A 54,807-nucleotide genomic window follows, 5' to 3' on the forward strand; every position below is an offset into this window, starting at 1 on the left:
ATGTTGACTCCAGCATCCTCGCATTCGAAATCGCTGCACGTATGTGTATGCGTGAAGGTATGCGTAAAGCTGGCGCGAAACTGCTCGAGCCGATCATGAAAGTCGAAGTGATTACACCTGAAGAATATACCGGTGGCATCATCGGTGATCTGACATCACGTCGCGGCATGGTTCAGGGTCAAGACACACGCGGTAACGCGATTGCGATTGACTGTTTTGTTCCACTTGCGAACATGTTTGGCTACATCAACACATTGCGTTCGATGTCTTCGGGCCGTGCGAACTTTACAATGCAGTTCGATCACTACGAACCCGTACCGCAGAACCTGTCGGACGAGATCCAAAAGAAATACGCTTAACCCTTTCGGGTTAGGAGCCCCGGGCCTGTCCCGGGGCATCACATAATTTGAATATCCAAGGAGGCCATCATGGCTAAGGAAAAGTTTGAACGTACAAAACCGCACGTTAACATTGGTACAATTGGCCACGTTGACCACGGTAAGACGACCCTGACTGCGGCGATCACAAAGTATTTTGGTGATTTCCAAGACTACGACCAGATTGACGGCGCGCCCGAAGAAAAAGCCCGTGGTATCACGATCTCTACTGCGCACGTTGAGTATGAGACTGAAACACGTCACTACGCACACGTTGACTGCCCCGGCCACGCCGACTACGTCAAGAACATGATCACTGGTGCGGCGCAAATGGACGGCGCGATCTTGGTTGTGAACGCGGCTGACGGCCCCATGCCACAAACACGTGAGCACATCCTGTTGGGTCGCCAAGTTGGCATCCCGTACATGGTTGTTTACATGAACAAAGTTGACCAAGTAGACGACGAAGAGCTGCTTGAGCTGGTTGAAATGGAAATCCGTGAACTGCTGTCCTCTTACGAGTACCCAGGCGACGACATTCCAGTGATCCCAGGCTCAGCTTTGGCTGCGATGGAAGAGCGTGACGAAGAAATCGGCGCGAACTCAATCAAAGCGCTGATGGCTGCTGTTGACGATTACATCCCAACACCTGCACGTGCGGTTGACATGCCGTTCTTGCTGCCGGTTGAGGACGTGTTCTCGATCTCTGGTCGTGGTACAGTTGTGACTGGCCGTGTTGAGCGTGGCGTTGTGAACGTTGGTGACGAACTGTCTATCGTTGGTATCCGTGAAACACAAAAAACCACCTGTACTGGTGTTGAAATGTTCCGCAAGCTGCTTGATCGCGGTGAAGCAGGCGACAACGTTGGTGTTCTTCTGCGCGGTATCGACCGTGAAGCAGTTGAGCGTGGTCAGGTTCTGTGTAAGCCAGGTTCAGTGAACCCACACACAAAGTTCGAAGCAGAAGCCTATATTCTGACCAAAGAAGAAGGCGGTCGTCACACACCATTCTTCGCGAACTACCGTCCACAGTTCTACTTCCGTACAACTGACGTGACAGGCACTGTTGTTCTTCCTGAGGGCACAGAAATGGTCATGCCAGGCGACAACCTGAAGTTCAATGTTGAGCTGATCGCACCAATCGCGATGGAAGACGGCCTACGCTTTGCGATCCGCGAAGGCGGCCGCACAGTCGGCGCCGGCGTCGTTTCTAAAATCGTAGAATAATTCCGGAGCGGCTTGCGGCCCTAGGGCCGCAAACGCACCGCGTGGGTGACAGGTGAATGCGAAGCAATCACCGAGAACCCACTCAGGAGTTACTCAATACACAAAGGCCGCTTCGAAAGAAGCGGCCTTTTTTCTCTTTGGGTGCGAATGTATGATACGAATTAATTATTCGTTAGATGGATATCGAAAGTGTCTTTTTCAAAGAAACATGGTTACTCGTCAAATCCAGCGATTAGATTTCGAGAGGCAGCACCTGAAGGCCTTCGGTATGCAATCATCCAGTGCGCCTATGATTTTCTAAATTACGACCAAATTCGCACGTGTCTGTGCCGAACTTTGGTTCAAGCACCTGACTCCTACAATTGGAGCGAAATACCAAATATTCGTGATGAAGTCATGGGGCTGATAGGTGACGCCGAATGGTATAAAGTCTACGATGCAGTTGAAGATTTAGTCTCTTACATTGAGGATCGACGCGGCTACGACGCTGCAGTTGAGTTTGCGGGGAAGATTAACTCAATCTTTGAAGATATTGGTGCAGGTTGGCAGGTCATGGCTCACGAAGGGGTAGTGATGCGAGGGGACGCAGATTTTGAGGGCGCTGTGGCAAGTTCTCATTCCGTATTAGGGGCTACTGGTTTCGATGTGGCTCAAAGAGAGATACGAGAGGCTCTTGCGGACCTCTCTCGAAGACCGGAAGCGGATCTAACGGGGGCAATTCACCACGCATTAGGAGCACTTGAAGTCACTCTACGATACATTCACGGTAGTGAAGGCGATCTCAACTCTCTGGCGACCAAAGTTGGTCTGCCAAAGCCTTTGGACGAAGCACTCAAGAAGATGTGGGGCTATTCATCAAACTTTGGGCGACATGTCAGTCCAACAAAGGTTCCAACAGCAGACGATGCGCAGCTCATTGTCCACCTATCAAGCGCATACTGCAAATACCTCGTGAGTATTCCTAAAGTATAAAATCGTCCTTTACACACCGGCCGACTCCCCCTATAGCAGCCAAATCCAATAAGGGTGCGCTCCGCGTGCCCTTTTTAAGTTGGATGAAAGACGCGATGAGGGCCTTCGATGAGCGACGGTCTTCCTCTCCGATCTAGGCCCTAAATAGGGGTGATGAATATGGCTCAGAGCCAAAACATCCGCATCCGCCTTAAGGCGTTTGATTTCCGGGTGCTTGATGCAAGCACACAGGAAATCGTTAGCACAGCAAAGCGCACTGGCGCTTCTGTACGTGGTCCAATCCCGCTGCCGAACAAGATTGAAAAATTCACTGTTCTGCGTGGCCCACACGTTGACAAAAAATCTCGCGATCAGTTTGAGATCCGTACGCACAAGCGTCTTCTCGACATCGTTGACCCAACACCACAGACAGTGGACGCGCTGATGAAGCTCGACCTCGCTGCTGGCGTTGACGTCCAGATTTCTGTTTAAGGAGGGTCTTAGATGCTCCGTACAGGACTTATCGCAAAGAAAGTCGGCATGACCCGGCTTTTCATGGAAGACGGCAAGCAGATTCCTGTGACCGTTCTTTCTCTCGAAAACCTGCAGGTTGTCGCACAGCGTACAACTGAAACTAACGGCTACACAGCTGTTCAGTTGGGCGCAGGTACTGCAAAAGCTAAACGCACAAGCCAAGCGATGCGCGGTCACTTTGCCGCTGCAAAGGTTGAGCCTAAGCGTAAGGTTGCGGAATTCCGGGTGTCCGCAGAAAACCTGATCGAAGTCGGCGCTGAGCTGTCTGCTGATCACTACCTCGAAGGCCAGTACGTTGATGTATGTGGTACATCGATCGGTAAAGGTTTTGCTGGTGCGATGAAGCGCCACAACTTTGGTGGTTTGCGCGCGACACACGGTGTTTCGATCTCTCACCGTTCGCACGGTTCAACTGGTCAGTGTCAGGATCCCGGTAAGGTTTTCAAAGGCAAGAAAATGGCTGGTCACATGGGTGCGGCGAAAGTCACTACTCAGAACCTGCAAGTCGTTAAGACCGATGCCGACCGTGGTATCATCATGGTCAAAGGCGCTGTTCCCGGTTCCAAAGGTGGTTGGGTTACTCTGAAGGACGCGGTTAAGAAGCCTGCTCCTGAAGGTATTGCATACCCTGCGGCACTGCGCACAGCAGCTACGGCAGCTGATCAAACCGATGCTCCAGTTGAGGGAGGCGAAAACAATGAAGGCTGATGCAATCAAACTGGACGGTGGTAAAGCCGGTTCCGTCGAACTGAACGACGAGATCTTTGGTCTTGAGCCACGCAAGGACATCTTGCACCGTGTTGTTCGCTGGCAGCGTAACAAGGCAATGGCTGGTACACACGATGTGCTTGGTCGTTCCGAAGTGTCTTACTCGACTAAGAAGATCTATCGCCAAAAAGGTACTGGTGGCGCACGTCACGGTTCTCGTGGTGCTCCGATCTTCCGTTCGGGTGGTATTTACAAGGGTCCAACCCCACGTAGCCACGCCCACGAGTTGACCAAAAAGTTCCGCAAGCTGGGTCTTAAGCACGCTCTGTCCGCGAAAGTGGCAGCAGGCGAGCTGGTCATCATCGACGACATCAATGTCACAGACACCAAAACTTCTGCTCTGGCCAAACAGGTTGGTGCGTTGGGTTGGAAGCGTGCGTTGATCATCGATGGCGCCGAAGTCAGTGCTGACTTCAAAAAGGCAGCTGCTAACATCACAACCTTGAACGTTCTCCCTTCTCAGGGTGCTAACGTTTACGACATCCTGCGCAGCGACACACTTGTGTTGACTAAAGCAGGTGTTGAAGCACTGGAGGCTCGTTTAGCATGAGCGCGAAAGCAGAACACTACGATGTGATCCGCAAGCCGATCATCACTGAAAAAGCAACAATGGCTTCTGAAGCTAATGCTGTTGTTTTCGAAGTTGCGATCGAAGCAAACAAACCACAGATCAAGCAAGCTGTTGAAGCTCTGTTTGGTGTGAAGGTGAAAGCGGTCAACACAACAATCACTAAGGGTAAAGTGAAGCGCTTCCGCGGTTCGCTCGGCACCCGTAAAGACGTTAAGAAGGCTTACGTTACTCTCGAAGAGGGTAACACCATCGACGTCTCGACTGGCCTGTAAACTCGTCGGATAGTATTGGGAAAGGCCCTCGGCGATTGCCGGGGGCCTTTTTCGTTGCGCATTGCCTGCAAATGACCGTACTCGTAATCACAGCCAACCCGAGGGCAAGCCATGACGATGATAACCGAAATTGAAGACTATTTTACCAAGGGCTGCGGGCGTTGTTCACGCTTTGACACGCCGGCCTGTTCAACGACCACTTGGGCGGACGGTCTGGCGGTGCTGCGCGATACCTGCCGTGATGCTGGGCTGGAAGAAACGGTCAAGTGGGGTCACCCGTGCTATATGCATGCGGGGCGCAACATCGCACTGATCGGCGCGTTTAAGGGCGATTTTCGCCTGACGTTTATGAATGCGTCCCTGTTGAAAGACCCCGAAGGCGTACTGAAGCCAAGTGGCCCGAATAGCGCCACGCCAAGCGTGGTGTTTTTGACATCTGCAGATGACGTGCAGCGTCTGCGCCCGGTGATGCAATCCTATCTGGCCGAGCTAAAGGGCTTTGCCGAAGCAGGGATCAAACCGCGCAAGGTCGAACGCGAACTAGAGCTGCCCGAAGAACTGATCGCCGCCCTCGACGATGACCCCGAACTGGCCGAAGCATTCCACAGCCTGACGCCGGGCCGCCAAAAAAGCTATGTGATCAACCTGAACAGCGCCAAGCAATCAGCAACGCGGGTAAACAGGATTGCAAAGTTTCGGGATAAGATCATTGCAGGGAATTCGAAATGAACTCGCAGGAATGTTTGCGGTGACCATTGTTGCAACCTATGAGGGTATTGTGAAGTCAACTTTGATGGAATATGCCTCCAAGGTTCACCCAAAATACTTGAAATATGTTGAGGGAGACTTTCATAAATCCAACGCTAGGATTTCTGGTGATGACCTAAAAGCGTATTCAGTTCGTTTTGGGTTGTCGAGGTGGGAGCACGCGGAGGCTCCCAAGAACGCCACTACATATCACAGAATAATTGCAGAGCGCCGACCTGTTGTGGAACGACGTTTTAGAAAAGATATGATGGGAAGTTACACCAACTTATTCCAGTGGAGAAACGCATATGCACATGAGCGCTCGACTTCCGCTACGTTGTTAGATGTGTATGAGTCCCACAGAGTGGCTCAATATGTCGTCGGGTCTTTTGTTAAGGCTTTTGAAGAAGGCTAGACACCGCCCCCGTCCCCCGCTATACGCCAGCAATCGCTCAGCCTCGGATTCGTCCGGGGCTGCGCTTTTATTACTCAGGGCACCTACGGGGGCCTATAACTTCGGGGTCTGGAAACAGGCCCTCCTAAGCAAACGGAAGAAGCTAACATGGCATTAAAGTCGTATAAGCCGACGACGCCAGGCCAACGTGGGTTGGTGCTGATCGACCGTTCGGAGCTTTGGAAAGGACGTCCAGTCAAGGCCCTCACACAGGGTTTGACGAAATCGGGCGGCCGGAACAACACCGGACGAATCACAATGCGTCGCATTGGTGGGGGTGCAAAGCGCCTTTACCGTATCGTTGATTTCAAACGTAACAAGCTGGACATGTCCGCTGTTGTTGCACGTATTGAATATGACCCGAACCGGACCGCATTCATTGCGCTGATCCAGTACGAAGACGGTACACAGAACTACATCCTTGCTCCTCAGCGTTTGGCTGTTGGTGACAAGGTGATCGCATCTGCCAAGGCTGACATTAAGCCAGGTAACGCGATGCCTTTCTCAGGCATGCCTATCGGTACGATCGTTCACAACATCGAAATGAAACCCGGTAAGGGCGGTCAAATCGCTCGTGCTGCTGGTACATACGCACAGTTCGTTGGTCGTGACGGTGGCTATGCGCAGATCCGCCTGTCTTCTGGCGAATTGCGTCTGGTACGTCAGGAATGCATGGCAACTGTCGGTGCTGTGTCGAACTCTGACCACTCTAACCAGAACTTCGGTAAAGCTGGCCGTATGCGCCACAAAGGCATCCGTCCTTCGGTTCGTGGTGTTGCGATGAACCCGATCGATCACCCCCACGGTGGTGGTGAAGGCCGGACATCTGGTGGTCGTACGCCTGTGACACCTTGGGGTAAAGACACCAAGGGTAAGCGTACCCGTAACAAAAACAAAGCGTCGCAGCGTCTTATCGTACGTTCGCGTCACGCCAAGAAGAAGGGTCGGTAATTATGGCTCGTTCCGTCTGGAAAGGCCCGTTCGTCGACGCCTATGTCTTGAAAAAGGCAGAAGCATCACGCGAAAGCGGTCGCAACGAAGTGATCAAAATCTGGTCTCGTCGTTCAACTATCCTGCCTCAGTTTGTTGGTCTCACTTTTGGTGTGTACAACGGCAAGAAGCACATCCCTGTTAACGTCTCTGAAGACATGATCGGTCAAAAGTTCGGTGAGTATTCACCAACACGCACCTATTATGGCCACGCAGCTGACAAAAAAGCGAAGCGGAAATAAGCCATGAGCAAGGATAATAATCCCCGCCGCGTGGCCGACAATGAAGCACGTGCAAAACTGCGCATGCTCCGTACTTCGCCACAAAAGCTAAACCTCGTTGCGGCACTGATCCGTGGTAAGAAAGTTGAGCAGGCTCTGACTGACCTGACTTTCTCCAAGAAGCGGATTTCAGATGACGTGAAGAAATGTCTTCAGTCTGCCATCGCGAATGCTGAAAACAACCACAACCTAGATGTTGATGAATTGGTTGTTGCAGAAGCATATTGCGGCAAAAACCTGATCATGAAGCGCGGTCGTCCGCGGGCACGTGGCCGTTTTGGTAAGATCATCAAGCCATTCTCGGAAATCACAATTGTGGTTCGCCAAGTTGAGGAGCAATCATAATGGGTAACAAAGTAAACCCTATCGGTATGCGTCTTCAGGTCAACCGCACCTGGGACAGCCGCTGGTACGCTGACACCAAAGATTATGGTGATCTGCTACTAGAAGATCTGAAGATCAAAGACTTCATCAAAAAAGAATGTGCACAGGCTGGTATTAGCCGCGTGATCATCGAACGTCCGCACAAAAAGTGCCGCGTTACGATCCACGCTGCACGTCCTGGTGTGATCATTGGCAAGAAAGGTGCAGACATCGAAGGTCTGCGTCAGAAGCTTGCTAAACTGACTGCATCGGAACTGCACCTGAACATCGTTGAAGTGCGCAAGCCTGAACTGGACGCAGCACTTGTTGCTGAATCCATCGGTCAGCAGCTTGAGCGTCGTGTTTCTTTCCGTCGTGCTATGAAGCGCTCGGTTCAGAACGCAATGCGCATGGGTGCCTTGGGTATCCGTATCAACCTTGCTGGTCGTCTTGGCGGCGCAGAAATCGCGCGTACTGAATGGTACCGTGAAGGTCGCGTTCCATTGCACACACTGCGTGCAGACATCGACTATGCATTGTTCGAAGCTATGACACCTTATGGGATCATCGGCATCAAGGTATTCATCTACAAAGGTGATATCATGGAGCACGACCCGTCAGCGCACGATCGTAAACACGCCGAGCTGCAAGAGGGTTCCATCCCTCGCGGCGCTGGCCGTCGCTAAGGAGCTAGATAAATGCTACAACCAAAGCGTACAAAACACCGGAAACTGCACAAAGGCCGTATCCGTGGTGAAGCAAAGGGCGGTTCTGACCTGAACTTTGGTACATATGGCCTGAAGGCTATTGAACCAGAGCGGATCACAGCGCGTCAGATCGAAGCTGCACGTCGTGCAATGACGCGTCACATGAAGCGTCAAGGCCGCGTTTGGATCCGTATCTTCCCTGACACACCTGTTACATCTAAGCCTGTCGAAGTTCGTATGGGTAAAGGTAAAGGTTCTATCGATTTTTGGGCATGCAAGGTTAAACCTGGCCGCGTGATGTTCGAAATTGATGGCGTCAACGAAGACATCGCACGCGAAGCACTGCGCCTTGCTGCGATGAAGCTGCCGATCAAAACACGTACTGTTGTTCGTGAAGACTGGTAAGCCGTAGGGAGTTCGCTCCCGACGTCTGCGAAATTGAAACCCCCGTTGAGAAATCAGCGGGGGTTTTATTGTGAGTACAGCCCAATTGACGACGAGTGTGCGTCGGTCGCCCAAGTTTTCCCCTCACAGGTTTTACATGTTCGGTGTAGCCTCATGTTGCAGGCCAGACCTGCACCAGATTTACAGACACAGGGAAAACAATATGTCTATTTTGAAACGCGGCCTTAAAGGCGCTCCTGTTAAACGCCTTCAGGCGAAACTTGGTGTTACTGCCGACGGTGACTTTGGTCCCGGTACTGAAAAAGCACTGAAAGAATGGCAAGCAGCGAATGGCCTGGCGGCTGATGGCATTGCTGGTCCAGATACCTTTGCTGCGATTGGCTTGCCTGAATTGATCCTGCTGCGCAAAGGTTCACGTGGCGCGCAGGTTAAGAAACTACAAGAAGGCCTTGGCATTGGTGCTGACGGTATCTTTGGCGCGGGTACGGCGAAATCTGTAGCTGAATTCCAAGCCAAGAGCGGCCTCGAAGCTGACGGTATGGCGGGGCCGACGACCCTATCTAAGCTAACAACATTTGCAGATGTCGTGACTGAGAAAGTCGTGGAAATGGCCGCCGTGCAGCCCGACGAAGAACACTTCGAAGCAGAGCCGCTGCCAGAGCTTGATGGTGTTGAAGTAGTTGCCTCTGCCGAAGCAGAAAAGGCTGAGCCGCCTAAATCTGCTTGGGGCAAAGTTAAAGGCTGGTTTTCGTAACTGACCAATACATCCCCGCCGTATTGTCGGTGGGGATGTAGTTCAGCGGGTCGTCAGCCCCAGCTATAGTTGAAACTGACAGATATACGTTCGTCTTCTTCGGCCATGTTCATTGGCACCTCATGACGTAACCAGCTTTCCCATAACAGCACATCACCCACCGCAGGTTTTACATAAATAAAGGGCCGCAGTTCTTCGCGAGCGCCTTTGACGCGGGTAGGAGCGGCCATCATCATGGGCAGTCGTGGATCTTCAAGCTTTAGCGCGCTCGCGCCCTCTGGCATAGCGACATAGGTCGTGCCGCTGATCACCGAATGCGGGTGGATGTGGCTGGAGTGCGTTCCGCCGGGCGGCAGGATGTTGATCCAGATATCCTCTAGCTTCAGTTCTTTGTCGCCAAGATCAAGTTCAAGGTCTTTGGCAAATGCCGCAACGTGCGTGTCGAGCGACTTCACCAGATCAGCAAAGATCGGAAAGCGCCATGGCAGGTCGGTGAGCGATGCATAGGACGTGTAGCCGGGATAGCCATGTTCCTCGCACCATTCTTGGCCAGCCTCGTCATCGTCAGCGATGACAAGGCAAGAGTTTTCCAGCTCGGCTGGGTCAATCGCGCCGTGTTCGGACAGGGCGGCGTGGTATAGGCGGGTCACGAAAAGCGATTTGATATTAGACATGGCGCAATCATACCGCATGGTTTTGTCGGGGGCGAGAGCAACGTGCGGTCGTAAGGGGGGGGCTAGCCTGTGGTGGGACATGAAGCCAAGAGGTTCAATGTCCAAACAGGGGTTGCTTTATTGGGGGATGAGGTCTAAACGGCGCACTTCTACACCCACTCCACCGGGAATCGGGTCACGCCTATGTGCGGCCTACCGGTGATGTTGAAAAAGGAAAATGGCATGAACGCCAATGAACTGCGGGATAAAACGCCCGATCAGCTCCGTGAAGAGCTGGTGAACCTGAAAAAAGAATCCTTTAACCTGCGCTTTCAGCAGGCCACAGGCCAACTTGAAAACACTTCTGGTATCCGCGCTGCACGCCGCAACGCTGCCAAAGTAAAAACAATTCTGAACGAAAAAGCAGCTGCCGCTGCTTCGGAGGCTTAATCTATGCCTAAGCGTATCCTAGCTGGGGTTGTTACAAGCAACCAAAACGAACAGACAGTTACAGTATCTGTAGAGCGTCGTTACAAGCACCCGTTGCTTCAGAAAACTATTCGTAAGTCCAAGAAATACCGGGCGCACGATGAGAAGAACGCATTCAACGTCGGTGACCAAGTACGCATTCAAGAATGCGCACCGAAGTCGAAAACGAAACGCTGGGAAGTGATCGCGTCTTAAGACGTACACCAACAGTTTAATCGAAACCCTGGGGCCCCGGACGGAAATCGGGAATACCTCATAGGTCGGAAGGAAACCAAATGATCCAGATGCAGACCAATCTGGATGTTGCTGACAACAGCGGCGCTCGCCGTGTTCAGTGCATCAAGGTTCTGGGTGGCTCACATCGTCGTTACGCGAGTGTCGGTGACATTATCGTAGTATCGGTGAAGGAAGCCATTCCACGTGGCCGCGTAAAGAAAGGTGACGTCCGTAAGGCCGTCGTCGTGCGCACCGCAAAAGAAGTTCGCCGTGAAGACGGCACAGCAATTCGTTTTGACAGCAACGCTGCCGTCATCCTGAACAACGCTGGTGAGCCAATGGGTACTCGTATCTTTGGCCCAGTTGTTCGCGAACTGCGTGCGAAAAACTTCATGAAAATCATCTCGCTTGCTCCGGAGGTGCTGTAACTATGGCTGCTAAACTCCGTAAAGGTGACGACGTGATCGTTCTTGCCGGTAAAGACAAAGGTCAAAAGGGCACTATCTCGTCCATCGACCCGAAATCAGGCAAAGCAATCGTAGACGGCGTAAACATGGCTGTTCGTCACGTGAAGCAATCTCAGGCGACACAAGGTGGCCGGACGCCAAAGGCGATGCCGATCCAACTGTCAAACCTGGCTATCGTTGACAAAAATGGCAAAGCAACTCGCGTTGGCTTCCGTATGGATGGCGACAACAAAGTGCGCTTCGCCAAGACAACAGGGGATGCGATCTAATGCTTGATACCGCAAACTATACCCCACGTTTGAAGGCTGAATACGTTTCTAAGATCCGCGCAGCGGTCAAAGAAGAGTTCGGTTATAAGAACGACATGCAGATCCCACGTTTGGACAAAATTGTTCTGAACATCGGCTGCGGTGCAGAAGCTGTCCGTGACAGCAAGAAAGCAAAATCCGCTCAGGAAGATCTGTCCACTATCGCTGGTCAAAAGGCCATGACAACACGCGCTAAGAAATCAATCGCTGGTTTCCGCGTTCGTGAAGACATGCCGCTTGGTGCAAAGGTAACTTTGCGTGGCGATAAAATGTACGAATTCCTGGATCGTCTGATCACAGTTGCTATGCCTCGTATCCGCGATTTCCGCGGCGTATCTGGCAAATCCTTTGACGGTCGCGGCAACTATGCCACTGGCCTAAAAGAGCACCTGGTGTTCCCCGAGATCAACTTCGATAAAATCGATGAGAACTGGGGCATGGACATCGTCATCTGCACCACAGCGAACACTGACGCTGAAGCAAAAGCATTGTTGAAAGCTTTCAACATGCCTTTCAACAGCTAAGCGTTAGGGAGAGATTAGAAATGGCTAAGAAATCCATGATCGCACGCGAAGTTAAGCGTGAAAAGCTGGTGGCCCAGTACGCTGAAAAGCGCGCGGCGCTGAAGGCGATCATCAACGACAAAGAGAAGCCCGTAGAAGAGCGTTTCAAGGCAACCCTTGAGCTGGCAAAATTGCCACGCAACTCTTCTGCAACGCGTCTTCACAACCGTTGTCAGCTCACCGGGCGTCCACACGCCTACTACCGTAAACTTAAGATCAGCCGGATCGCGCTGCGGGACCTTGGTTCCAATGGCGAAATTCCTGGCATGGTCAAGTCGAGCTGGTAAGGAGAGCATAAGATGAACGATCCTATCGGTGATATGCTAACACGCATCCGTAACGGCCAAATGCGCGGCAAAGCAGCGGTGGAAACACCGGCTTCTAAACTGCGCGGTTGGGTTCTGGACGTACTTTCTGACGAAGGTTACATCCGCGGTTACGCTAAAAAAGATGGCAAAGACGGTCACCCCGCTTTTGCAATCGAACTGAAGTACTACGAGGGTACTCCTGTTATTCGCGAAGTGAAGCGGGTTTCTAAGCCTGGCCGTCGCGTTTACATGGGTCCAAATGACCTCCCGTCTGTCCGTCAGGGCTTGGGTGTGTCGATTGTCTCCACCTCTAAGGGTGTGATGTCGGATGCAAACGCACGTGCGGCCAATGTTGGCGGCGAAGTGCTCTGCACTGTATTCTAAGGGGATAACATGTCTCGTATTGGTAAAAAACCGGTTGAGCTGCCCGCAGGCGTTACTGCCTCGGTTTCAGGTCAAACCGTAGAAGTTAAAGGCCCTAAAGGGACCCAGACTTTTAAAGCCACAGACGACGTCACCATCACTGTTGATGGTAACGTTGTTACTGTAGAACCACGCGGCAAATCCAAGCGCGCGCGCCAGCAGTGGGGCATGAGCCGCACAATGGTTGCGAACCTTGCGACTGGCGTTTCCGAAGGCTTCAAGAAAGAGCTTGAGCTATCGGGTGTTGGTTACCGTGCACAGATGCAGGGCAAAGTCCTAAAACTGTCATTGGGTTACAGCCATGATGTGAATTTCGAAGTGCCAGAGGGTGTTACCGTGACATCTGCAAAGCCAACCGAAATCACAGTGGAAGGTATCGACGCACAACTTGTTGGTCAGGTCGCGGCAAATATCCGCGCTTGGCGTAAGCCAGAGCCTTATAAAGGCAAAGGCATCAAGTACAAAGGCGAATACATCTTCCGCAAAGAAGGCAAGAAGAAGTAAGGAACGCACAGATGGCAAACAGCAAAAGAACTCTGTTTCTGAAGCGCCGCATGCGCGTTCGGAACAAAATCAAGGGCGTTACAGCGAACCAAGGGCGTGCACGCCTGTCAGTTCACCGCTCGAACAAAAACATCAGCGTCCAGCTGATCGACGACGTCAAAGGCGTGACAATCGCGTCTGCTTCGTCTCTCGAAAAAGCACTGGGCGTGGTTGGCAAGAACAACATCGAAGCTGCTACAAAAGTGGGTGCTGCAATCGCAGAACGCGCGAAGAAAGCTGGCATCGAAGTTGCTTACTTCGACCGTGGTGGTTTCCTCTTTCACGGCAAAGTCAAGGCTCTGGCCGAGGCTGCACGTGAAGGTGGCTTGAAGATCTAAGACAGCGTAGAGGGTCCCGGACATGTTCGGGACCCTCTCGATGATCGAGGCCTGCAAAGGCACTGCGATCGACAAAATCGGTGCTATGCACCATTCATAAAAGGACGCCACATATGGCAGAACGTGAAAACCGCGGCCGCGGCCGCAACCGTGAAGAACAAGCTCCTGAGTTTGCTGACCGTCTGGTCGCAATCAACCGGGTATCTAAAACCGTAAAAGGTGGTAAGCGCTTTGGTTTCGCAGCACTTGTTGTTGTTGGCGACCAAAAAGGCCGCGTTGGTTTCGGTAAAGGTAAAGCGAAAGAAGTACCTGAAGCGATCCGCAAAGCGACTGAGCAAGCTAAGCGTCAGATGATCCGCGTTGCTCTACGCGACGGCCGGACACTGCACCACGATATCGAAGGCCGTCACGGCGCCGGTAAAGTTGTTATGCGTACAGCCCCAGTTGGTACCGGTATCATCGCCGGTGGTCCAATGCGTGCTGTTTTCGAAATGCTCGGCGTTCAGGACGTTGTTTCTAAGTCGATCGGTTCGCAGAACCCATACAACATGATCCGCGCCACTATGAATGGCCTTTCTAAAGAGCAATCCCCACGCAACGTCGCTCAGCGTCGTGGCAAAAAGGTTGCTGACATCCTGCCAAAGCGTGACGAAGCACCTGCTGCCGCCACTGCTGAAGCTGCAGACGCGTAAGGAACCTGAACAATGGCAAAAACGATTGTTGTTAAGCAGGTGGGTTCGCCCATCCGTCGCCCCGCCAAACAGCGTGCTACGCTGATCGGTCTGGGCCTGAACAAAATGAACCGTACGAAAGAACTGGAAGATACTCCTTCTGTTCGCGGCATGGTTAACTCGATCAGCCACATGGTCGAAATCATCGAAGAAAAAGGCTAACGCCTCGCCCGGCTAGTCTGGGTTTCGTTGAAATGATTTAAAACGCCCTCGGGAAACCGGGGGCGTTTTTACGTTTGACCTAATCCTAAAGTCCGTATCGCTCGAATCGAGTGGGTGTGCTCCGATCTCGTCGTGCGCGCGGTTTGCGTGCATAGCGTATTGGAGGAGGAAACGATGTCTCATAAACTTTCAGGGGGCTGCGATCATATTAAGACTTATTCTGACGCGGACCCCATCGATAACCATACTTGTCATTGTTCGGTTTGTAAGGGTGTTACTGGTCAGCCGACCACCCACGTTGCTTTCTTTAAGCATGGAGATCTTGTGGTTGATGAATCCGCAGGGCTGAACCGACAGCCATTCAACGCAGCTAACCCTGATGGACCGCTCGAATTATGTACCTGCGCAGACTGCGGTGCGCCGATCATGCTCGATGACAAAGAAAGCCGGATACGCGCAATTGTGCCAAACTTAATGGGCTATGAGGCGTCTTTTCCAGCCGCAACATATCATGCGTTCTATGATCCTGCGACTGGTGAAGCACGGCCGACAGACGGGCGCCCAGTGAGTGACGCGTTACGGGCAGATTTCGTTTGGCCAAAGCCTAGCTAGCCATGGTCGGACCCCGGACTTTTTAGACTGAAAAGTTCGGGTGAGATCATCTTAGAGTGCTGCATATGCAGCCAATGCTGAGAACATATTTGGACAGTGTGTGTTCGGATCATTCCGTTTGTTACTTTAAATCGATATTATGCTGCAGTTGCGGCATTCCAATGCTGCATAGCGGCAATTCCGTACGAGCGTTTGTTGCATGGCTCCAAAGCGCCTATCTTGAGGTCAAGGAATTCAACGCCCCCGCGCTGACCGCAGCGCTAAATGGGCATCGCTCGAGAAGGAAAATATAATGGCTTACGCAAACGCAAATCTACAGAACGCAACCAACAATCAGTTTGGTCGCATGGTTAACGACACTATTGCAGGCTTCAAAGCTGCAAGCGCGCGTCGCGCGGTTTATCGCGAAGTATTCGGTCAATTGAATAGCATGTCTGACCGTGACCTAGACGATATTGGTGTGGCACGTATCGCGATCCGCGATGTGGCTAAGCAAGCAGCATACGGCGACGCATAACTTATTAGTAACATATAACGAGTATAGACGCCGGATGAGAAATCGTCCGGCGTTTTTATTTGCGCGTCAAATGCGCGCGCCCAGGAGTTGTGTTTGCTGTGCCTACTTGATCCAGCGTCACCATCCGTCTATACGCCGCTGGTCGGATCACGTTGACCCGACTCAATTTTAACGCCGTGTTTGACCGCTCCCGTCGCTGGGGGTCAGTTCCGGCAAAAGGAGAAGCGACATGAAACTGAACGAACTTCACGACAACGAAGGCGCAACGCAACGCAAGAAACGCATTGGCCGTGGTCCGGGTTCCGGCATGGGTAAGACTGGTGGCCGTGGTATCAAAGGTCAAAAGTCACGTTCTGGTGTAGCGATCAAAGGCTTCGAAGGCGGCCAGATGCCAATCTACCAGCGTCTGCCTAAGCGTGGCTTTAACAAACCGAACCGCAAGGCATTTGCTGTTGTAAACCTTGGCCTGATCCAGAAATTCATCGACGAAGGCAAGATCGACATCAAAGCAGACATCACAGAAGATGCGCTGATCGCGTCAGGTCTGGTTCGTCGCAAAAAAGACGGTATTCGCGTTCTTGCTAAGGGCGATTTTACCGCCAAAGCAACAATCGTCGTTACTGGTGCGTCTGCGGGCGCTGTAGAAGCTGTCGCAAAAGCAGGCGGTTCACTGACTGTCGCAACTGTCGCCGCGGCTGAGTAAGGCTTGTGAGCGGCGGTAACGTCGCTTACATATTCTTTCAAGTTTTCCCAAACGCCGCCAACGGGAAACCGTCTGGCGGCGTTTAGCATGAAAAGAGACTCAAATGGCTTCTGCAGCAGAGCAAATGGCTTCGAACATTAGTTGGAGCGCGTTCGGTAAGGCAACGGAACTGCGTCAGCGCATTCTGTTTACCATCGGGATGCTGATGGTTTACCGCCTCGGTACTTATATCCCTGTTCCCGGTATTGATTCTATCGCATTGCGTGATTTCATGACCCAGGCATCCAGCGGCATTGGCGGCATTCTGTCGATGTTCACCGGTGGGGCATTATCACGTATGGCGATCTTTACCCTAGGTATCATGCCTTACATTTCTGCGTCCATTGTGATGCAGTTGCTGGGCTCTATGTGGGAGCCGCTAAAAAACCTTAAGAAAGAAGGCGAACAAGGTCGTCGTAAGCTGACGCAATACACGCGTTACGGCACGGTGTTCCTTGCAACCGTGCAGGCCTATGGTCTGTCTGTTGGCCTTGAGGCTGGTGGTTTTGCCACTGATCCGGGGCTCTTCTTTCGCGCCTCATGTGTGATCACTATTGTCGGCGGCACAATGCTGTTGATGTGGATCGGCGAACAGATCACATCCCGCGGGATTGGTAACGGCATCTCTTTGATCATTTTCGTTGGTATTATCGCTGAAATTCCCGCAGCAATGGCGCAGTTTCTTGCCCAAGGTCGTTCGGGCACTATCAGCCCACTGACAATTATTGGCATTCTGTTGATGGTTGGTGTGGTTTTGCTGTTCGTGGTATTCATGGAACGTTCGTTACGGAAAATCCACATTCAGTACCCGCGTCAACAGCGAGGTATGAAGGTGTATGATGGATCGTCGAGCCACTTGCCGATCAAAGTAAACCCTGCCGGCGTTATTCCTGCGATCTTTGCGTCTGCGTTGCTGTTGCTTCCAACAACCATCAGCACGTTCAGTGGCGGTACATCTGGACCAGTTATGTCGACGATCTTGGCGTTGTTTGGTCCCGGTCAGCCGCTCTATCTGATATTCTTTGGCGGCATGATCGTGTTTTTCACGTATTTCTACACGCGCGAAGTTGCCTTTAAGACCGATGAAGTTGCCGAAAACCTAAAAAGCCAAAACGGCTTCGTGCCGGGCATTCGCCCAGGCAAGAAAACGGCTGAATATTTGGATTATGTTGTAACCCGCATTCTTGTGCTTGGTTCTGGCTATCTTGCCCTTGTGGCACTGCTGCCAGAGATCATCCGGGCGCAATTGTCCGTTCCATTCTATTTTGGTGGTACGTCAGTGCTGATCATCGTGTCAGTTGGGATGGATACGATCCAACAAGTCCAGTCGCATCTCGTCGCCCATCAATACGAAGGTCTGATTGAGAAGTCACAGCTGCGTGGTAAACGTAGTGCAAACAAACGTAAGGGGCCTTCGCGTCGATGAACATTATTCTGCTGGGACCGCCCGGAGCGGGCAAGGGAACACAAGCACGCAAGCTTGTTGAAGAACGAAACATGGTGCAACTAAGCACTGGGGACATGTTACGTGCCGCGCGGACCAGCGGGACTGAAATGGGCAAGAAAGTCGCAGCCGTTATGGATGCAGGCAATCTTGTCACCGACGAAATCGTAATCGGCTTGATCCGGGAGCAGCTAGAAGCTGACAATGGTGCCGACGGTTACATCTTTGATGGCTTCCCGCGCACATTGGCGCAGGCTGATGCGCTGGGTCGTTTGCTGATGGACATGGGCGAGAACCTCGATTCGGTCATTGAAATGCAAGTTGATGACGAAGCGCTTGTCGATCGCATCACTGCTCGTTCGACATGTGGGAAGTGTGGTGAGGTCTATAACGACAACACCAAGCCAATCCCAGCGGACAACAAGTGCACCAACTGCGGTGCGTCTGATTTCCAACGTCGTGCCGATGACAATGAAGAAAGCCTGCGTACTCGTTTGATGGCGTACTATAAGCAGACCAGCCCATTGGTCGGCTACTACTATGCCAAAGGCGATCTGAAATCCGTGGATGGTTTGGCCAGCATGGATGAAGTGGCGAAAAGCATTTCAGCGGCGCTGGCGTAAATTTCTAGAAATTTACGCCACAGATGGATTTTCTAGAAAATCTATCGCTGCAACTTGGGTGGGTTGACCCGATAGGAAATGCCCCCTAAACAACGCCATCCCGAACGGGAATCAATAGATGGTTAATGGGTCGCACCCGTGAAGCCATCCACCACCTCGATATGACTTAAGCCCGGGCACATCGCTTCGGGCTTGCGTTGTGAAAAAAGGGTCTGGAATGACGGACCCGCAACCAAAAGGAATTGCACACGTGGCACGTATTGCCGGCGTAAACATCCCGACTGCAAAGCGGGTTCCAATCGCCCTTACCTACATCACCGGAATTGGCCCTGCCAAATCTGAAGAAATCTGTGAAGCGGTCAAAATTGACCGCACACGTCGCGTTAACGAACTGTCTGACGCCGAAGTATTGGCTATCCGCGAGTACATCGACGCGAACCTGACAGTTGAAGGTGACTTGCGTCGTGAAGTCACAATGAACGTCAAGCGTCTGATGGACCTTGGCTGCTACCGTGGCCTGCGTCACCGTCGTAACCTGCCTGTTCGTGGGCAGCGTACATCAACAAACGCACGTACACGCAAGGGCCCTGCAAAGGCCATTGCTGGTAAGAAGAAATAAGGGAGATCTGACAGATGGCACGTGATACCAAACGCACCAAAAAGAAGGTCTCCAAGAACATCGCCGCTGGCGTTGCTCACGTGAACTCTTCTTTCAACAACACAAAAATCCTCATCTCCGATGTGCAGGGCAACGCGATCTCTTGGTCGTCTGCTGGCACAATGGGCTTCAAAGGGTCGCGTAAATCGACACCTTATGCTGCTCAGATGGCTGCTGAGGATGCAGGCAAGAAAGCACAAGATCACGGCGTGAAAACGCTTGAAGTCGAAGTGCAGGGTCCTGGTTCTGGCCGTGAAAGCGCTCTGCGCGCACTGGCTGCTGCTGGTTTTAACATCACATCGATCCGTGACGTGACACCAATGGCACATAACGGTTGCCGCCCACCAAAGCGCCGCCGCGTCTAATTTCACCCAAACGCTTTGGGGTCGTGTATTTATTGCGCGGCCCCAATACGTCATTTTGAAACCTCGGGCGTTTGCCTTTTGGACATGAAGGCAGACAGGAATGGAGGGACACATGATCCACAAGAACTGGGCTGAGTTGATTAAACCAACTCAATTGGAAGTTAAACCGGGTAACGACCCGATGCGTCAGGCAACAGTGATTGCTGAACCGCTCGAGCGTGGCTTTGGTCTGACATTGGGCAACGCGCTGCGTCGCGTACTAATGTCTTCGTTGCAAGGTGCTGCGATTACTGCTGTGCAGATCGACAACGTCCTGCACGAGTTCTCTTCCGTGTCCGGTGTACGTGAAGACGTCACTGACATCGTTCTGAACCTCAAGGGCGTCGCGATCCGTATGGAAGTCGAAGGCCCTAAGCGTTTGTCCGTTCAGGCCAAAGGCCCTGGCGTTGTGACAGCTGCTGACATCTCAGAAACTGCTGGGATCGAAGTTCTGAACAAAGACCACGTTATCTGTCACCTTGATGATGGCGCTGATCTGTACATGGAACTGACCGTGAATACCGGTAAGGGCTATGTTGCTGCAGACAAGAACAAACCAGAAGACGCACCGATTGGCATGATTGCTATCGACGCGATCTATTCGCCTGTGAAAAAAGTGAGCTATGACGTTCAGCCGACCCGTGAAGGTCAGGTTTTGGACTATGATAAGCTGACGATGAAAGTCGAAACAGACGGTTCGATCACACCTGACGATGCGGTTGCTTACGCAGCACGTATTCTGCAGGATCAGCTGTCTATCTTCGTCAACTTCGACGAGCCTGAATCTGCTTCTACTGGTGCAGACGATGACGGTCTTGAGTTCAACCCGCTTCTGCTGAAGAAAGTGGATGAGCTGGAACTGTCTGTCCGTTCAGCAAACTGCCTGAAGAACGACAACATCGTCTACATCGGTGATCTGATCCAGAAAACCGAAGCAGAAATGCTGCGCACACCTAACTTTGGTCGTAAGTCTTTGAATGAAATCAAAGAAGTACTGTCAGGCATGGGGCTGCACCTTGGCATGGACGTAGAGGATTGGCCGCCGGATAACATCGAAGATCTGGCGAAAAAGTTCGAAGATCAGTTCTAAGAATTTGGGTGGGCCTTCGGGCCCATCCGCACAAATGCCAGCACGGGCTGGGAATACTCGGACAATTCTGTCCCACTAACGGAGCAGGCGTCATCGCAGCGCAGGCCCATCATAAAACAAAATGGAGACTATCAAATGCGTCACGCACGAGGTTACCGCCGCCTGAATCGTACACACGAGCACCGCAAAGCGCTGTTCGCGAACATGGCTGGCTCGCTCATCGAACATGAGCAAATCAAAACAACATTGCCAAAAGCGAAAGAACTTCGCCGCATTGTTGAAAAGCTTATCACACTTGCAAAACGTGGTGACTTGCACGCACGCCGTCAGGCAAACGCACGCCTGAAGCAAGAAATGCACACAGCGAAACTGTTCGAAATCTTGGGGCCACGCTACCAAGACCGTCAGGGTGGTTACATCCGCATCATGAAAGCCGGCTTCCGTTACGGTGACATGGCGCCAATGGCGATCATTGAATTCGTTGACCGCGATGTTGATGCTAAAGGTTCTGCTGACAAAGCACGTCTGGCTGAGTTCGAAGCTCTCGAAGATTAATTTCCCGACATTTCGTTGAGATTTTGCAAAGCCTCGCGGTATCGCGGGGCTTTCGCTTTTTGAGATAAGGCATATGTTCGCTTCATGGCTGACTTATTCACATCCGCTCCTACTGATATACCCGCTGGCCCGCGCCCGCTGGCCGATCGTTTACGTCCACAGCGGTTGGGCGATGTCATTGGGCAAGAACAGGTTCTTGGGCCTGACGCACCATTGGGCACGATGTTGGCATCTGGATCGCTGTCGTCTTTGATTTTCTGGGGGCCGCCGGGCGTCGGTAAGACGACAATTGCACGTTTGCTGGCGGATGAAACTGACCTCCATTTCGTCCAGATCAGCGCGATTTTCACCGGGGTTCCGGACCTACGGAAAGTATTCGAAGCTGCCAAGCTACGTCGCCAAAATGGTAAGGGTACGTTGTTATTCGTGGATGAGATTCACCGCTTTAACAAAGCGCAGCAAGATGGGTTTCTGCCTTACATGGAAGACGGTACCATTTTATTAGTTGGTGCCACGACCGAAAACCCGTCGTTTGAATTGAACGCTGCGGTGCTAAGCCGTTCGCAGGTGTTGATCCTGACCCGGCTTGACCTTGCTGATCTTGAACGCCTTGCACAACGTGCTGAGAAGGACTTGGACCGCGGGTTGCCGCTCGATGGTCACGCGCGCGAAGCACTGCTAGAGATGGCAGATGGTGATGGCCGTGCGCTGTTGAACTTAATTGAACAGGTCGCGGCGTGGAAGGTCGACGGTAAGCTTTCTACCGACGACTTGACCAAACGTTTGATGAAGCGTGCTGTGAAATACGACAAGTCAGGTGAAGAACATTACAATCTGATTAGCGCGTTACATAAATCTGTGCGGGGATCTGACCCTGATGCCGCGCTTTATTGGTTTGCGCGTATGCTGGCTGGCGGGGAGGACCCTCGGTATCTCGCGCGCCGCATTACCCGTATGGCTGTCGAAGAAGTTGGGCTTGCTGATCCGCAAGCGCAGGCGGTTTGTTTGCAATCGTGGGATACCTACGAACGTATCGGCAGCCCAGAGGGCGAGCTGGCCCTTGCACAGGCGCTGGTCTATGTCGCCTTGGCACCGAAATCGAACGCCGCGTACGTCGGGTATAAGGCCGCTGTAGTTGCCGCGAAAAGCACGGGTTCTACCCCACCGCCGAGTCATATTATCAATGCGCCGACCAAGATGATGAAGGAGCAGGGCTTTGGCGCAGGCTATGCCTATGACCATGACGCAGAAGATGCGTTTTCGGGGCAGAACTATTTCCCCGATGGTATGAAACGCGGTGTTTACTATACGCCCGTTGATCGTGGGTTTGAACGAGAGTTGAAAAAGCGCGTAGACTACTTTGCTGGCCTGCGGGCAAAGCGAGCCAAGAATTGACATCCGCAGGCGAACAGGCCAAGGCACACACATGATGACACCAGTAATTTCAGTGGCTCTGGGTGGCGCGATTGGCGCTGTTGGGCGGTACGGCGTAAACATCGCGGCAACTCGGTTGACCGGGATAGGTTTTCCATGGGGCACAGTTACTGTGAACGTGCTGGGGTCGTTTCTGATGGGCGTTATGGTTGTCGTTTTGGCGCATAAGGGCGGCATGCGTTTTGCGCCACTTCTTATGACGGGGATGCTGGGCGGCTTTACGACGTTTTCGGCGTTTTCTTTGGACGCAGTGACATTATTTGAGCGTGGACAAGTCGTTCACGCAGCAGCCTATGTGATCGGCACGGTGCTGGTCGGACTAATTGCAATCATGGCCGGTATGGCCCTAACACGGTGGGCCATAGCATGAGCGGCGTACAGACAAAAATTATCGGCCCGGACGACGGCGACCAACGGTTAGACCGCTATTTGCGGCGACTATTCCCGCATGTCACGCAAGGGCGCATCGAAAAGATGTGTCGCAAGGGTGAGCTGCGCGTGGATGGCGGCCGTGTGAAATCAAATACTCGGCTTGAAGTTGGGCAGAAAGTCCGCATTCCACCGCTGCCAACTGAAGAAGAAGCGGACGCATTGCGGTCATTGGCCAAGCAGGGCGTGACCAAGGCTGACGCCAAGCTGATCCAGTCATGTGTGATTTACAAAGATGACCATATCATTGCGATCAACAAACCGCATGGTTTGGCAACGCAGGGCGGCACGAACACTAGCCGCCATGTTGACGGCATGGCCGAGGCATTGACCTTTGGTTATGACGAAAAGCCGCGCCTTGTGCACCGTTTGGACAAGGACACGTCTGGTGTGTTGTTGCTGGCGCGTACACGCATGATGGCGAAAAAACTGACCGAAAACCTGAAGCACCGCGAAACCCGTAAGATTTACTGGGCAGCTGTTGCCGGCGTTCCGCATCCGCGTGCCGGCACGATCAAATACGGCTTGGTCAAATCTGGCGGTCATGGCCGTGGTGGCGAAAACGAAAAGATGCGCTGCGTGCATCCGCGTGAAGTGGACAGCACCGAAGGCGCGAAACGCGCGACATCGGATTACGCTGTGATGGACACGCTGGCGTCACGTGCTTCGTGGTGTGCTTTGGTGCCAATCACGGGCCGTACTCACCAGCTTCGTGCGCATATGGCCGAGATCGGGCATCCGATTATCGGTGACGGGAAATACGGTGGCTCTGGTCAGGAAAACCTTGGTGATGGCTGGGGCGCTGGTATGGGCAGCGAAATTGGCCGCAAGATGCACTTGCATGCGCGTTCACTGACGATTGAACACCCTGAAACGGGTGCGACGCTGCATATCACTGCGCCACTGCCAGAGCATATGCAAAACACATGGGATTTCGTGGGTTGGGTCGTGGGGCACGCCCCTGTCGATCCGTTCAATATGCCGGATGAGTGATCTACGCCTTGTAATATTCGACGTCGACGGCACGCTTGTCGACAGTCAGGCCGAGATTTTGGCCGCGATGACGCATGCGTTTGCGGCTGAAGGTCGCGCAATGCCTGATCGTTCAGATGTGCTTTCTATTGTTGGGCTTTCGCTCGATGTGGCGTTCGCCAGATTATGCCCTGATTCCGATCAGGCGGTACAAGCCCGTTTGGTCGAAGGCTATAAGGATGCGTTCAGTACCCAGCGTGCGCAGAATGCGGACCACGGTCCTTTGTATCCCGGTGCTCGCGCCGTGCTTGATGCTCTTGCAGCCCAGGACAACACCTTGTTAGCCGTGGCGACAGGAAAGTCGCGGCGTGGTTTGGACAAACTGTTAGAACGGCATGCGCTGGAAGGTTTCTTTCACAGTGAGCAAGTCGCTGATCATCATCCGTCGAAGCCTAACCCTTCGATGATCTTAACGGCGATGAATGAATTAGGTGTTGTCCAGAACCGTGCCGTGATGGTGGGCGACACCACGTATGACATGGATATGGCGCGCGCCGCTGGTGTGGCAAAAATTGGCGTTGGCTGGGGGTATCATGCGGCTGATTTGCTGATGCCTGATATCCTTATCCACGAATTTGGCGCGTTGCCCGGCGCCGTTGACGAACTAGCAGGACACTAAGATGAGCGATTGGAAACCAAAACGTTTCTGGAAAACAGCGACCGCGACTGAATGTGACGGCGGTTTTACCGTGCTGCTGGATGAACGGGGCGTGAAAACCCCAGCGAAAGCAGCGTTGACTGTGCCGACCCTATCGATGGCCGAAGCAATCGCCGCCGAGTGGGATGCACAAATCGAAACCGTCGATCCCGTGACAATGCCGCTAACGCGCGGTGCAAATGCTGCAATTGATAAGGTTCGCACGCAACATGCAGAAGTCGCGGCGCTATTGTCAGAATACGGTGATAGTGATTTGCTTTGCTACCGTGCCGCAGGGCCGGATGCATTGATTGCGCGGCAGGCAGAACACTGGGATCCGATCCTAGATTGGGCGGCCGAATCGCTGGATGCACGGCTCGCTGTCGGCGAAGGCGTTATGCACGTGGCGCAAAATCCAAATACTTTGGCGCGATTACGGGCCGAGGTCGAGAGTTTCGATGAATTTTCATTAGCTGCAGCACATGACCTGATTAGTATATCGGGATCGTTGGTTTTGGCGTTGGCTGTAACCCGCAAAGCGATTACCGTCGATCACGCATGGATGGTTTCGCGCATCGATGAACATTGGCAAATTGAGCAATGGGGTGAAGATGATGAAGCATCTGCACTAGAATTGACCAAGCGCGCCGCATTTATGGACGCCGCGCGGTTTTATGAGCTTTGCCGTCGCTAGGTAATTGTCCTGTTTCGGTCTGATTGGCAGGAAAACTGCCTGTTTTGGCAGCGTTTGCCTAGGGTTTTCTATTTGTGACCCTTGACCTCATTGCGTGATTCCGCACACTCTAGCGTCATTGAGAGGGGACTCCTTTTCTCATTCACCACACTGTCCAATAGGACGGGATAAAATACCGCCCCTCTTGTTAGGGGTGGAAACTCAGGAAGAGGTAAAAATGAAAAAAACCGTATTCTTCGGCGCGCTGACTGTTGCTGGCTTGACTGCCGGTATGGCTTCTGCGGCGACACTGGACGATGTCAAAGCACGTGGCTCGCTGAACTGCGGCGTTACAACTGGTCTTGTTGGTTTTGCTGCACCTGACGCTGAAGGCGTCTGGGAAGGTTTCGACGTTGGCGTATGCCGCGCGGTCGCTGCTGCAATCTTTGGTGATCCTACTGCAGTGGAATTCGTTCCAACAACTGGCCAGACACGTTTCACAGCGCTTGCTTCCGGCGAAATCGATCTTCTCGCACGTAACACAACATGGACAATGAGCCGTGACGTCGATCTGAAGTTCGAATTTGTTGGCGTGAACTACTATGATGGTCAAGGTTTCCTTGTACCAAAAGCGCTTGGCGTGACATCTGCTAAAGAACTGGACGGCGCAACTGTATGTATCCAAACTGGTACAACCACAGAGCTGAACCTTGCTGACTTCTTCCGCGTCAACGACATCAGCTATGAGCCGGTTCCAATCGAAACAAACGCTGAAGGTCAACAGCAGTACCTTGCTGGTGCTTGTGACGTGTACACAACAGACGCATCTGGTCTGGCTGCGACACGTGCGACTTTCGAAAACCCTGCTGACCACGTTTTGCTGCCTGAAATCATCTCTAAAGAGCCACTCGGCCCGCTTGTTCGCCACGGTGACAACGAATGGGGTGATATCGCACGTTGGACACTGAACGCACTGATCACAGCCGAAGAGCTGGGCGTTACCTCAGAAAACATCGAAGAGCTTGCTGCGACTCCGGGTAACAACCCTGAAGTTAACCGTCTGCTGGGCACCGAAGGTGAACTGGGCGCGCAACTGGGTCTGGATGCTGACTGGGCGAAGAACGCAATCGCTGCTGGTGGTAACTACGGCGAATTGTTTGACAACAACATCGGTGAAAACACTTCGATCGGTCTGGCTCGTGGCCTGAACGCACAGTGGACAGATGGCGGCTTGATCTACTCTCCGCCTTTCCGTTAAGAACTGAAAACGGCGAAGGGCTCGGTTTTTAACCGGGCCCTTTACCCAATGGCGACCACGCTAAATAATAAAAATGCGTATCCTGCGCGTGATGACAGTCAGATTAACTGACGCGCACGCGGCCTATATCAGGACGCACCGGGAGATAAATATATGTCGACGTTGACCGACCCGCCTAAGCCGGGTTTTCGGCTAAGCCAGCTTATTTACGATACACGTTATCGATCCATCACCATCCAGGTAATTGCATTGGCGCTGATTGTCGCTGCGTTCTGGTGGTTGGGAAACAACACAGTGAACAACCTCAATGCGTTGGGTAAGGACTTTAATTTTGGGTTCCTGAATAGCGCAGCGGGCTATGACATCAACCAAAAGCTAATAGAGTATAACAACCAGATGTCGCACGGACGTGCCGCATTGGTTGGTATTCTGAATACGCTGTTGGTGGCATTTCTTGGCTGTATTGCAGCTTTGATTATCGGTGTGTTCGTGGGCGTCTTACGGTTGTCGAAAAACTGGGTCGTAAGCAAACTGATGGCCGTTTACGTCGAAGGCTTTCGCAACGTACCGCTTTTGATTTGGATCCTGCTGATTGGCGCTGTGATGTCAGAAAGTATGCCGCAGCCGCGCGAATTCCGAGGTGAAAACGCAACGCAAAGCATGTATTTCAGCGATAACGTAGCGGTAACGAACCGCGGCATTTGGATTCCGCGGATAGGCTTTACGAATTCGGTAAGCGGCGAAGAAGCTGTTGCACCTGTTGAAGGTGCCGCTGCTGTGGCATCTGGTGGGCTGGATTGGCTTCTGGTTCTTGGAACACTTGGTCTCAGCCTTTTTGCAATGCGGCTGGTTCGCCAACGTGCAGACCGTATTCAACAAGCAACTGGCGAGCGCCCAACGACCTGGTATCAACGACTTGGACTGTTGATTATTCCCGTTGGGATCGTTCTGTTCCTTTTGGGCGCGACGATAGTATCGCCTTACCTAAAAGGATTTAACTTTACTGAGGGTATCCACCTTCGGAACTCGTTGATCGCGCTTTGGTTTGCACTGTCGCTATACACAGGTGCATTTATCGCGGAAATCGTTCGTGCTGGTATCTTGGCGGTCTCGAAGGGGCAGTCAGAAGCCGCAGCTGCGCTGGGTATTCAACCAAGCCGCACGATGAACCTTGTGATTTTGCCGCAGGCGATGCGGGTCATCATCCCGCCGCTAATTTCGCAGTTCTTGAACCTCACCAAAAACTCATCGCTGGCAATTGCGGTCGGATACATGGATGTGCGCGCCACGCTTGGCGGCATTACTATCAACCAAACCGGTCGCGAGCTTGAAGGCATGCTGTTGATGGGGGCTTTCTATCTTGCTCTGTCTTTGGTGATTTCTGGCGGCATGAACTACTACAACCGTTCAACTCAACTCGCGGAGCGCTAAGATGTCGGATACTCCTATTACTTACGTCCGTGACACGATGCTGCCGCAACAGGCACCACCAACGTCCGAAGTCGGTCCAGTTCGTTGGGCGCGCGAGAACCTGTTCTCGTCGCCTATGAATGCCATTTTGACCATCCTGTCGTTGTACATCGTCTATACGGTTATTAGCCATGTTGGGCCTTGGTTAATCAACGGCATTTGGGATGCGGATTCGCTTAGCGAATGTCGTGAAATCATTGCGGCAAAAGGTGATGGTCACCACTCCGCAGCTTGCTTTGGCGTTATCACTGCGCGTTGGCACCAGCTTGTGTTTGGCTACTATCCATCCGAGCTGTACTGGCGTCCGGTCTTGGCGTTGCTGGTATTCTTCGTTGGTATCGCGCCAGTGTTGTTCCCTTCACTGCCACGCAAGCTTTTCATCGTTTCGATGGTTGCGCCATTCCTTTGCTTTTGGTTGCTCTGGGGCGGTTCAATTTGGCTACCTATCAGCATCGCGCTTGGGTTCGGTGTGGGTGTCGTTGCGTTTAAACTGTTGAGCGTTTCTGTGAGCTCACTTGTGGCGATCATTGGCGCGATTCTGCTGCCGTTGATCTACTGGCTGTACCTGTCGGGGCCTCTTGCCGCTGGATTGGCAAGCATCGTTCCACTGGGCATTGAATTTGTCCCGTCTCGGTCATTTGGGGGCTTTATGCTTTCAATCGTGATCGGGCTATCTGCGATTGTGATATCACTGCCGCTGGGCATTTTGTTGGCTTTGGGCCGTCAGTCTGATCTGTTCATCATCAAAACATGTGCCGTTGTGTTTATCGAAGTGATCCGAGGCGTGCCGTTGATTGTGTGGCTGTTCACAGCGCAATTGCTGCTGAACTACTTCCTGCCGCCCGGCAGCAACTTTGATCTGACACTGCGCGTGATCATCATGGTGACCTTGTTTGCATCTGCGTACATTGCAGAGGTCGTTCGGGGTGGTCTTGCTGCCCTGCCAAAGGGACAATACGAAGGCGGTGATAGCCTTGGTTTGAACTACTGGCAGTCTATGCAGCTGATTATCTTGCCGCAGGCGCTTAAAATCTCAATCCCGGGTATCGTGAACACCTTTATCGGTCTGTTCAAAGACACCACGCTGGTTGTTTTCATTGGTCTGTTCGATCCTCTTGGCATTGCCAGCGCGATCCGTGCGACGACCGAATGGAACGGCATCTACTGGGAACTCTTCCTCTTTATCGGCATCATGTTCTTCATCTCTTGCTTTAGCATGGGCCGTTACTCACTTTACCTGGAGAAAAAACTCCAGCGTGAACACCGCTAAGGAGACCTGACAATGGTTGAACTCACACAAGAACGCGCAGTCGATCGTAGCCAGATGCAGGTCTCTGACGAGGTCGCGATTGAAATTCGCAACATGAACAAGTGGTACGGTACGTTTCACGTTCTGCGCGACATTAACCTAACCGTGCAACGCGGTGAGCGGATCGTTATCTGTGGCCCGTCGGGTTCTGGTAAATCGACCCTAATCCGCTGCATTAACCGGCTTGAAGAACACCAAGCCGGTGACATCATCGTTGACGGGACAGAGCTGTCCTCGGATTTGAAAAACATCGACAAGATCCGGTCAGAGGTTGGCATGTGCTTTCAGCACTTTAACCTGTTCCCGCACCTGACGATCCTTGAAAACTGCACGCTGGCGCCAATCTGGGTCCGTAACACGCCCAAGAAAGAAGCCGAAGAAATCGCGATGCATTTCCTTGAAAAGGTGAAGATCCCTGATCAGGCGCATAAGTACCCCGGCATGTTGTCCGGTGGTCAGCAGCAGCGTGTGGCGATTGCCCGTTCGCTTTGCATGAAACCACGTATCATGCTGTTCGATGAACCGACCTCTGCTCTTGATCCTGAGATGATCAAAGAGGTGCTGGATACAATGATCGAACTGGCCGAAGAAGGCATGACCATGCTTTGCGTGACCCACGAAATGGGCTTTGCTCAAGCAGTTGCCAACCGGGTCATCTTTATGGACCAAGGTCAGATCGTGGAACAGAACGAACCAACGGAGTTCTTCAACAACCCGCAATCTGAGCGGACCCAGTTGTTCCTAAGCCAGATTATCGGCCACTAAAAACAAAGCCCCGGGCATGACCCGGGGCTTTTTGTTTTATAGGAATACTGCAGAGTTCTTATTTCTCTAAGTTCCACGTGCACATTTCATGAAGACAATATTAGCGAGCATCCAAGATCAGTTCGGAGTTCAGGAACTGCCTCATGGCTTATTTCACGCGTTCGACAATGCGCTGCGTTTCGATTTGGGAGGCACAGAGAGTAACATACACCGTCCGATGCACCGGTTCTGTCAAGCATATGAGCGGGCATGTACGATTGCACATGCGCATTTTGAAGACTCATCAGAGATTTATCTTCTGCTTGCTAGCTATGGCTTAGAGCAGCCTAGTAAGAAACGTCTAAACCATATCGAACTCTGTGGAGTTGAGCGTTCCGAAGTGCAGTACGTAAGTAAGACTGCGCAGCAAGATGAAGAGCATATGGCTGAGTTTGGATGTGATCAGTTTCGTCATTGGGATATTGTTAAGGTAAACGATAAAAGATCTATTTCCGATATCATGTGGTTATGCATCGCTTCTGAAATGATGATCGAGCCAGCTTTTCATTCGACCACAGCGTATCTTGTAGATGCGAGAAATGGTCTAATCCTGCATGCATATGATGATCGCGGGCTGGATGTCGTTTCTCTTAACAAATCGCAGTTATCTGAGCTTTTCATAAAATTTAACAAATGGTTGCTAGAGTGTGACCTTGCTCGCATGAGTGCTATGTTTGCATCTGATGACTAGCGGTCTGTGCCACCCGTCGTCCCAATCAAATCGCGCGGCACGATGAAATCTACACACTCCCCCGTATGCCTTTGCACCGCTGACCAGCTTTCTGCGTCAAAGTCGATCACCGTTGTGGCGCAGGTTGGGTAGCCGCTGAAACGTGCGTGATCGGGTGCATTGGCGACCATCCCGTTGGCGAACATGCCGATGCCGGGGTTGTGCCCGATAAGAGCGACGGTTTTGACGCTTTCGCGATGGATGGTGTCCATCAGCGTGTCTGGGGCGGCGTGGTATAGCGACTTCATCAATCGTAGCTTTGGCGCGGTGGAAAGCTGTGCCATGATCAGGTCCGCTGTTTCGTGGGTGCGGGTCGCGTCCGAGCAGAGGATTTCTTCGGGTTCATAGCCGTTTTTGCGCATCCACCGGCCTATCGCCTTGGCAGATGCGATGCCGCGTGCATTCAGCACTCTTGCGTGATCATCAGAAAACGGGTCGTCCCAGCTAGATTTTGCATGGCGGATTAATATTAAACGAAGTGTCATAGGAAAGCGTCCATGTGAAATGCGGATTGGTCGGTAACACGACGATCTTGGCCGATAGGGCAGGCGCGTCGAGCAGCGCAGCCCTGTGTCATGCAAGTTCGCCCTTCGGGGGTGGTTAAATAGCTTTTGCAGGTCGGGACATCATAGCTGTCATTGGCAAACGCGCCAACAGGGCAAGTGGTCTGACAGGGTTTTGTTGCGCAAACTGTGCAAGGTGGGGTGGCGATGGGCATTTGTACTTGCCAAGGCACCAGCAACGCGCCGCGATAGGATACAAATAAGCCCGCTTGTTCGTGAACTAATAACCCGATCGGAGACTTCCACGCGTGCCCTGACCGCAGCGCCCAGCTGTAAAACGGATGAAACGGCGGGCCGTCAGAAGGGAATATCGCTGCGGCGCTGTTATCGATGGCAATGCGGCTAAGCACGCGTTTCGACCAACGATCCATAGGGTCGGGGTGCCCGTCGTTGTATTCACTTGATCTGATAAAGTCTGGCCAAAACGCAGGCTCATCCGGCCCAATCAGCAAGAGCGTCCCGTTAGATTGGGGTAATCCGTCGTCTGGGCTGATCGTGAACCCGCCAAGCACGCAAAGCCGCGCCTTTGATAGCGCTTGAAGCATCGCGTGATGGCGGGGATCAATCAATGGCCCGTTAGCGTGGTTCGCGGATAATCGAACCCGCACCATGTTCGGTGAACAGTTCCAATAGGCTCGCGTTCGGCAGGCGGCCATCAAGTATCACGACCGCACGCACGCCTTTGTCGAGTGCGTCGAGCGCGGTTTCGGTCTTGGGGATCATCCCGCCAGCGATGGTGCCGTCTGCGATCATATCGCGGACTTGGGCCGGTGAAAGCTGTGTGACGACCTCTCCGCTGCCGTCTTTGACGCCGGGTACATCGGTTAGCAAGAGAAGGCGGTCGGCCTTCAGAGCGCCTGCGATGGCCCCTGCAGCGGTGTCGCCGTTGACGTTAAAGGTTTCATTCGCGCTCATCCCAGTGGCGACAGGTGCGACGACGGGGATAATGCCCGCGTTGAACAGATCACGCAGGACTTGGACGTTCATTTCGACAGGGCGGCCAACAAAGCCCAATTCTGGATCGTCGGCTTCGGCAACCAGCAGGTCGTCGTCTTTGCCAGATAGGCCAACAGCGCGGCCGCCTTCATCCATGATGGCCTGCACAATGCGTTTGTTCACAAGGCCCGTTAGGACCATTTCGACGACTTCGACTGTTGCTTGATCGGTTACGCGTTTGCCGCGGACAAACTTAGATTCAATACCCAGTTTACCCAACATTTCGTTGATCATCGGCCCGCCGCCGTGCACGACAACTGGATTCATCCCGACTTGCTTCATCAGGACGATGTCACGTGCAAATTGCGCCATCGCATCTGCGTCGCCCATTGCGTTGCCGCCAAACTTAACGACCACAATCGCGCCAGAATAGCGCTGCAGATAGGGCAGGGCTTCGGACAATGTACGGGCGGTTGCGATCCAATCACGGTTCATGTCTTCGGTCCTTGATTTCATGATAGACCTGCAATGATGGCGCGAAGCGTTGGAATGCCTTCGCCTTTTTCGGATGAGGTCAGGATTAATTCAGGGAATGCCGCGGGGTGCTTTGCCAGCGCAGCACGTGTTTTTTCAAGTGACGCAGCAAGGGCATCCCCCTTGAGCTTGTCGACTTTGGTCATCACGACCTGAAACGTCACCGCAGAACGGTCGAGCAGTGACATGATTTCTTCGTCTACGGCTTTGGCACCATGGCGCGCGTCGATCAGAACAAAGACCCGACGAAGTGTTTGACGCCCGGACAGGTAGTTTTTCAGCAAACGCTGCCACTTTTCGACAACGGCAACGGGCGCATTAGCAAAGCCATAGCCAGGAAGGTCCACAACATAGATGTCGCCTGCGGTGAAGTAGTTGATTTCTTGCGTACGGCCCGGTGTGTTGGATGCACGGGCGAGGCCTTTGCGGCCTGTCAGCGCATTGATCAGAGACGATTTCCCAACGTTGGATCGACCAGCAAAACAGATTTCTAAACGGTCAGCTGGCGGCAACCCGTCCATCGCGACAACGCCTTTGACGAATTCAGTTTCGCCCGCGAACAACAGACGACCTGTTTCCAGTTCGCTTGGTTCAGGTGTTTCAACCTCGGGGAAGCGCATTTCCATTTTAAAGTACCTCGACCTTGTCGTTCATCGCACCTTATCGTCGTTAATGACGATGGCATAGGTGGCAAAATTTGTGGCCCAAACTATTAGGCCGTCATTTCATTGCTAAACCGCGAGACGCTTTGCAGCACCCCGCGGTCTAGGTCATTGGTTGGCAGCCCCTGCGAGGGGCGTCACCTTATTTGTCGTCTTCGGCGGCAGTTTTCTTTTTGCGGCGCATGCTGGATTTGATGTTTCCAAACACATCCGGCTTTGCCCCGTGGCTGCGCATGATCAGATACTGCTGGGTAAAGGTGATCACGTTGTTCGCGATCCAGTACAGAACCAAGCCACTGGCAAAGTTGCCCAGCATGAACATGAATACCCATGGCATCCATGCAAAGATCATTTGCTGGGTTGGATCAGTCGGCGCTGGGTTCAGGCGCTGTTGCAGCCACATGGAAACACCAAGGAAGATTGGTAAAATACCCAAAGACAACAATTGAAGCGGCCCAAGATCAGGCACAGCGAATGGCAGCAACCCAAACAGGTTGAAGATTGATGATGGGTCTGGTGCGCTAAGGTCATTGATCCAACCGATCCAGGCTGTGTGGCGTAGTTCGATGGTGACAAAGATCACCTTGTACAGGGAAAAGAAGATCGGAATCTGCAACAGCATTGGCAGACAGCCGGATGCTGGGCTGACCTTATTTTCTTTGTAGAGCTTCATCATGCCTTGTTGCATGGCTTGGCGGTCGTCGCCTGCTTGCTCTTTCAGTTTCTCCATCTCTGGTTGCAGTTCTTTCATCCGCGCCATCGAGACGTAGGACTTATAGGCCAAAGGCAGAACGATCGCTTTGAGGATAACAGTGAGCGCGATGATCGCCCAACCCATGTTGCCGATCAAACCATGCAGCGTGTGCAGCAGCCAGAAGATGGGTTTGGTCAGGAAAAAGAACATGCCCCAGTCGATGCTGTCCAAGAAACCTCCAACACCTTCTTCGTCTTCATAGTGCTTGATGGTTTCCCATTCTTTTGCACCAGCAAAGAAACGGGTCGTGTTTGTATAGGTTTGACCCGCGGCGATAGATGCGACGGGCATCACTGCCTCGGCTTGGAATAGATCGCGGCTTTCGTAGTATTTCGACGTTGACCGGAATGGTGCATCCTGTGTCGGGATCAGCGTTGTCATCCAGTAGTGGTCAGTAAATCCAACCCAGCCGGATTGGCTTGCCTCTAGGCGCTCAGCGGGCACCCCTTCTTTGGGGTCGATATCGTAATCTTGGATATCTTTATAGTCGGTTTCCTCCAGCGCGCCGTCAGTCATCCGCACCAGACCTTCATGCAAGATGAAGAATTTTTTCAGATCGGCAGGGATGCCGTGACGACGGATCAGACCATATGGTCGCGCTGAAATCGCAGTATCTGCGTTGTTTTCGATGCTTTGCGCAAAGCTAAACATAAATTCGTCATCCACCGAAATTTCGGTGCGGAAAACTTGGCCTGCGCCATTGTCCCAAGAAATTATCACGGGTGTCTGATCGGTTAAGATGTCGCCACTTTCCAATGTCCAAACAGTGTCAGGCGTTGGGACGTTTGCAGCTTCGATGCCCTCGGATGCAGCCCAGCCAAATGCTGTGTAATATGCCCCTGCTTCGCCTTCGGGGCGCAGCAATTGGACGATTTCAGAGTCCGGGTCGATTGTTTCATGGTATTGGGTCAGGGAAAGTTCGTCGATCCGACCACCGCGTAGTGACAGTGAACCTTCTAGGTCTGCTGTGCGGATTTGAACGCGGGGGGCCGGAGCTGTGGCCACTTCGGCTTCTGCCGGAGCGGTGGCCGTAGATGTCGTTGTAGTCGTACCCGGCAACGCTGACACATCGGCGCTAACCGTTGCCTCGGCGGCTATATCGATTGGTTGGTCCTCTGGCGGGAACAATACTGTCCATGCCATGATCACCGCAAAGCTTAGCACTGTTGCCAAGATGAGGTTTTTGTTCTGGTCGTCCATTCGAAACCGCCCATTTTCCCATAAAAATCTGATGGCCGTTCAACCCCTCAGGGTCACAAAGGTCAAGTGGTTTTCAGGAAATAGGGACGTATTGAGGCACTTGTGACCGATATAAACGGCAAACGCATCGTAGTGCTGATGTGTCGGGTCAGAGGGCGATCAGTTCTGACGAGACTGGAGATAGTGCGTACGTGTCTGGTGGAATACCGCGATTAAGCGGGGGTCATTGATGGCAAGTTGTTCAACTTGCTCTGAAAAGTCGGCCTCGTTTTGGCCGTAAAAAGAGGAAGCGGCTGCCTCGTGGGGGGCGGTTAGTTTATTGGCTTGTTTCATAACTGCTTACTTTCTGACATTTCACGCCCTATTGTTATTCATCTAACGCGGTAAAAATGAGGCCGCAATATGGAGTATGGGTCGAATTTTATCGATCAAGGGCGGTAAATAGTGTTGGATAAATGACTTTACGGAAGGTTATGCCGTATGACTGTTAATCTTTGCAACTATTTGAGTTGTCGAAAAACTGACTGTGTTAAAGCGGTACCACGGCAGAAACCCCTCAAGATTACGTTGCGTAAACTCGGGTGCGCTTTCTCGCTAAACGACTTGTGATTGTTTTTGCTAACTTATTTTAAATTCCTAGTAATGCGCTCGACAGCCTCAAACTGGGACAAGTGGACGCTTCCGCCTAATTCGTGCAAAAAATGCTGTTCGCGCAAACGATCCATTACAGGGCCTTTTACCTCTGACAGGTGCAGATACACGCCCATTTCCAGCAGTCTTTGGTTTATCGTCTCAAGTGATTCGAGCGCGCTAAGGTCGATTTCATTGACCGCAGAGCACTGCAATATCACGTGCCGCACTTGCTGATCTCCTGCGACGCGATCTTGTACTTGATCCTCAAGATAGCGTGCGTTCGCGAAGTATAGGCTTTCGTCGACGCGTAAGGTCACGATCTCTGGGTGGGTCTGTACATCGTGACGATTGATATTTCGAAAATGTTCGGTGCCAGCGATTAGGCCGACCTCAGCGATATGTGGGCGCGATGTTTTATACAGGTGCAATAGAATAGAAAGCCCGACACCAGCAGAGACGCCGACTTCTACTCCCATGATAAGAGTAAGAAGGATCGTGGCCAGAACAGCCGCAAAGTCGGCCTTTGAATAGTTCCAAGCGCGCTTCAGTATGCTGAAATCAACGAGGCTGAGCACCGCCACGATGATTGTCGCGGCAAGCGTAGCTTTGGGTAAGAAAAAGATTAGCGGGGTTAGTGCCAATGCGGCGATGGCAAGCCCGATCGCGGTAAATGCACCGGCAGCGGGGGTTTCTGCGCCCGCGTCGAAGTTCACGACAGACCGTGAAAACCCACCCGTGAGGGGAAACCCACCGGTGAATGCCGCGCCGATATTCGCAGCGCCCAATCCGATCAATTCTTGGTCAGGGTCGATCCGCTGGCGTTTCTTTGCAGCAAGCGTTTGCGCGACAGAAATAGACTCTACAAAGCCGATTATTGAAATAAGGAAGGCAGGCAGTAGTAGCTGCCCCAGCAACATAGGCGAGAAAGATGGTAGCGTCAGCGGCGGGAGGCTTTGCGGAACGTCACCCACGATTTTGACACCTTGGTCAGCCAATCCGAACATCCACACAGATAAAGTTGTCACCACAACAACTGCGACGGGGCCAGCCTTCACAAGTACACTGGTTAACCCTGCATTCAGCCCGATTGTTTGCAGCAACGGCTTTAGCCCTTTGCGGACCCAAAATAGGAAAGCTGTCGCGATGATGCCGATAGTCGCGGTAATGACGTTCGTTTCAGGTAAATGTTCGAAAAGTGACGATAGCAGGTCGAGCAAGTTATGCCCGTGGGCCTCAATGCCAAGAATGTGCTTGAGCTGGCTCGCTGCAATGATGATTCCAGATGCTGTGATGAACCCAGCGATGACCGGATGGGATAGGAAGTTTGCAATGAACCCTAACCGAAACAATCCCATAGCAAGCAAGATCATCCCCGAAAGTGCCGCAAGTGATAGGGCGGCGACGGCATAGCCCATGGTCCCTTGTTCTACGATGTTACTCAGCGCTGCAGCGGTCATTAGCGAAACAACCGCAACTGGTCCCACTGCCAGCGCGCGGCTTGTTCCGAAAATGGTGTATAGGATAATGGGTGCGATTGACGCGTATAGCCCCGCCTCTGGAGGTAAGCCCGCCAGCAAGGCGTAGGCAAGCGATTGCGGTATCAGCATGATTGTCACGATCACCGCCGCGACGAGATCGTTAGAGAGTGTCGCGCGGTTATAGGCTTTGCCCCATGATAGGATGGGTAGGTAGCGTGTGATTGTGGCGTTCATACGAGGGCTCGGTTTCATGCTGGTGGCCTTTGTTTTCAAAGGCAGCGTTGATATTATTCGGCAGTGATTTTTTCGGGTTTCGCGAGCCATTCACGACCCTTTAGCATACCTTTCCAGTAGATCGGTGGCAGCAGCTTCTCTTTCAGGAACCATGCTGCGCGCGTGGGTTTTGTCCCGTCGATCAGGAGTTTTGGAAAGCTAGGGAGCAGGGTGCCGCCGTATCCGAATTCAGCTAGAACGATTTTCCCGCGTTCAACGGTCAATGGACACGACCCGTAGCCATTGTATTGGGCAACAGGTGCACCGCCGCGCATGTCGGCAATCATGTTTTCAGCCACAACAGGGGCCTGCATACGTGCAGCAGCGGCTGTTTTGGCGTTCGGCGCGTTCATCACATCGCCGAGCGACCAGATGTTGTCGTAGGTCTTGTGGCGCAGGGTTGCCTGATCGACATCGACCCAACCTGCTGCATCAGCCAGTGGCGACACCCGGATAAAATCCGGCGCTGTCTGTGGGGGAACGACATGCAACATGTCAAAACCCATCTCGACGCGCTCGATTGGGGTGTCGGGTTTGGTAACATTGAACCACGCTTTTTTTGCGGGACCATCGACGGCAACGAGGTTGTGAAAGAAGTTCAGCGTTGCGTCGTATTTTTCGACGTATTCCATAAGTGCCGGAACATAGTCTTTGATGCCGAACAGCACGCCGCCAGCATTGTTAAAGTGGATGTCGATGTCTTTTAGAACACCACGGCGGGACCATGCGTCACCGGATAGATACATCGCCTTCTGCGGTGCACCTGCGCATTTGATCGGCATCGGGGGTTGCGTAAAGATTGCGCGGCCAGACTTCATACCGGACACTAATTCCCACGTATATGGGGCAAGGTCATAGCGATAGTTTGAGGTTACGCCATTCTGGCCCAAGGTTTCGACCAAACCGTCGATCTTGTTCCAGTCAAGTTTGAGGCCGGGTGTCACGATCAACCGATCATATTTCACGACCCGGCATCCATCAAGAATGACGGCATTATTCTCAGGTTCGAACGCGGCGACTGCTGCTTTGATCCAGTGAACGCCGCGCGGGATCAAGGACCCCATCGTACGCGCCGTTTCTTGGGGTTCAAAGATACCGCCGCCGACCATCGTCCAGCCGGGCTGGTAATAGTGGACATCAGCGGGATCGATAATTGCGATCTCGAGTTCTGGTTTGCGTGCCTTTAGGCTAGCCGCAACTGCGATCCCACCAGCGCCTGCGCCGACAATCACCACCTCATAGCTTGCGTCACCCGTATCGGTCGGGGTTTTGCCGCCATTCGCAATGCGGCGAACAACGCCGCCCATGTCATAGCCAGCTGCTTTGGTTGCAGCCAGAATGTCGGCGACGCTAAGTGCGCTGGCTTGCGATAGCGACCACAGCGTGGCCGACCGTGTGCCAGTGCGGCAATAGGCAAGCACTGGACCGGGAAGGGTGTCCAGTGCATTGCCAAATGCGACAGCATCATCGTCGCTAACTTTGCCAGCGACGATGGGTTGGTATACTGCCTCTAAGCCGAACTCTTTGGCGGCATTGGCGATTTCTTGGAACGTTGGCTGATCCGCACCCTCACCGTCAGGACGGTTGCAGATGATGGCTTTAAAGCCGGCGTCCTTAATAACCTGCATGTCATCAGGCATGATTTGGGGACTCGCAGACACGCCTGCGGCAAGGGTGTTCAGTTCCAATGTTCTTCTCCTAGATCAAAGACCGTTTACAGGTACTTTCAGCATTGGGTTGCCGTCTTTGTCTTTTGGGACAGCACCTGCGCGCATGTTTACCTGAAGCGACGGAATGATCAGTTTCGGCATATCTAGTGTCGCATCACGTTCCGTGCGGAACTTGATAAAGTCTTCGCGGCTTTTGCCTGCGCCGACGTGGATGTTGTGCGCCTTTTCTTCGCCAACAGTGGTTTCCCACTGAATGTCGCGGCCATTGGGGCCGTAGTCGTGGCACATGAACAAACGCATGTCGTCAGGTAGCGTCAGTACCTTTTGGATGCTGTCATAGAGGGTGCCAGCGTCCCCGCCGGGGAAGTCAGCACGGGCAGATCCGCCGTCTGGCATGAACAATGTGTCACCAACAAAGGCAGCGTCACCAACAACATGAACCATGCATGCGGGCGTGTGTCCGGGCGTATAGATTGCAAAGACTTCCATGTTGCCGATCTTGTAGGTGTCGCCGTCTTCGAACAGCGCATCAAACTGCGATCCGTCACGCTGGAATTCGGTGCCTTCGTTAAAGACTTTGCCGAATGTGTCTTGCACGACCATGATCTTTGATCCGACGCCGATCTTACCACCCAGTTTTTGCTGGATATAAGGCGCAGCGGACAGGTGGTCTGCATGCACGTGGGTCTCGATGATCCAGTCCAACGTCAGGCCTCGGTCCTGCACTTCTTTGATCAGCCGATCTGCGTGGTCATAGGTGATCCGGCCAGCGGCATAGTCGATGTCCATCACGCTATCGATGATCGCGCAATGGTCACTGGTTGGGTCTTTGACGATATAGCTAATCGTATTTGTAGCCTCATCAAAATGGGCGGATACGTCAGGGGTGACGTTCATATCAACTGGATAAGTCATGTGTGGTCTCCTTTGATTCAGGGAGGTTAGGCCTGACAGGTACGCAGGCCAAAAATGCTATAAAGTGGGCAAAATCGGATGGCCGAAGTGGCCAGTAAGACGATACCAACAACCACCGAAATCGTGGTCACAGTGGTATTGGTAAAAAGAGCGAAATTCGTCACGAAAGGCGCAGCAAGCAAGACAGCGCCAATCACAAGGCGAACAAGGCGGTCGCGTGTTCCAACATTTACGGTCATTTTCTTGGCTCCGTGTTAGGTTCATGATCCTTCTACATCGGGAGCCCGTTAGATTCGGTGACATTGTCACCAAACGAAATAAGGTTCCCGTTAATGATTATGGCCTGCTAAGTTTTCCAGCGCATTGCGCTGGATCAAGTGTACAGACCCGCGACTTTGTTCGACCCAACCCCTGCGCTGGAATTCTTGAAGCTGACGCGAGATGACCTCGCGGGCGGTACCCAATTCGACGGATAGTTTTTGATGGGTTGTTGCGATGGTATCTTGGCCATCAGAAAGCGCGATCAGCTTATCTGCTAGCCGCACATCCATCTTTTGAAACGCGACCTCGTCGATCATCAAAAACAGATCGGTAATTCGTTTGGAAAAAGCAGCAAAAACAAAGTCGCGAAACTGTTTGGACTGGGCGACAAGGTCGTCAAAAACGGTTCGCGGTATTGCGGCTGCTTGGATGTCGGTTTCGCAAATACCTTCGGCTGAGTAGTCTTCGAAGGCCAATAAACAGGCCGTTGTTAGCACGCAACTTTGGCCTGCGTGGATGCGATAAAGAACAATTTCATGACCGGTTTCTGATACTTGCTGCACCCGAACAGTGCCGTCTAACAAGAACAGCATGTTCTCTGGTGAATTTCCGGGGCCAAAAATTGTCGTACCCGCAGGGACAGAAATGACGTTGCTTTTGTCCAAAAGCAGGTTTTGAGTTTCTGCAGACAGTTTTGCCAAGCCGGGAAAACGTTGTGTCCAGTTTTCAATCGTCATTATTTTGTTTGTCCCGTTACCAATCGCCGCACTGCGGCGCGATGCCTCATGAAATCCACGCTGTTGCGCTTTGCCGCCGTAAGCTTAGGCTCTATGTCATGTTATACATTCTAATGTCGAAATGTGTACAGCAACCTGTTCGATCGACTTGTTCAGCCGTCGCGTAGAATGACGCGATAAGCGGAGATTAATATGTTCGATACTATGACCGCCGAAACCCTTGCCCGGATGCAATTTGCATTCACGGTGTCGTTTCACATCATCTTTCCAGCCTTTTCCATTGGATTGGCCAGCTATCTGGCAGTGCTAAATGGTCTGTGGCTTAAAACCCGCGATGAGACTTACCTGACCCTGTTTAACTATTGGAAAAAGATATTCGCCGTCGCCTTTGGTATGGGCGTCGTGTCGGGTATTGTCATGTCGTACCAATTTGGCACCAACTGGTCGGTGTTTTCGGATAAGACAGGGCCGGTGCTGGGCCCATTGATGGCATACGAAGTGCTGTCTGCGTTTTTCCTTGAAGCAGGTTTTCTGGGTATCATGTTGTTCGGCCGCGAACGCGTTGGTGACAAATTGCACATGTTTGCCACTGCGATGGTGGCTTTTGGTACGCTGATGTCAGCAACATGGATTTTGTCCGTGAACTCATGGATGCAAACACCTGCCGGTTACAGCATGAACGAACTAGGGCAGTTTGTACCCGAAGATTGGTGGCAAATCGTCTTTAACCCGTCGTTCCCATATCGGCTCGTTCATATGGTGTTGGCCGCGTATTTGACCACCGCGCTTGTCGTTAGCGGGGTGGGTGGATTGCATTTGTTGCGTGACCGTGAAGATGCGCCCGCGCGGCGGATGTTTTCGATGGCAATGTGGATGCTGGTTGTCGTTGCTCCGCTACAGATTTTCGCAGGTGATGCACATGGTCTAAATACGCTGGAACATCAACCGGCCAAGGTCATGGCGATGGAAGGTCACTATGACAGTCACCCAGATGGCGCGCCGCTGATCCTGTTTGGCATCCCGAACCCGGAAGAAAAGCGGATCGATTACGCAATCGAAATTCCAAAGCTGTCGAGTCTGATTCTCAAGCACCATTGGGATGCGCCTTTGGCAGGATTAGACACTATTCCTGACGAAGATGAGCCACCTGTCATGATCGTATTCTGGAGCTTTCGCGTCATGGTTGGGCTGGGGTTCGCGATGTTAGGTCTTGGCGCTTGGAGCCTGTGGCGACGGGCCAAAGGCAAACTCTATGCGGATCGCTGGCTACATCGCACCGCCATTTTGATGGGGCCGATGGGGTTTGTTGCGGTGCTCGCTGGTTGGATCACAACCGAGGTCGGGCGGCAGCCTTTCACCGTTTACGGGCTACTCCGCACATCCGATAGCCTTGCGCCGGTGGCAGCACCCGCAGTTGCTGCATCGCTGATCGCTTTTATCGTCGTGTATTTCTTCATCTTTGGGGCAGGGACGTTCTACTTGCTTCGGATGATGAACAAACCTGCAGGCACTGTGCGTTTGGGGCTGCGTGATGCACCCGTTCGTGCTGCAGGGATTACCCCGATCCAAGAGACACACCCAGACGACGCCCATGGCGTAAAAGGAGACTGATCATGTTTGAACTATCTTTCATCTGGGCAGGTATCATCGCATTTGCGGTACTGACATATGTGATCCTTGACGGGTTTGACCTTGGGATCGGGATATTATTTCCGACTGCAAAAAGCGAAAGAGACAAGGCAACCATGATGAATTCCATTGCCCCAATCTGGGACGGGAATGAAACATGGTTGGTTATGGGCGGTGGAGGTCTGTTTGCGGTATTCCCGTTGGCCTACGCGGTGATCATGCCCGCGCTTTACATGCCTATAATCTTGATGCTGTTGGCGCTGATCTTTCGGGGTGTCGCATTCGAATATCGCTGGCGGACCGAACGATGGAAACCTGTTTGGGATGCCGCATTCTTTGGCGGATCTATCATGGCTGCCTTTATGCAAGGCATTGCGCTGGGCGCGCTGGTGCAGGGGATTGAGGTTGCCGACCGCGCCTACGCCGGCGGCTGGTGGGATTGGTTAACCGCGTTCTCTATCCTGACCGGGGTTGCCGTTGTTGTTGGTTACGCCCTGTTGGGCGCAACTTGGTTAATCCTAAAAACCGAGGGTCCATTGCAAAACCAAATGCAGCGCTATGCGTGGTGGCTGGCCGCGGGGACGCTGGGCTTTATTGGTGTCGTCAGCATCATGACCCCATTCCAGGACCCGATCTATTTCCAGCGTTGGTTTAACCTGCCTGGCAGTATTTTGAGCGTGCTTATGCCCGGGGCAGTTCTGGCGGCGGCGTTTTCATTGTTCAGTGGACTGAGTGCCGGAAAAGACGGACAGCCGTTCCTGTCTGCGCTTAGCCTTTTCGTACTATGCTTTGTCGGAATTGGGATCAGCTTTTATCCGAACATCGTACCGCCGGGTCTGACTATTGCCGAAGCTGCGGCACCTGATGCAAGTCTGAAATTTGCATTGGTTGGAACCGTTGTCTTGGTACCGTTGATCTTGGCGTACACCGCTTATGCTTACTGGGTGTTTCGCGGCAAGATCGATCCAGAGGAAGGGTATCATTGATGCAATCGCTCGCAAAAATCGCGTGGTTCATCGGTATTTGGATTGCAAGCGTCGCAGTGCTTGGCGTTGTTGCCTATGCAATCCGATGGGCGATAATGGGGTGACACCTTTACCCGACTAAAAGAATCATGTATTTGGGCGGCAGCGAGTTCGGCGCAATGGCGTGCTGTCACCAAGCCATCCCTCTATGTCATAAATTCGTATGCGCGGGGGGATATCTGTTCAAAGGGCACAACGATCTGGATGCAGCAAAGATGTTGCCGTCCGCTTACGGCGTGAGTGCGATGGGCGGTGTACCTGCAACGTGGTAGTCGAAACAAGAAAGCAGCCCATTGGGCTGCTTTTGCTGTTTTTGCGCGTGTCCATACGCAAACTTAACCGCCTGAGGTTAAGCGCCGTGTAAATGCCAGCGCACGTTCACCTTCGAAACCAGACGCTGCCATTTCAGCGCTCCATGCGGATTCGTAGTTGGCTGCGACGTCCTTAACCGCGTTGATGACGCTTTGTGGGGCTGTTTCGATTTCGATGCCTGCTGCGATAAGCTGCTCTTTGCCAATGTAGTCAGCGTAGTCGAACGCCTTGGCCGCAAGAACAGGGATCATTTCATTCGAATAGCTGCGGATCAAAGCGAGATCTTCGGCAGGTAGTCGCGCCGCTGCAGCGTTTGACATGCCTTGGAACCAGGTCGCGTTATAATACCCGCTTGGGATTTCGGAAACATATGTGATCTGGTCTACGATGTTGAATGCTTTCGCGCCTTCAAAAGGAAAGCATACGCCGTCGATTGTTCCATCGATCAATGCCTGCCGTGCATCAGTCGGCGACATTGGTACGTTGGTCGCGCCTAAATCCGACATAAGTCCAGAGATATAGCCGCCTGATGTCCGCACGCGCAGCCCTTGGAAATCTTCGGCTGTTCTTACGACTTTGTCACGCAACATCAACATGCCAGGGCCGTGTTGGAACAATCCAAGCAGTGTAATGCCAGTGTGTTCCTCAGAACCACGTAGCAGTTGACCATAAACCTTTGAGAACGCCTGAGACGCCCCATAAGCGTCGCCCAAGAACGAAAACTGTCCGATCTTTGCGCGTGCAAATTCGCCTTGTGAATAGCCGTGTATACTAAACCCAACGTCAAGTTGACCCGACCGCAACAGTTCGAGATGCGCAGGTGGCGGGCCCATCGGGCTTGGCAGGATGTCGATCTTGACCCGGCCATCGGTGATTTCTTCAATGCCTTCGGCCCATGGGTAAAACAGGTTCTGGGCAACGTCACCTTGCAGGGGAACCCAAACGGACATGGTCAATGTATTGACCGCCTGAGCACGAAGAATGCCTGGCGTCGCTAGCGTTGTCGTCATCGCAGCAGTTGTCGTGGACAACAACTTACGACGTGTAATCTGGAATGGCGTCTTATTCATTTACGTCTCCATTGTGACGGGCACTTTCGCGTTTGGTTTTGGCAAAGTGGCGGCACATTCGTGTTTAAAATAGGGCCGGTGGTTGCGAGCTTCGTCATGTGGTTTCTAAATCCTATCATACGAAGCATCACAACTATAGCGCGACCCAGTGTTAGCGTGCTTAGCGAAGCCAGATTTCAACGCGGCGGTTGATTTGGCGCCCGTCTTCATCATTGTTACACGCAGCAGGAGATGCAGCACCAAAGCCTAACGTGGTGATCGCATTTGGATCAATTCGACCAGCACTTGCTGCCAGAATTTCATCACGAATTTGCGCAGCACGACGACGCGATAGAACTGTGTTCAATTCGCTTTTACCGATGGAATCGGTGAAGCCAATCAGCAGCATTTCGATGCCCTCGTATTCAGGGCGTTCAAGTAGTTCTGAAAGACGGATCGCATCGGCACGCGCTTTGTTATCGATCTGGCTGGACCCGCTAGAGAAACGGAAAGTCGTCGACAGACGTTCAGAATTCAAAACTTCGCGTGTGAACTGTTGCATGTTGTACAGTTCGCCGCCTTGTTCTGGGGCAGCCAAGGAATACGCTAATTGCTGACCAAATGCGTCCAGTGTCGCAGTTTCTGAATCAAGGCTTACGAAACCAGCGTTGGTTACGATGCTTTGTCCCTTGGCGCTTTGCATGATGGTAATCATACGACGCAGTAGTGACGGCGAAACGCGATTGGTTGTGTATGCGTACAAACGACGGCTGAGTGGGTAGTCTTCTGACCGGATTGCGAATGTGTCTGGTTCAGAGATGATCCCGCAAGCTGACGCCAAGCGTACCGGACGTGCAAGTTTGTTGTCTGCTGTAGAAAGAAGTGCAATCGCGCCCGGCTGGTTTGCGACCAGTGCATCCAGTTCATCAGAGTTGAGAGTACGGTCAACGTTCGGTGCGAAGGATGAGAAGTTTTGATCCAGAATTGCGCGTGTAAAGTAGTCAGACAATTCGCCGCCATCAGATGGGACATATAGTTGGATCGGTAGGTCTGATCCTCCGATTTCATTCCAGTTTCGGATCTGGCCAGAGAAGATGGCTTCGGTTTGCGCGACGCTGATGGATTTTACTGGGTTTTCAGGGGAGACAACCGCAGCAAGCGCATCTTGACCGAAAATAGTTTCGTTTTCTGGGTCATTCAAGTTGCCAAGGCCGGCATCAATAAAGCGTTCGACCTCAGTATTTGTTGCACGGCGCTCTGAGAATACAATTTCGACTTCGCCGTTATACAGTTTATCAAACGCAGAGGACGTGTCGCTGCTGTGAATCTGGAAGTTACCGTATAGCAAACCGCCTTCGCCAAGAATAAGACCTGACTGAGACGTCGTTTGTTGCACGACAAGCTGGAGGCTCGCATCGCTTTGCGTGGCCAGTTCTTCCATCAGCTCTGGCAGCAGCTCGGATGTGAACGCAGGGGTGGACGCGATACGGATCAGCTGGTTCAGCTCATCTGCGAGTTCGGGGCAATCTTCGCCGCTACACGTCACTTTATCACTATCGATTACCAGCTGACCAAGCCCAGAGGCGATCGTGTACTGATCGTTTTCGAATTTGATTAGTTCGCCCGAAACACGAATTGTTCGGTCCATCGATTCGAGAGTAACCTCGGCCATGGCAGGCACAGCTGCCAGTAGACCAGCTTGGGCTACCCAGAAACACCTGTTCAACGTCACCATATTACAATCCCTTGATTTTGTTTAAATTGTTTTCTTATCGCGTCTGTGACTGTGCGATGAATGCGGCGAAAACTTGGCAGATATTAGGTATAGGGTGGGTTTTTTGCAATCGCAGCATTAGTGACACAGCGCTACGCAACTTCACCGCTACCGTGCTTGGTAAACTGCCGAATTTTAAGCAGGGATTACTGCCTATCCGTGAAATAACGCGGCGCGGCGACTTTGACGTTAAACGAGAACAGAGTTAACAATTGTGTGAACAACGTCGTCTCTGAGGGCAATTTGACCTTCTTGTGTGGCAATCTCATTGCCAAAAATTACGGAAAAAGTTGATTCGTTGGATACATTGAAAAAGCACAGGCCACTAATCTTCCAGTGGAGCTGTAGCGGGTTAATGTCGCTTCTGAAGATGCCTTGTTGCATTCCGCGTTCTAAAATTTCCTGAAGCTGTTCAACCGCAGGAGAATTGCCTGCCTTTATGGTTTCGGAAGCTGCAACATGTGATCCACGATGTATGTTTTCGATCATGACAAGACGAATGAAATCTTCGTTTTGGCGGTGGTGATCAAATGTATAGGACACCAGTTTTCGCAGTGCGGCAACAGGATCTAGGTTTTCAAGTTCTAGGGCTTTTTCCCCGTTCCGTACGTCACGGTAGGCTTGCTCAAGTACCTCACGATACAGGCTTTCCTTGTCTTTAAAGTAGTAAAAGATCATCCGCTTTGACGTCTTGGTGCGCGAAGCAATTTCTTGCGCGCGCGCGCCCGACAGCCCGTGTGCTGCAAATTCTTCTCGGGCAACCCGTAGAATGTCGGCCTTCACGGCTTCGGGGTCTTGCTTCCATGTTGCACGTTGGCGTGAGGCTTTGGGTTTTGCTTCGGCTGTCATGTGACATCCTTAGCCGCAATTTACGCCCTTCGCAATTAACCGATTGGTTCAAAGCGATTGACAGGCAATTAACCGCATGGTTCATTGCGCTTGTTCCAGCGGGCAAGGTTCGGATTCGTTGGGGTGGGAGGACGTAAATGACATCGCAACAATCCATCGCAGTTGATTCTGGCGTATACGATGATTTGGTTATCGGGCTCGTTGGGCGCGGAATTCAAAGTTCACGTACCCCACGGATGCACATGGCCGAAGGTGCCGCGCAGGGTCAGCGGATCATCTATCAGTTGCTTGATGTTGACCAGTTTCCGGGCGGTGACCGCCCGCTCCAACAGATAATTGACGCCGCAGAGATTTGTGGATTTTCCGGTCTTAATATCACGTTTCCATATAAAATTGACGTTATGCCGCTATTAGATGGCCTTTCAGACAATGCACGCGCGATTGGCGCGGTGAACACAGTTGTGTTCAAAGACGGTAAGCGGATTGGTCACAACACCGACAAAGTGGGTTTCCAAGAGGGATTTCGTCAAAACATGCCCGGCGCAAACCTTAACCATGTCTTGCAGATCGGGGCAGGGGGTGCTGGTGTCGCCGTTGCGCATGCGCTTGCGTCTTTGGGTGTTCAGCGTCTGACAATCGCCGACAGCGACCATGGTCGCGCTGTTGCTTTGCAAACTCAAATTGCTGCGGGACACGAAGGTGTCACCGTTGATGTAGCTGATCTTAAGGAGATGCTAGACCTTGTTCCTGATGGTATCGTGAACGCGACGCCTGTCGGAATGGCCAAGTTACCGGGCACGTCTTACCCCGTGTCGCTGCTGCGCCCCGAGATGTGGGTTGCAGATATCGTATATTTTCCGCTTGAAACTGAATTGTTGGCCGCCGCGCGTGCCAAAGGCTGCCGCGTGCTGCCCGGTTCAGGAATGGCCGTTTATCAGGCTGTACGAGCGTTCGAACTTTTCACCGGGCGTCAGCCAGATGCGGCCCGGATGAAAGCAACTTTTGAGGCTATGACCTCATAAACGACGCTGCGAAAGCAGTACTACACGCAAAAGGGAGGATACCATGCGTTTCACATTTAAATCCATCGCCGTTTCTACAGCGGTTGTTATGGCGCTTGCGACATCTGTTGCACAGGCGCAAACCATTCGCATCGCGCACGTTGATCCAGACGAATGGACAGGCTCCAAGAAAGGTGCTGCAGCACAGATTTTCCGTAACATCGTCGAAGGCGAAACCGGTCTGTCAGTTGAGATCTTCCCAGCCGGCGCTTTGGGCAACGAAGACGAACTGGTTGGTCAGGTTCAAGAAGGCCTGCTGCAAATGGCGATCGTTTCTGGCGCAATGTCCAAAGCATGCCCAGCAGCATCTGTTCTAGACATTCCTTACACATTCGCATCCGCGACTGTTGCTTGGGATGTTCTTGACGGTGAATTCGGCGAAGCACTGGGCGAGCACTGCCTAGAGCAGACTGGCATGCGTACTTTGGCGTACGGCGAAACTGGTTTCCGTAACTTCACAAACAACACACGTGAAATTCGCACACCCGCAGACATGGAAGGTCTGAAGTTCCGCGTGCAGCCTATCCCGCTGTACCTGGAAATGGTAAGCGGTCTTGGCGGTGAGCCAACACCAATCGCATGGACAGAACTGCCAAACGCGCTTTCTACTGGTGTTGTTGACGGTCAGGAAAACCCTGTTGGCGTTATCTACAACAACGGCCTGCACCAGCTGCAAAAGTACATGACACTGGACGGCCACGTTTACGCGGCTGACTTCCTTGTCATCAGCGACGAATTCTACCAGTCGCTGACAGCAGCAGAGCAAGAAGTTGTTGCACGTGCGGCAGTTGTTGCAGGTAACATGGGTCGTTCGATCCAGCAGTGGACATCTGCCGAAGGCGTTCTGGCTGTTCAGGCCGAAGGCATGCAGATTTACTCTCCGACTGCTGACGAACTGGCAATGTTTGCTGAAAAAGCACAGCCAGCTGTAGTAGAATTCCTGCGCGGCGAGCTTGGTGACGACGCTGCTTGGATCGACCAACTGCAAGCTGCTGTTGCTGCGGCACAGTAAAGAAACACTTTGGTAGGCGGCATCTAGGTGCCGCCTGCCGAACTACGAGCCATGTAGGAGCCAGCCAAATGACCAAACTGAATTCACTCGTAAGCCGAATATTCGGTTGGGGCGCTGGCCTATCAATGGGGCTGGTTTTTGTAATCATCTTTGTAAATTCATTGCGCCGTTACACTGTCGGGCAATCCGTCCAATGGGGTGAAGAACTGCCCGTTTACCTTGCCGTTTACGGTGTCATGTTCGGTGTCGCGCTGGCCTATATGCAAGACCGCCACATCCGTTTCACAATCGTGATCGATTTTCTGAATGAACGCCGCAAGACGATCATGTTTATCCTTGGTGACGTGCTGATGGCCGTGACCGGTGTGATGCTTGTTCTTTCTGCACTGGCGTTTGTTGAACGCCGTGGTGACACGATGTCGTCGGGTATGTTTGGCCTGTCGCGTTGGTTGGGTGATGTGACCGGTATCAAGGCGCTAGATGCGCTTGGTACGCTTGGACCATACCAATACGCGCTTGTTATTGGCGGCGCGATGATCACGCTGGCTGCCGTATTGAAATTCATCGAGCGTGCAACCGCGCTGCGGGGACTATAATATGATCTACGTTATCTTGATCGCGGGCCTTTTGATTGGCGCGCCGATTGCCTTTGCTATCCTTGCTTCGCTTTCTTACTTTATGGCGACAGGCGACGCGCCATACAATTTGCGTATCGTCGCAACAGAGCTATTCAATGGTCTGAACTCCTATCCGCTGCTCGCTATCCCACTGTTCGTTCTAGCCGGAGAGCTGATGAACGAAAGCGGTATCACTGGCCGGATTATCGCATTCGCGAATGTCCTTGTTGGCCGTATGCGGGCGGGCCTCGCGATGGTGAACATCTGGGCCTCTGTTATCTTTGCTGGTCTTTCTGGGTCTGCGGTTGCTGATACCTCTGCGATCGGTCGTGTGTTTATCCCTGAAATGGAAAAGCACGGTTATGACCGCGCCTATGCTGCCGCGTTGACTGCCGCGTCATCTGTTATCGGTCCGATTATCCCGCCGTCTATTCCTGTCATCATCTATGCGTTGATCGTAACGGGTGTTTCAGTGCCTGCATTGTTCATGGCTGGGATCATTCCGGGGCTGTTGCTGGCTGTGTTCTTGTCCGTCTACGTCATGCTGACCGTCGACATGAAAAAGATCAACGCGGCGTCCGCTGCCCTGAACGAAGAAAAACAGCCCGCACGTGAAGCCCTGCTTGGTGGTATCTTGCCGCTGATGATGCCGGTGTTTGTTGTCGGTTCGATCCTGATGGGGGTCGTCACCCCGACCGAGGCTGCCAGCTTTGCTGTGGCTTATGCGCTTGTCATCGGTACGTTTGTTTACCGCAAGATCAAGATTTCCGCCCTGCCGCGTCTGTTCACCGAAGCCATGCGCGATAGTGCGGTTATTATGATCATCATCGCTGCTGTATCTGCCGCGAACTGGTTGCTGACCTATAACCGTGTGCCAAACATGCTGACGGATTGGGTGTTGGGTAACGTTGATAGCAAAACGACCTTCTTAATTGCTGTGATCATTCTGTTCTTGTTCGTCGGCCTGTTCCTAGAAGGCATCGCTGCGATGCTGGTGCTTGTGCCAATCCTGCACCCAATCGCCGTGAGCTTTGGCATCGATCCTGTGCATTTCGGAATTTTGGTTATCTTTAACCTGATGATTGGTCTGATCACCCCACCTCTTGGGTTGTGTCTATTCGTTGCCGAAGGGATAGCCGGGGTCGGGATGGCCCGACTGACCAAAGCGATCTTGCCGTTCTTCTTGGTTGAAGTTGCCGTTCTGCTTGTTCTGACTTTCGTGCCTGAAACAGTCACCTGGCTGCCAACCGCATTAGGATACTAACATGAAAACCTCGATCGCCACGGTCTCTATCTCTGGTAGCCTTCCTGAAAAACTGGATGCCATTCAAAAGGCAGGGTTCGACGGGATCGAGATTTTCGAACAGGACTTTATCGCCCATGACGGCAGTCCGCGCGAAGTGGGCAATATGATCCGCGACATGGGGCTGGACATCACGCTGTTCCAACCCTTCCGCGATTTCGAAAGCCTGCCAGAACCGTTGCGCGCCAAAGCGTTTGATCGTGCAGAGCGCAAGTTCGACTTGATGCAGGAACTCGGCACCGATTTGGTGCTGATCTGTTCGTCTTGTCATCCCGAGGCTATCGGTGGCATCGACCGGGCAGCTGCCGATTTCCATGAACTGGGCGAACGCGCTGCAAAACGCGGGTTGCGTGTTGGCTATGAGGCATTGGCGTGGGGTAAGCACGTTAATGATCACCGCGATGCATGGGAAATCGTGCGCCGTGCTGATCATGAAAACGTTGGGCTGATTGTTGACAGCTTTCATACGCTTTCCCGCAAGTTAGACCCGAATTCGATCCGCAGTGTGCCGGGCGACAAGATTTTCTTTGTACAGCTGGCTGATGCACCGCTGATTGACATGGACCTGCTGTACTGGTCCCGCCATTTCCGGAACATGCCGGGCGAGGGCGATTTGGACGTTACAGGTTTCATGCAAGCTGTCATGGCAACCGGATATAGCGGCCCGATCAGTCTTGAAATCTTCAACGACCAATTCCGCGGTGGTAGCCCGACAACGATTGCCAAGGACGGCCACCGTTCACTGATCGCGTTGATGGATGATGTACGTCGTACAGAACCCACCGTGACCGTCGATATGCCTGCAATGCCCCCACGTATTGGGGTAAACGGTGTTTCGTTCGTGGAATTCGCATCGCGTGGGGCCGAGGCCGAACAGCTAGAGGCCATGCTGCAAACGCTGGGCTTTGAAAAGGCGGGCAATCACATTGCAAAGAACCTCGCGCTGTGGACACAAGGCGATGTCCGGATCGTGGTCAACCGCGAAACCGAAGGCTATGCCAGCAGCGCCTACACCATGCATGGCACCACAGTTTGCGATATTGGCCTTTCTGTCGACAATGCCGCTGCGACAGTGGCGCGTGCGATGGCGCTTGGTGCGAACACGTTCAATCAACCAGTCGGCCCCGGCGAATTGGATATCCCTGCGATCCGTGGGCTTTCCGGATCAGTAATGCATTTCATTGACGAAGAAAGCGGTCTTTCCAACGTTTGGTCGGTCGAATTCACGTCGGATGAAAATGTCGGTACTGGCGCGGGTTTGCGCAGTATCGACCACCTTGCCCAAACCATGAGCTATGACGAGATGCTAAGCTGGTCACTGTTTTACACGTCGTTGTTCAGCATGGGGAAATCGCCGATGTTTGACGTGGTCGACCCTGACGGGTTGGTGCGCAGCCAAGCATTAGAGACCAAAGACGGCAGTTTCCGTATCACGCTAAACGGGGCTGAAACGCATCGCACCATGGCGGGGAACTTCCTTGCCGATAGCTTTGGCGCGTCGGTTCAGCATATCGCGCTTGCCACCGATGATATCTTTGCGACACGGGACGCGATGGCCGAATGTGGCTTCAAGCCGCTACCGATGTCCGACAATTACTATGCCGATTTGGCAGCGCGGTTCACGCTGTCCGACGAAAAGCTGGCCAAGCTAAAGGCTGGCAGTATTCTGTATGACGAAGATGCCAATGGCGCGTTCTATCAGTTCTATTCGCAACCATATGCGGGCGGAATGTTCTTTGAGATCGTTCAACGCAAAGGTGGCTATGCGGGTTACGGTGCACCAAATGCGCCTTTCCGCATTGCCGCGCAGAAACGCCTGATGCGTCCTAAAGGTATGCCAAAAGCCTAAGTCCCGCGTGTCACTGGTGGTCTGGCTATGAACCTGATTTAATTGGCGCAAATACTTTTGGGGGCACTATGACTAATCCTTGCATTATCTGCGTCGCAATTACTGGGTCTCTTCCGACCAAGGAAAATAACCCGGCAGTGCCGATCACGATCTCCGAGCAAATCGAAAGCACGCAAGAAGCATTCGAGGCAGGGGCGACTATTGCCCACTGTCACGTCCGTGATGACGAAGGTAAACCAACATCGGATCCTGATCGCTTTGCGCGTCTTAAGGAAGGGTTGGAAAAACACTGCTCCGGGATGATTGTGCAGCTGTCCACTGGTGGCCGTTCAGGTGCGGGGCGTGATCGCGGCGGGATGCTTTCGCTGCGTCCAGATATGGCGTCGCTGTCTGTCGGGTCCAACAATTTCCCAACGCGGGTGTATGAAAACAGCCCCGATCTGGTCGATTGGTTGGCGTCTGAAATGCAAACCTATGACGTCAAGCCAGAGATCGAAGCATTCGACCTAAGCCACATCGTACAGGCGACCCGCATGGCCGCCGATGGGCGGCTCAAGTCGCCATTGTACGTGCAGTTCGTGATGGGCGTGAAGAACGCGATGCCAGCGGACGAGCCGATTTTCGATTTCTATATCGAAACGCTTAAGCGCCTTGCGCCCGATGCGCAGTGGTGTGCTGCAGGGATCGG

At 52.6% G+C, this 54,807-nt stretch carries 68 protein-coding genes (2 of these 68 running past the window's edge); 54 read left to right on the plus strand and 14 right to left on the minus strand.

The window, feature by feature from the left end; all coding sequences use genetic code 11:
- The 15 genes from fusA to CLV80_RS13100 form a co-directional block, all read left to right on the plus strand.
- Window positions 1-359, plus strand: the 3' portion of a protein-coding gene (fusA, locus tag CLV80_RS13030) for an elongation factor G (protein WP_106358378.1). The gene continues 1,759 nt to the left of window position 1, outside the view; only the last 359 of its 2,118 coding nucleotides appear in the window; the start codon falls outside the window, past its left edge; its stop codon occupies window positions 357-359.
- A 69-nt stretch (window positions 360-428) separates the two neighbouring features.
- Complete coding sequence (gene tuf / locus CLV80_RS13035; protein WP_106358362.1) at window positions 429-1,604, plus strand: elongation factor Tu; 1,176 nt, start codon at window positions 429-431, stop codon at window positions 1,602-1,604.
- A gap of 189 nt (window positions 1,605-1,793) precedes the next feature.
- Window positions 1,794-2,576 carry an AbiJ-NTD4 domain-containing protein gene (locus CLV80_RS13040; RefSeq protein WP_133169778.1) on the plus strand — a complete coding sequence of 261 codons (783 nt, stop codon included), beginning with the start codon at window positions 1,794-1,796 and terminating at the stop codon, window positions 2,574-2,576.
- Window positions 2,577-2,735: 159 nt separating this feature from the next.
- The gene (gene rpsJ / locus CLV80_RS13045; protein WP_106358380.1) at window positions 2,736-3,047 is read left to right on the plus strand and encodes a 30S ribosomal protein S10; all 312 of its coding nucleotides are present in this window, start codon (window positions 2,736-2,738) and stop codon (window positions 3,045-3,047) included.
- Between the two features lie 12 nt (window positions 3,048-3,059).
- Window positions 3,060-3,797, plus strand: coding sequence for a 50S ribosomal protein L3 (rplC, locus tag CLV80_RS13050; protein ID WP_106358381.1), 738 nt, complete (start codon window positions 3,060-3,062; stop codon window positions 3,795-3,797).
- A complete protein-coding gene (gene rplD / locus CLV80_RS13055; protein WP_106358382.1) occupies window positions 3,787-4,407 on the plus strand; it encodes a 50S ribosomal protein L4 in 621 nt (206 codons plus the stop codon). The genes rplC and rplD overlap by 11 nt, the downstream gene beginning before the upstream one ends.
- A complete protein-coding gene (locus CLV80_RS13060) occupies window positions 4,404-4,700 on the plus strand; it encodes a 50S ribosomal protein L23 (protein ID WP_106358383.1) in 297 nt (98 codons plus the stop codon). The genes rplD and CLV80_RS13060 overlap by 4 nt, the downstream gene beginning before the upstream one ends.
- 111 nt (window positions 4,701-4,811) lie before the next feature.
- Complete coding sequence (locus tag CLV80_RS13065; protein ID WP_207766583.1) at window positions 4,812-5,429, plus strand: YdeI/OmpD-associated family protein; 618 nt, start codon at window positions 4,812-4,814, stop codon at window positions 5,427-5,429.
- A gap of 10 nt (window positions 5,430-5,439) precedes the next feature.
- Window positions 5,440-5,862 (plus strand): HEPN domain-containing protein, encoded by a 423-nt coding sequence (locus tag CLV80_RS18820; protein WP_106358384.1) that lies wholly within the window; start codon window positions 5,440-5,442, stop codon window positions 5,860-5,862.
- Between the two features lie 147 nt (window positions 5,863-6,009).
- Window positions 6,010-6,852: a 50S ribosomal protein L2 gene (gene rplB / locus CLV80_RS13075; protein ID WP_106358385.1), complete on the plus strand. Its 843-nt coding sequence runs from the start codon at window positions 6,010-6,012 to the stop codon at window positions 6,850-6,852.
- A 2-nt stretch (window positions 6,853-6,854) separates the two neighbouring features.
- Window positions 6,855-7,133 carry a 30S ribosomal protein S19 gene (gene rpsS, locus CLV80_RS13080; protein WP_008236480.1) on the plus strand — a complete coding sequence of 93 codons (279 nt, stop codon included), beginning with the start codon at window positions 6,855-6,857 and terminating at the stop codon, window positions 7,131-7,133.
- Window positions 7,134-7,136: 3 nt separating this feature from the next.
- Window positions 7,137-7,517 (plus strand): 50S ribosomal protein L22, encoded by a 381-nt coding sequence (rplV, locus tag CLV80_RS13085; protein ID WP_090194821.1) that lies wholly within the window; start codon window positions 7,137-7,139, stop codon window positions 7,515-7,517.
- Window positions 7,517-8,221 carry a 30S ribosomal protein S3 gene (rpsC, locus tag CLV80_RS13090; RefSeq protein ID WP_106358386.1) on the plus strand — a complete coding sequence of 235 codons (705 nt, stop codon included), beginning with the start codon at window positions 7,517-7,519 and terminating at the stop codon, window positions 8,219-8,221. Before rplV ends, rpsC begins: the two co-directional genes overlap by 1 nt.
- A gap of 12 nt (window positions 8,222-8,233) precedes the next feature.
- Window positions 8,234-8,647 carry a 50S ribosomal protein L16 gene (gene rplP, locus CLV80_RS13095; protein WP_106358387.1) on the plus strand — a complete coding sequence of 138 codons (414 nt, stop codon included), beginning with the start codon at window positions 8,234-8,236 and terminating at the stop codon, window positions 8,645-8,647.
- A gap of 202 nt (window positions 8,648-8,849) precedes the next feature.
- Window positions 8,850-9,401, plus strand: a complete 552-nt coding sequence (locus CLV80_RS13100; RefSeq protein WP_106358388.1) for a peptidoglycan-binding domain-containing protein — start codon at window positions 8,850-8,852, stop codon at window positions 9,399-9,401.
- 53 nt (window positions 9,402-9,454) lie between these two features.
- Here CLV80_RS13100 and CLV80_RS13105 read toward each other — a convergent pair whose 3' ends face one another.
- Window positions 9,455-10,075: a 2OG-Fe(II) oxygenase family protein gene (locus CLV80_RS13105; protein ID WP_106358389.1), complete on the minus strand. Its 621-nt coding sequence runs from the start codon at window positions 10,073-10,075 to the stop codon at window positions 9,455-9,457.
- Between the two features lie 222 nt (window positions 10,076-10,297).
- Between CLV80_RS13105 and rpmC the strand changes: the two genes are divergently transcribed.
- From rpmC to CLV80_RS13255, 30 genes are all read left to right on the plus strand, one after another.
- The gene (gene rpmC / locus CLV80_RS13110) at window positions 10,298-10,504 is read left to right on the plus strand and encodes a 50S ribosomal protein L29 (protein ID WP_090200179.1); all 207 of its coding nucleotides are present in this window, start codon (window positions 10,298-10,300) and stop codon (window positions 10,502-10,504) included.
- 3 nt (window positions 10,505-10,507) lie between these two features.
- Window positions 10,508-10,738 carry a 30S ribosomal protein S17 gene (rpsQ, locus tag CLV80_RS13115; RefSeq protein ID WP_106358390.1) on the plus strand — a complete coding sequence of 77 codons (231 nt, stop codon included), beginning with the start codon at window positions 10,508-10,510 and terminating at the stop codon, window positions 10,736-10,738.
- A gap of 80 nt (window positions 10,739-10,818) precedes the next feature.
- On the plus strand, window positions 10,819-11,187 hold the full coding sequence (gene rplN, locus CLV80_RS13120; RefSeq protein WP_106358391.1) for a 50S ribosomal protein L14: 369 nt from the start codon (window positions 10,819-10,821) through the stop codon (window positions 11,185-11,187).
- Window positions 11,188-11,189: 2 nt separating this feature from the next.
- On the plus strand, window positions 11,190-11,495 hold the full coding sequence (gene rplX, locus CLV80_RS13125) for a 50S ribosomal protein L24 (protein ID WP_090194839.1): 306 nt from the start codon (window positions 11,190-11,192) through the stop codon (window positions 11,493-11,495).
- Window positions 11,495-12,058 (plus strand): 50S ribosomal protein L5, encoded by a 564-nt coding sequence (rplE, locus tag CLV80_RS13130; RefSeq protein WP_106358392.1) that lies wholly within the window; start codon window positions 11,495-11,497, stop codon window positions 12,056-12,058. Before rplX ends, rplE begins: the two co-directional genes overlap by 1 nt.
- A gap of 20 nt (window positions 12,059-12,078) precedes the next feature.
- Window positions 12,079-12,384, plus strand: a complete 306-nt coding sequence (gene rpsN, locus CLV80_RS13135; RefSeq protein ID WP_045997898.1) for a 30S ribosomal protein S14 — start codon at window positions 12,079-12,081, stop codon at window positions 12,382-12,384.
- Window positions 12,385-12,396: 12 nt separating this feature from the next.
- Complete coding sequence (gene rpsH / locus CLV80_RS13140; RefSeq protein WP_106358393.1) at window positions 12,397-12,789, plus strand: 30S ribosomal protein S8; 393 nt, start codon at window positions 12,397-12,399, stop codon at window positions 12,787-12,789.
- Between the two features lie 9 nt (window positions 12,790-12,798).
- The gene (rplF, locus tag CLV80_RS13145) at window positions 12,799-13,332 is read left to right on the plus strand and encodes a 50S ribosomal protein L6 (RefSeq protein ID WP_106358394.1); all 534 of its coding nucleotides are present in this window, start codon (window positions 12,799-12,801) and stop codon (window positions 13,330-13,332) included.
- 11 nt (window positions 13,333-13,343) lie between these two features.
- Window positions 13,344-13,709: a 50S ribosomal protein L18 gene (rplR, locus tag CLV80_RS13150; protein WP_106358395.1), complete on the plus strand. Its 366-nt coding sequence runs from the start codon at window positions 13,344-13,346 to the stop codon at window positions 13,707-13,709.
- Window positions 13,710-13,822: 113 nt separating this feature from the next.
- Entirely contained in the window at window positions 13,823-14,401 is a 579-nt protein-coding gene (rpsE, locus tag CLV80_RS13155) for a 30S ribosomal protein S5 (protein WP_106358396.1), read from the plus strand.
- A 12-nt stretch (window positions 14,402-14,413) separates the two neighbouring features.
- Window positions 14,414-14,602: a 50S ribosomal protein L30 gene (gene rpmD / locus CLV80_RS13160; protein ID WP_090194856.1), complete on the plus strand. Its 189-nt coding sequence runs from the start codon at window positions 14,414-14,416 to the stop codon at window positions 14,600-14,602.
- A 174-nt stretch (window positions 14,603-14,776) separates the two neighbouring features.
- On the plus strand, window positions 14,777-15,214 hold the full coding sequence (locus CLV80_RS13165) for a GFA family protein (RefSeq protein ID WP_106358397.1): 438 nt from the start codon (window positions 14,777-14,779) through the stop codon (window positions 15,212-15,214).
- Window positions 15,215-15,506: 292 nt separating this feature from the next.
- Complete coding sequence (locus tag CLV80_RS13170) at window positions 15,507-15,731, plus strand: DUF1127 domain-containing protein (protein ID WP_106358398.1); 225 nt, start codon at window positions 15,507-15,509, stop codon at window positions 15,729-15,731.
- Between the two features lie 229 nt (window positions 15,732-15,960).
- Complete coding sequence (gene rplO, locus CLV80_RS13175; RefSeq protein ID WP_106358399.1) at window positions 15,961-16,434, plus strand: 50S ribosomal protein L15; 474 nt, start codon at window positions 15,961-15,963, stop codon at window positions 16,432-16,434.
- Between the two features lie 124 nt (window positions 16,435-16,558).
- Window positions 16,559-17,899: a preprotein translocase subunit SecY gene (gene secY, locus CLV80_RS13180; RefSeq protein ID WP_106358486.1), complete on the plus strand. Its 1,341-nt coding sequence runs from the start codon at window positions 16,559-16,561 to the stop codon at window positions 17,897-17,899.
- Complete coding sequence (locus CLV80_RS13185; protein ID WP_106358400.1) at window positions 17,896-18,540, plus strand: adenylate kinase; 645 nt, start codon at window positions 17,896-17,898, stop codon at window positions 18,538-18,540. The genes secY and CLV80_RS13185 overlap by 4 nt, the downstream gene beginning before the upstream one ends.
- Window positions 18,541-18,790: 250 nt before the next feature.
- On the plus strand, window positions 18,791-19,159 hold the full coding sequence (rpsM, locus tag CLV80_RS13190) for a 30S ribosomal protein S13 (protein WP_106358487.1): 369 nt from the start codon (window positions 18,791-18,793) through the stop codon (window positions 19,157-19,159).
- Window positions 19,160-19,173: 14 nt separating this feature from the next.
- Window positions 19,174-19,563 carry a 30S ribosomal protein S11 gene (rpsK, locus tag CLV80_RS13195; protein WP_090194871.1) on the plus strand — a complete coding sequence of 130 codons (390 nt, stop codon included), beginning with the start codon at window positions 19,174-19,176 and terminating at the stop codon, window positions 19,561-19,563.
- A gap of 112 nt (window positions 19,564-19,675) precedes the next feature.
- Window positions 19,676-20,692 carry a DNA-directed RNA polymerase subunit alpha gene (locus CLV80_RS13200; RefSeq protein WP_162617680.1) on the plus strand — a complete coding sequence of 339 codons (1,017 nt, stop codon included), beginning with the start codon at window positions 19,676-19,678 and terminating at the stop codon, window positions 20,690-20,692.
- Between the two features lie 135 nt (window positions 20,693-20,827).
- The gene (rplQ, locus tag CLV80_RS13205; protein WP_106358402.1) at window positions 20,828-21,247 is read left to right on the plus strand and encodes a 50S ribosomal protein L17; all 420 of its coding nucleotides are present in this window, start codon (window positions 20,828-20,830) and stop codon (window positions 21,245-21,247) included.
- Window positions 21,248-21,331: 84 nt separating this feature from the next.
- Entirely contained in the window at window positions 21,332-22,642 is a 1,311-nt protein-coding gene (locus tag CLV80_RS13210; RefSeq protein WP_106358403.1) for a replication-associated recombination protein A, read from the plus strand.
- 31 nt (window positions 22,643-22,673) lie between these two features.
- Entirely contained in the window at window positions 22,674-23,051 is a 378-nt protein-coding gene (gene crcB, locus CLV80_RS13215) for a fluoride efflux transporter CrcB (RefSeq protein ID WP_106358404.1), read from the plus strand.
- The gene (locus CLV80_RS13220) at window positions 23,048-24,103 is read left to right on the plus strand and encodes an RluA family pseudouridine synthase (RefSeq protein ID WP_106358405.1); all 1,056 of its coding nucleotides are present in this window, start codon (window positions 23,048-23,050) and stop codon (window positions 24,101-24,103) included. Before crcB ends, CLV80_RS13220 begins: the two co-directional genes overlap by 4 nt.
- Window positions 24,096-24,761, plus strand: coding sequence for an HAD-IA family hydrolase (locus CLV80_RS13225; RefSeq protein ID WP_106358406.1), 666 nt, complete (start codon window positions 24,096-24,098; stop codon window positions 24,759-24,761). The genes CLV80_RS13220 and CLV80_RS13225 overlap by 8 nt, the downstream gene beginning before the upstream one ends.
- A gap of 1 nt (window position 24,762) precedes the next feature.
- Window positions 24,763-25,473 carry an ATP12 family chaperone protein gene (locus CLV80_RS13230; protein WP_106358407.1) on the plus strand — a complete coding sequence of 237 codons (711 nt, stop codon included), beginning with the start codon at window positions 24,763-24,765 and terminating at the stop codon, window positions 25,471-25,473.
- 217 nt (window positions 25,474-25,690) lie between these two features.
- Window positions 25,691-26,710, plus strand: coding sequence for an amino acid ABC transporter substrate-binding protein (locus tag CLV80_RS13235; RefSeq protein WP_106358408.1), 1,020 nt, complete (start codon window positions 25,691-25,693; stop codon window positions 26,708-26,710).
- A gap of 153 nt (window positions 26,711-26,863) precedes the next feature.
- A complete protein-coding gene (locus CLV80_RS13240; RefSeq protein ID WP_106358409.1) occupies window positions 26,864-28,141 on the plus strand; it encodes an amino acid ABC transporter permease in 1,278 nt (425 codons plus the stop codon).
- A 1-nt stretch (window position 28,142) separates the two neighbouring features.
- Window positions 28,143-29,450, plus strand: a complete 1,308-nt coding sequence (locus tag CLV80_RS13245; protein WP_106358410.1) for an amino acid ABC transporter permease — start codon at window positions 28,143-28,145, stop codon at window positions 29,448-29,450.
- A 12-nt stretch (window positions 29,451-29,462) separates the two neighbouring features.
- Window positions 29,463-30,254, plus strand: a complete 792-nt coding sequence (locus CLV80_RS13250; RefSeq protein ID WP_106358411.1) for an amino acid ABC transporter ATP-binding protein — start codon at window positions 29,463-29,465, stop codon at window positions 30,252-30,254.
- Between the two features lie 88 nt (window positions 30,255-30,342).
- Window positions 30,343-30,984, plus strand: a complete 642-nt coding sequence (locus tag CLV80_RS13255) for a DUF3885 domain-containing protein (RefSeq protein ID WP_106358412.1) — start codon at window positions 30,343-30,345, stop codon at window positions 30,982-30,984.
- On the opposite strand, the gene CLV80_RS13260 is transcribed toward CLV80_RS13255, so the two are convergent.
- The 10 genes from CLV80_RS13260 to CLV80_RS13305 form a co-directional block, all read right to left on the minus strand.
- On the minus strand, window positions 30,981-31,508 hold the full coding sequence (locus CLV80_RS13260; RefSeq protein ID WP_106358413.1) for a SixA phosphatase family protein: 528 nt from the start codon (window positions 31,506-31,508) through the stop codon (window positions 30,981-30,983). The two genes, CLV80_RS13255 and CLV80_RS13260, sit on opposite strands and share 4 nt — an antisense overlap.
- The gene (locus CLV80_RS13265) at window positions 31,505-32,155 is read right to left on the minus strand and encodes a ferredoxin (RefSeq protein ID WP_243394565.1); all 651 of its coding nucleotides are present in this window, start codon (window positions 32,153-32,155) and stop codon (window positions 31,505-31,507) included. Before CLV80_RS13265 ends, CLV80_RS13260 begins: the two co-directional genes overlap by 4 nt.
- A 7-nt stretch (window positions 32,156-32,162) precedes the next feature.
- Entirely contained in the window at window positions 32,163-33,017 is an 855-nt protein-coding gene (gene argB, locus CLV80_RS13270) for an acetylglutamate kinase (protein WP_207766584.1), read from the minus strand.
- A gap of 17 nt (window positions 33,018-33,034) precedes the next feature.
- Window positions 33,035-33,682, minus strand: a complete 648-nt coding sequence (gene yihA / locus CLV80_RS13275) for a ribosome biogenesis GTP-binding protein YihA/YsxC (RefSeq protein ID WP_106358415.1) — start codon at window positions 33,680-33,682, stop codon at window positions 33,035-33,037.
- A gap of 178 nt (window positions 33,683-33,860) precedes the next feature.
- On the minus strand, window positions 33,861-35,672 hold the full coding sequence (yidC, locus tag CLV80_RS13280; RefSeq protein WP_106358416.1) for a membrane protein insertase YidC: 1,812 nt from the start codon (window positions 35,670-35,672) through the stop codon (window positions 33,861-33,863).
- Window positions 35,673-36,295: 623 nt separating this feature from the next.
- A complete protein-coding gene (locus CLV80_RS13285; RefSeq protein WP_106358417.1) occupies window positions 36,296-38,017 on the minus strand; it encodes a SulP family inorganic anion transporter in 1,722 nt (573 codons plus the stop codon).
- A 53-nt stretch (window positions 38,018-38,070) separates the two neighbouring features.
- Entirely contained in the window at window positions 38,071-39,744 is a 1,674-nt protein-coding gene (locus CLV80_RS13290; RefSeq protein ID WP_106358418.1) for a bifunctional protein tyrosine phosphatase family protein/NAD(P)/FAD-dependent oxidoreductase, read from the minus strand.
- Window positions 39,745-39,759: 15 nt separating this feature from the next.
- Window positions 39,760-40,641, minus strand: a complete 882-nt coding sequence (locus CLV80_RS13295; RefSeq protein ID WP_106358419.1) for an MBL fold metallo-hydrolase — start codon at window positions 40,639-40,641, stop codon at window positions 39,760-39,762.
- Between the two features lie 26 nt (window positions 40,642-40,667).
- Window positions 40,668-40,880 carry a YgaP family membrane protein gene (locus CLV80_RS13300; protein ID WP_106358420.1) on the minus strand — a complete coding sequence of 71 codons (213 nt, stop codon included), beginning with the start codon at window positions 40,878-40,880 and terminating at the stop codon, window positions 40,668-40,670.
- Between the two features lie 90 nt (window positions 40,881-40,970).
- A complete protein-coding gene (locus CLV80_RS13305; RefSeq protein WP_106358421.1) occupies window positions 40,971-41,639 on the minus strand; it encodes a Crp/Fnr family transcriptional regulator in 669 nt (222 codons plus the stop codon).
- Window positions 41,640-41,831: 192 nt separating this feature from the next.
- Here CLV80_RS13305 and CLV80_RS13310 point away from each other — a divergent pair, with 192 nt between their 5' ends.
- From CLV80_RS13310 to CLV80_RS13320, 3 genes are read left to right on the plus strand one after another with little or no spacing between them, the layout of a single operon-like run.
- A complete protein-coding gene (locus tag CLV80_RS13310) occupies window positions 41,832-43,250 on the plus strand; it encodes a cytochrome ubiquinol oxidase subunit I (RefSeq protein ID WP_106358422.1) in 1,419 nt (472 codons plus the stop codon).
- Window positions 43,251-43,252: 2 nt separating this feature from the next.
- The gene (gene cydB, locus CLV80_RS13315; protein WP_106358423.1) at window positions 43,253-44,254 is read left to right on the plus strand and encodes a cytochrome d ubiquinol oxidase subunit II; all 1,002 of its coding nucleotides are present in this window, start codon (window positions 43,253-43,255) and stop codon (window positions 44,252-44,254) included.
- Window positions 44,254-44,358 carry a DUF2474 family protein gene (locus CLV80_RS13320; protein ID WP_106358424.1) on the plus strand — a complete coding sequence of 35 codons (105 nt, stop codon included), beginning with the start codon at window positions 44,254-44,256 and terminating at the stop codon, window positions 44,356-44,358. Before cydB ends, CLV80_RS13320 begins: the two co-directional genes overlap by 1 nt.
- 270 nt (window positions 44,359-44,628) lie before the next feature.
- On the opposite strand, the gene dctP is transcribed toward CLV80_RS13320, so the two are convergent.
- The 3 genes from dctP to CLV80_RS13335 form a co-directional block, all read right to left on the minus strand.
- On the minus strand, window positions 44,629-45,675 hold the full coding sequence (dctP, locus tag CLV80_RS13325) for a TRAP transporter substrate-binding protein DctP (protein WP_106358425.1): 1,047 nt from the start codon (window positions 45,673-45,675) through the stop codon (window positions 44,629-44,631).
- 160 nt (window positions 45,676-45,835) lie between these two features.
- Window positions 45,836-47,389: a phosphate ABC transporter substrate-binding/OmpA family protein gene (locus tag CLV80_RS13330; RefSeq protein ID WP_106358426.1), complete on the minus strand. Its 1,554-nt coding sequence runs from the start codon at window positions 47,387-47,389 to the stop codon at window positions 45,836-45,838.
- A 228-nt stretch (window positions 47,390-47,617) separates the two neighbouring features.
- A complete protein-coding gene (locus CLV80_RS13335; protein ID WP_106358427.1) occupies window positions 47,618-48,277 on the minus strand; it encodes a TetR/AcrR family transcriptional regulator in 660 nt (219 codons plus the stop codon).
- 137 nt (window positions 48,278-48,414) lie between these two features.
- Between CLV80_RS13335 and CLV80_RS13340 the strand changes: the two genes are divergently transcribed.
- The 6 genes from CLV80_RS13340 to CLV80_RS13365 form a co-directional block, all read left to right on the plus strand.
- On the plus strand, window positions 48,415-49,299 hold the full coding sequence (locus tag CLV80_RS13340; protein WP_106358428.1) for a shikimate dehydrogenase: 885 nt from the start codon (window positions 48,415-48,417) through the stop codon (window positions 49,297-49,299).
- 43 nt (window positions 49,300-49,342) lie between these two features.
- The gene (locus CLV80_RS13345; protein WP_106358429.1) at window positions 49,343-50,350 is read left to right on the plus strand and encodes a DctP family TRAP transporter solute-binding subunit; all 1,008 of its coding nucleotides are present in this window, start codon (window positions 49,343-49,345) and stop codon (window positions 50,348-50,350) included.
- Window positions 50,351-50,418: 68 nt separating this feature from the next.
- Entirely contained in the window at window positions 50,419-50,946 is a 528-nt protein-coding gene (locus CLV80_RS13350) for a TRAP transporter small permease (protein WP_106358430.1), read from the plus strand.
- A gap of 1 nt (window position 50,947) precedes the next feature.
- On the plus strand, window positions 50,948-52,231 hold the full coding sequence (locus CLV80_RS13355; RefSeq protein WP_106358431.1) for a TRAP transporter large permease: 1,284 nt from the start codon (window positions 50,948-50,950) through the stop codon (window positions 52,229-52,231).
- 1 nt (window position 52,232) lies between these two features.
- Complete coding sequence (locus CLV80_RS13360) at window positions 52,233-54,119, plus strand: bifunctional sugar phosphate isomerase/epimerase/4-hydroxyphenylpyruvate dioxygenase family protein (protein ID WP_106358432.1); 1,887 nt, start codon at window positions 52,233-52,235, stop codon at window positions 54,117-54,119.
- A gap of 68 nt (window positions 54,120-54,187) precedes the next feature.
- Window positions 54,188-54,807 carry the 5' portion of a 3-oxoadipate:acetyl-CoA acetyltransferase gene (locus tag CLV80_RS13365; protein WP_106358433.1) on the plus strand. Its footprint extends 220 nt past the window's final position, so the window shows 620 of its 840 coding nt (coding positions 1-620); the start codon lies at window positions 54,188-54,190; its stop codon lies off the right edge, out of view.

The organism is Yoonia maritima (assembly GCF_003003285.1).
In the GTDB taxonomy this organism is placed as follows: domain Bacteria; phylum Pseudomonadota; class Alphaproteobacteria; order Rhodobacterales; family Rhodobacteraceae; genus Yoonia; species Yoonia maritima.

Coding starts and splice junctions, on each gene's coding strand:
- rplF (WP_106358394.1), top strand. CDS start 12,799: ATGTCTCGTATTGGTAAAAAACCGGTTGAGCTGCCCGCAGGCGTTACT.
- rpsJ (WP_106358380.1), top strand. CDS start 2,736: ATGGCTCAGAGCCAAAACATCCGCATCCGCCTTAAGGCGTTTGATTTC.
- rplE (WP_106358392.1), top strand. CDS start 11,495: ATGCTTGATACCGCAAACTATACCCCACGTTTGAAGGCTGAATACGTT.
- rpsS (WP_008236480.1), top strand. CDS start 6,855: ATGGCTCGTTCCGTCTGGAAAGGCCCGTTCGTCGACGCCTATGTCTTG.
- rplN (WP_106358391.1), top strand. CDS start 10,819: ATGATCCAGATGCAGACCAATCTGGATGTTGCTGACAACAGCGGCGCT.
- rpsK (WP_090194871.1), top strand. CDS start 19,174: ATGGCACGTGATACCAAACGCACCAAAAAGAAGGTCTCCAAGAACATC.
- crcB (WP_106358404.1), top strand. CDS start 22,674: ATGATGACACCAGTAATTTCAGTGGCTCTGGGTGGCGCGATTGGCGCT.
- rplR (WP_106358395.1), top strand. CDS start 13,344: ATGGCAAACAGCAAAAGAACTCTGTTTCTGAAGCGCCGCATGCGCGTT.
- CLV80_RS13060 (WP_106358383.1), top strand. CDS start 4,404: ATGAGCGCGAAAGCAGAACACTACGATGTGATCCGCAAGCCGATCATC.
- rplD (WP_106358382.1), top strand. CDS start 3,787: ATGAAGGCTGATGCAATCAAACTGGACGGTGGTAAAGCCGGTTCCGTC.
- argB (WP_207766584.1), bottom strand. CDS start 33,017: ATGAACCGTGATTGGATCGCAACCGCCCGTACATTGTCCGAAGCCCTG.
- rplV (WP_090194821.1), top strand. CDS start 7,137: ATGAGCAAGGATAATAATCCCCGCCGCGTGGCCGACAATGAAGCACGT.
- CLV80_RS13320 (WP_106358424.1), top strand. CDS start 44,254: ATGCAATCGCTCGCAAAAATCGCGTGGTTCATCGGTATTTGGATTGCA.
- CLV80_RS13100 (WP_106358388.1), top strand. CDS start 8,850: ATGTCTATTTTGAAACGCGGCCTTAAAGGCGCTCCTGTTAAACGCCTT.
- yidC (WP_106358416.1), bottom strand. CDS start 35,672: ATGGACGACCAGAACAAAAACCTCATCTTGGCAACAGTGCTAAGCTTT.
- tuf (WP_106358362.1), top strand. CDS start 429: ATGGCTAAGGAAAAGTTTGAACGTACAAAACCGCACGTTAACATTGGT.
- yihA (WP_106358415.1), bottom strand. CDS start 33,682: ATGGAAATGCGCTTCCCCGAGGTTGAAACACCTGAACCAAGCGAACTG.
- CLV80_RS13065 (WP_207766583.1), top strand. CDS start 4,812: ATGACGATGATAACCGAAATTGAAGACTATTTTACCAAGGGCTGCGGG.
- CLV80_RS13200 (WP_162617680.1), top strand. CDS start 19,676: ATGATCCACAAGAACTGGGCTGAGTTGATTAAACCAACTCAATTGGAA.
- CLV80_RS13220 (WP_106358405.1), top strand. CDS start 23,048: ATGAGCGGCGTACAGACAAAAATTATCGGCCCGGACGACGGCGACCAA.
- CLV80_RS13250 (WP_106358411.1), top strand. CDS start 29,463: ATGGTTGAACTCACACAAGAACGCGCAGTCGATCGTAGCCAGATGCAG.
- rpsE (WP_106358396.1), top strand. CDS start 13,823: ATGGCAGAACGTGAAAACCGCGGCCGCGGCCGCAACCGTGAAGAACAA.
- CLV80_RS13355 (WP_106358431.1), top strand. CDS start 50,948: ATGATCTACGTTATCTTGATCGCGGGCCTTTTGATTGGCGCGCCGATT.
- CLV80_RS13335 (WP_106358427.1), bottom strand. CDS start 48,277: ATGACAGCCGAAGCAAAACCCAAAGCCTCACGCCAACGTGCAACATGG.
- CLV80_RS13255 (WP_106358412.1), top strand. CDS start 30,343: ATGAAGACAATATTAGCGAGCATCCAAGATCAGTTCGGAGTTCAGGAA.
- CLV80_RS18820 (WP_106358384.1), top strand. CDS start 5,440: ATGTTTGCGGTGACCATTGTTGCAACCTATGAGGGTATTGTGAAGTCA.
- rplO (WP_106358399.1), top strand. CDS start 15,961: ATGAAACTGAACGAACTTCACGACAACGAAGGCGCAACGCAACGCAAG.
- CLV80_RS13230 (WP_106358407.1), top strand. CDS start 24,763: ATGAGCGATTGGAAACCAAAACGTTTCTGGAAAACAGCGACCGCGACT.
- CLV80_RS13235 (WP_106358408.1), top strand. CDS start 25,691: ATGAAAAAAACCGTATTCTTCGGCGCGCTGACTGTTGCTGGCTTGACT.
- CLV80_RS13225 (WP_106358406.1), top strand. CDS start 24,096: ATGAGTGATCTACGCCTTGTAATATTCGACGTCGACGGCACGCTTGTC.
- cydB (WP_106358423.1), top strand. CDS start 43,253: ATGTTTGAACTATCTTTCATCTGGGCAGGTATCATCGCATTTGCGGTA.
- CLV80_RS13245 (WP_106358410.1), top strand. CDS start 28,143: ATGTCGGATACTCCTATTACTTACGTCCGTGACACGATGCTGCCGCAA.
- rpsC (WP_106358386.1), top strand. CDS start 7,517: ATGGGTAACAAAGTAAACCCTATCGGTATGCGTCTTCAGGTCAACCGC.
- CLV80_RS13165 (WP_106358397.1), top strand. CDS start 14,777: ATGTCTCATAAACTTTCAGGGGGCTGCGATCATATTAAGACTTATTCT.
- CLV80_RS13350 (WP_106358430.1), top strand. CDS start 50,419: ATGACCAAACTGAATTCACTCGTAAGCCGAATATTCGGTTGGGGCGCT.
- CLV80_RS13340 (WP_106358428.1), top strand. CDS start 48,415: ATGACATCGCAACAATCCATCGCAGTTGATTCTGGCGTATACGATGAT.
- CLV80_RS13105 (WP_106358389.1), bottom strand. CDS start 10,075: ATGTCTAATATCAAATCGCTTTTCGTGACCCGCCTATACCACGCCGCC.
- CLV80_RS13305 (WP_106358421.1), bottom strand. CDS start 41,639: ATGACGATTGAAAACTGGACACAACGTTTTCCCGGCTTGGCAAAACTG.
- CLV80_RS13330 (WP_106358426.1), bottom strand. CDS start 47,389: ATGGTGACGTTGAACAGGTGTTTCTGGGTAGCCCAAGCTGGTCTACTG.
- CLV80_RS13360 (WP_106358432.1), top strand. CDS start 52,233: ATGAAAACCTCGATCGCCACGGTCTCTATCTCTGGTAGCCTTCCTGAA.
- rpmD (WP_090194856.1), top strand. CDS start 14,414: ATGGCAAAAACGATTGTTGTTAAGCAGGTGGGTTCGCCCATCCGTCGC.
- rplQ (WP_106358402.1), top strand. CDS start 20,828: ATGCGTCACGCACGAGGTTACCGCCGCCTGAATCGTACACACGAGCAC.
- CLV80_RS13285 (WP_106358417.1), bottom strand. CDS start 38,017: ATGAACGCCACAATCACACGCTACCTACCCATCCTATCATGGGGCAAA.
- CLV80_RS13170 (WP_106358398.1), top strand. CDS start 15,507: ATGGCTTACGCAAACGCAAATCTACAGAACGCAACCAACAATCAGTTT.
- CLV80_RS13185 (WP_106358400.1), top strand. CDS start 17,896: ATGAACATTATTCTGCTGGGACCGCCCGGAGCGGGCAAGGGAACACAA.
- rpsH (WP_106358393.1), top strand. CDS start 12,397: ATGAACGATCCTATCGGTGATATGCTAACACGCATCCGTAACGGCCAA.
- rpsQ (WP_106358390.1), top strand. CDS start 10,508: ATGCCTAAGCGTATCCTAGCTGGGGTTGTTACAAGCAACCAAAACGAA.
- rplC (WP_106358381.1), top strand. CDS start 3,060: ATGCTCCGTACAGGACTTATCGCAAAGAAAGTCGGCATGACCCGGCTT.
- rpsN (WP_045997898.1), top strand. CDS start 12,079: ATGGCTAAGAAATCCATGATCGCACGCGAAGTTAAGCGTGAAAAGCTG.
- dctP (WP_106358425.1), bottom strand. CDS start 45,675: ATGAATAAGACGCCATTCCAGATTACACGTCGTAAGTTGTTGTCCACG.
- rplB (WP_106358385.1), top strand. CDS start 6,010: ATGGCATTAAAGTCGTATAAGCCGACGACGCCAGGCCAACGTGGGTTG.
- secY (WP_106358486.1), top strand. CDS start 16,559: ATGGCTTCGAACATTAGTTGGAGCGCGTTCGGTAAGGCAACGGAACTG.
- rplP (WP_106358387.1), top strand. CDS start 8,234: ATGCTACAACCAAAGCGTACAAAACACCGGAAACTGCACAAAGGCCGT.
- CLV80_RS13300 (WP_106358420.1), bottom strand. CDS start 40,880: ATGACCGTAAATGTTGGAACACGCGACCGCCTTGTTCGCCTTGTGATT.
- CLV80_RS13295 (WP_106358419.1), bottom strand. CDS start 40,641: ATGACTTATCCAGTTGATATGAACGTCACCCCTGACGTATCCGCCCAT.
- CLV80_RS13310 (WP_106358422.1), top strand. CDS start 41,832: ATGTTCGATACTATGACCGCCGAAACCCTTGCCCGGATGCAATTTGCA.
- rplX (WP_090194839.1), top strand. CDS start 11,190: ATGGCTGCTAAACTCCGTAAAGGTGACGACGTGATCGTTCTTGCCGGT.
- CLV80_RS13210 (WP_106358403.1), top strand. CDS start 21,332: ATGGCTGACTTATTCACATCCGCTCCTACTGATATACCCGCTGGCCCG.
- CLV80_RS13260 (WP_106358413.1), bottom strand. CDS start 31,508: ATGACACTTCGTTTAATATTAATCCGCCATGCAAAATCTAGCTGGGAC.
- CLV80_RS13240 (WP_106358409.1), top strand. CDS start 26,864: ATGTCGACGTTGACCGACCCGCCTAAGCCGGGTTTTCGGCTAAGCCAG.
- rpmC (WP_090200179.1), top strand. CDS start 10,298: ATGAACGCCAATGAACTGCGGGATAAAACGCCCGATCAGCTCCGTGAA.
- CLV80_RS13345 (WP_106358429.1), top strand. CDS start 49,343: ATGCGTTTCACATTTAAATCCATCGCCGTTTCTACAGCGGTTGTTATG.